The sequence below is a fragment of the Pseudomonas sp. NBRC 111130 genome, assembly GCF_001320485.1.
GTDB classification, from domain to species: domain Bacteria; phylum Pseudomonadota; class Gammaproteobacteria; order Pseudomonadales; family Pseudomonadaceae; genus Aquipseudomonas; species Aquipseudomonas vlassakiae.
In genome coordinates this window covers 1-56,896 of sequence record NZ_BCBG01000010.1, presented here as the reverse complement: position 1 = coordinate 56,896, position 56,896 = coordinate 1, and the positions used below count along the sequence as shown (strand labels likewise).

The 56,896-nt window shown below is 63.5% G+C and carries 48 protein-coding genes (1 of these 48 cut by a window edge); 23 read left to right on the top strand and 25 right to left on the bottom strand.

Annotated elements, in window-relative coordinates:
- Positions 1–2,098, bottom strand: partial view of an aminotransferase gene (locus tag APH33_RS04650; protein WP_054884027.1) — the 5' portion only. Its footprint begins 833 nt before the window's first position; 2,098 of the gene's 2,931 nt are visible here — the first part of the coding sequence; it begins with the start codon at positions 2,096–2,098; its stop codon lies off the left edge, out of view.
- Between the two features lie 192 nt (positions 2,099–2,290).
- On the opposite strand from APH33_RS04650, the gene APH33_RS04645 reads away from it, so the two are divergent.
- Positions 2,291–4,468: a TonB-dependent siderophore receptor gene (locus APH33_RS04645; RefSeq protein ID WP_054884026.1), complete on the top strand. Its 2,178-nt coding sequence runs from the start codon at positions 2,291–2,293 to the stop codon at positions 4,466–4,468.
- A 206-nt stretch (positions 4,469–4,674) separates the two neighbouring features.
- Here the strand turns inward: APH33_RS04645 and APH33_RS04640 are convergent, their stop codons facing one another.
- From APH33_RS04640 to gloB, 7 genes are all read right to left on the bottom strand, one after another.
- Positions 4,675–6,276, bottom strand: a complete 1,602-nt coding sequence (locus APH33_RS04640; protein WP_054884025.1) for an ABC transporter ATP-binding protein — start codon at positions 6,274–6,276, stop codon at positions 4,675–4,677.
- Between the two features lies 1 nt (position 6,277).
- Positions 6,278–7,297 (bottom strand): ABC transporter permease, encoded by a 1,020-nt coding sequence (locus APH33_RS04635; protein WP_054884024.1) that lies wholly within the window; start codon positions 7,295–7,297, stop codon positions 6,278–6,280.
- 1 nt (position 7,298) lies between these two features.
- Positions 7,299–8,372 carry a microcin C ABC transporter permease YejB gene (locus tag APH33_RS04630; protein WP_027919080.1) on the bottom strand — a complete coding sequence of 358 codons (1,074 nt, stop codon included), beginning with the start codon at positions 8,370–8,372 and terminating at the stop codon, positions 7,299–7,301.
- A gap of 1 nt (position 8,373) precedes the next feature.
- On the bottom strand, positions 8,374–10,200 hold the full coding sequence (locus APH33_RS04625; protein WP_054884023.1) for an extracellular solute-binding protein: 1,827 nt from the start codon (positions 10,198–10,200) through the stop codon (positions 8,374–8,376).
- A complete protein-coding gene (locus APH33_RS04620) occupies positions 10,197–11,969 on the bottom strand; it encodes an extracellular solute-binding protein (protein ID WP_054884022.1) in 1,773 nt (590 codons plus the stop codon). The genes APH33_RS04625 and APH33_RS04620 overlap by 4 nt, the downstream gene beginning before the upstream one ends.
- A 279-nt stretch (positions 11,970–12,248) precedes the next feature.
- A complete protein-coding gene (locus tag APH33_RS04615; RefSeq protein WP_054884021.1) occupies positions 12,249–13,673 on the bottom strand; it encodes a lytic transglycosylase domain-containing protein in 1,425 nt (474 codons plus the stop codon).
- Between the two features lie 100 nt (positions 13,674–13,773).
- A complete protein-coding gene (gene gloB, locus APH33_RS04610) occupies positions 13,774–14,553 on the bottom strand; it encodes a hydroxyacylglutathione hydrolase (RefSeq protein ID WP_054884020.1) in 780 nt (259 codons plus the stop codon).
- 85 nt (positions 14,554–14,638) lie between these two features.
- On the opposite strand from gloB, the gene APH33_RS04605 reads away from it, so the two are divergent.
- From APH33_RS04605 to APH33_RS04590, 4 genes are all read left to right on the top strand, one after another.
- Positions 14,639–15,412 (top strand): class I SAM-dependent methyltransferase, encoded by a 774-nt coding sequence (locus APH33_RS04605; RefSeq protein WP_054884019.1) that lies wholly within the window; start codon positions 14,639–14,641, stop codon positions 15,410–15,412.
- Between the two features lie 13 nt (positions 15,413–15,425).
- Positions 15,426–15,872 (top strand): ribonuclease HI, encoded by a 447-nt coding sequence (gene rnhA, locus APH33_RS04600; protein WP_054884018.1) that lies wholly within the window; start codon positions 15,426–15,428, stop codon positions 15,870–15,872.
- 51 nt (positions 15,873–15,923) lie between these two features.
- Positions 15,924–16,682 carry a DNA polymerase III subunit epsilon gene (gene dnaQ, locus APH33_RS04595; protein ID WP_054884017.1) on the top strand — a complete coding sequence of 253 codons (759 nt, stop codon included), beginning with the start codon at positions 15,924–15,926 and terminating at the stop codon, positions 16,680–16,682.
- A 71-nt stretch (positions 16,683–16,753) separates the two neighbouring features.
- Entirely contained in the window at positions 16,754–19,003 is a 2,250-nt protein-coding gene (locus tag APH33_RS04590; RefSeq protein ID WP_054884016.1) for an Orn/Lys/Arg decarboxylase N-terminal domain-containing protein, read from the top strand.
- On the opposite strand, the gene APH33_RS04585 is transcribed toward APH33_RS04590, so the two are convergent.
- Entirely contained in the window at positions 18,987–19,205 is a 219-nt protein-coding gene (locus APH33_RS04585) for a hypothetical protein (RefSeq protein WP_027919089.1), read from the bottom strand. The two genes, APH33_RS04590 and APH33_RS04585, sit on opposite strands and share 17 nt — an antisense overlap.
- Before the next feature lie 158 nt (positions 19,206–19,363).
- On the opposite strand from APH33_RS04585, the gene APH33_RS04580 reads away from it, so the two are divergent.
- On the top strand, positions 19,364–19,924 hold the full coding sequence (locus tag APH33_RS04580) for an NADPH-dependent FMN reductase (RefSeq protein WP_054884015.1): 561 nt from the start codon (positions 19,364–19,366) through the stop codon (positions 19,922–19,924).
- A 107-nt stretch (positions 19,925–20,031) separates the two neighbouring features.
- Here the strand turns inward: APH33_RS04580 and phnX are convergent, their stop codons facing one another.
- Together phnX and APH33_RS04570 are read right to left on the bottom strand one after the other, a co-directional pair.
- On the bottom strand, positions 20,032–20,859 hold the full coding sequence (gene phnX / locus APH33_RS04575) for a phosphonoacetaldehyde hydrolase (protein WP_054884014.1): 828 nt from the start codon (positions 20,857–20,859) through the stop codon (positions 20,032–20,034).
- Positions 20,860–20,893: 34 nt separating this feature from the next.
- Complete coding sequence (locus APH33_RS04570) at positions 20,894–22,000, bottom strand: 2-aminoethylphosphonate--pyruvate transaminase (RefSeq protein ID WP_054884013.1); 1,107 nt, start codon at positions 21,998–22,000, stop codon at positions 20,894–20,896.
- Positions 22,001–22,112: 112 nt separating this feature from the next.
- On the opposite strand from APH33_RS04570, the gene APH33_RS04565 reads away from it, so the two are divergent.
- From APH33_RS04565 to APH33_RS04515, 11 genes are all read left to right on the top strand, one after another.
- A complete protein-coding gene (locus tag APH33_RS04565; protein WP_054884012.1) occupies positions 22,113–22,976 on the top strand; it encodes a LysR substrate-binding domain-containing protein in 864 nt (287 codons plus the stop codon).
- Positions 22,977–23,039: 63 nt separating this feature from the next.
- Positions 23,040–24,089: an AraC family transcriptional regulator gene (locus tag APH33_RS04560; RefSeq protein ID WP_054884011.1), complete on the top strand. Its 1,050-nt coding sequence runs from the start codon at positions 23,040–23,042 to the stop codon at positions 24,087–24,089.
- A gap of 47 nt (positions 24,090–24,136) precedes the next feature.
- Positions 24,137–28,636 (top strand): NEL-type E3 ubiquitin ligase domain-containing protein, encoded by a 4,500-nt coding sequence (locus APH33_RS04555; protein ID WP_054884010.1) that lies wholly within the window; start codon positions 24,137–24,139, stop codon positions 28,634–28,636.
- The gene (locus APH33_RS04550; RefSeq protein WP_054884009.1) at positions 28,633–33,120 is read left to right on the top strand and encodes an NEL-type E3 ubiquitin ligase domain-containing protein; all 4,488 of its coding nucleotides are present in this window, start codon (positions 28,633–28,635) and stop codon (positions 33,118–33,120) included. The genes APH33_RS04555 and APH33_RS04550 overlap by 4 nt, the downstream gene beginning before the upstream one ends.
- A gap of 124 nt (positions 33,121–33,244) precedes the next feature.
- Positions 33,245–34,894 (top strand): AMP-binding protein, encoded by a 1,650-nt coding sequence (locus APH33_RS04545; protein ID WP_054884008.1) that lies wholly within the window; start codon positions 33,245–33,247, stop codon positions 34,892–34,894.
- 11 nt (positions 34,895–34,905) lie between these two features.
- Complete coding sequence (locus APH33_RS04540) at positions 34,906–35,673, top strand: SDR family NAD(P)-dependent oxidoreductase (RefSeq protein ID WP_054884007.1); 768 nt, start codon at positions 34,906–34,908, stop codon at positions 35,671–35,673.
- An 11-nt stretch (positions 35,674–35,684) separates the two neighbouring features.
- Positions 35,685–36,878 carry an acetyl-CoA C-acyltransferase gene (locus APH33_RS04535; protein ID WP_054884006.1) on the top strand — a complete coding sequence of 398 codons (1,194 nt, stop codon included), beginning with the start codon at positions 35,685–35,687 and terminating at the stop codon, positions 36,876–36,878.
- Positions 36,879–36,886: 8 nt separating this feature from the next.
- A complete protein-coding gene (locus APH33_RS04530) occupies positions 36,887–38,014 on the top strand; it encodes an acyl-CoA dehydrogenase (RefSeq protein WP_054884005.1) in 1,128 nt (375 codons plus the stop codon).
- A 13-nt stretch (positions 38,015–38,027) separates the two neighbouring features.
- Positions 38,028–38,801 (top strand): enoyl-CoA hydratase, encoded by a 774-nt coding sequence (locus tag APH33_RS04525; RefSeq protein ID WP_054884004.1) that lies wholly within the window; start codon positions 38,028–38,030, stop codon positions 38,799–38,801.
- Positions 38,802–39,089: 288 nt separating this feature from the next.
- Positions 39,090–39,494, top strand: a complete 405-nt coding sequence (locus APH33_RS04520; RefSeq protein ID WP_003259022.1) for a TraR/DksA C4-type zinc finger protein — start codon at positions 39,090–39,092, stop codon at positions 39,492–39,494.
- Between the two features lie 186 nt (positions 39,495–39,680).
- Positions 39,681–39,875, top strand: a complete 195-nt coding sequence (locus APH33_RS04515; RefSeq protein WP_054884003.1) for a hypothetical protein — start codon at positions 39,681–39,683, stop codon at positions 39,873–39,875.
- 6 nt (positions 39,876–39,881) lie between these two features.
- On the opposite strand, the gene APH33_RS04510 is transcribed toward APH33_RS04515, so the two are convergent.
- Positions 39,882–40,079: a hypothetical protein gene (locus APH33_RS04510; protein ID WP_082433444.1), complete on the bottom strand. Its 198-nt coding sequence runs from the start codon at positions 40,077–40,079 to the stop codon at positions 39,882–39,884.
- 308 nt (positions 40,080–40,387) lie between these two features.
- Between APH33_RS04510 and APH33_RS04505 the strand changes: the two genes are divergently transcribed.
- Positions 40,388–40,858, top strand: a complete 471-nt coding sequence (locus APH33_RS04505) for a hypothetical protein (RefSeq protein WP_054884001.1) — start codon at positions 40,388–40,390, stop codon at positions 40,856–40,858.
- On the top strand, positions 40,855–41,067 hold the full coding sequence (locus APH33_RS04500; RefSeq protein WP_054884000.1) for a hypothetical protein: 213 nt from the start codon (positions 40,855–40,857) through the stop codon (positions 41,065–41,067). Before APH33_RS04505 ends, APH33_RS04500 begins: the two co-directional genes overlap by 4 nt.
- An 11-nt stretch (positions 41,068–41,078) precedes the next feature.
- Here APH33_RS04500 and APH33_RS04495 read toward each other — a convergent pair whose 3' ends face one another.
- From APH33_RS04495 to APH33_RS04465, 7 genes are all read right to left on the bottom strand, one after another.
- Positions 41,079–41,444, bottom strand: coding sequence for a Na+/H+ antiporter subunit G (locus tag APH33_RS04495; protein WP_054883999.1), 366 nt, complete (start codon positions 41,442–41,444; stop codon positions 41,079–41,081).
- Positions 41,441–41,719, bottom strand: coding sequence for a K+/H+ antiporter subunit F (locus tag APH33_RS04490; RefSeq protein ID WP_054883998.1), 279 nt, complete (start codon positions 41,717–41,719; stop codon positions 41,441–41,443). The genes APH33_RS04495 and APH33_RS04490 overlap by 4 nt, the downstream gene beginning before the upstream one ends.
- The gene (locus tag APH33_RS04485) at positions 41,716–42,204 is read right to left on the bottom strand and encodes a Na+/H+ antiporter subunit E (RefSeq protein ID WP_054883997.1); all 489 of its coding nucleotides are present in this window, start codon (positions 42,202–42,204) and stop codon (positions 41,716–41,718) included. The genes APH33_RS04490 and APH33_RS04485 overlap by 4 nt, the downstream gene beginning before the upstream one ends.
- Positions 42,201–43,880: a monovalent cation/H+ antiporter subunit D gene (locus APH33_RS04480; protein ID WP_054883996.1), complete on the bottom strand. Its 1,680-nt coding sequence runs from the start codon at positions 43,878–43,880 to the stop codon at positions 42,201–42,203. Before APH33_RS04480 ends, APH33_RS04485 begins: the two co-directional genes overlap by 4 nt.
- Positions 43,877–44,221 (bottom strand): Na+/H+ antiporter subunit C, encoded by a 345-nt coding sequence (locus APH33_RS04475; protein WP_012315281.1) that lies wholly within the window; start codon positions 44,219–44,221, stop codon positions 43,877–43,879. Before APH33_RS04475 ends, APH33_RS04480 begins: the two co-directional genes overlap by 4 nt.
- Positions 44,221–47,136: a monovalent cation/H+ antiporter subunit A gene (locus tag APH33_RS04470; RefSeq protein ID WP_054883995.1), complete on the bottom strand. Its 2,916-nt coding sequence runs from the start codon at positions 47,134–47,136 to the stop codon at positions 44,221–44,223. The genes APH33_RS04475 and APH33_RS04470 overlap by 1 nt, the downstream gene beginning before the upstream one ends.
- Positions 47,137–47,285: 149 nt before the next feature.
- Positions 47,286–48,236 (bottom strand): DMT family transporter, encoded by a 951-nt coding sequence (locus tag APH33_RS04465; RefSeq protein WP_054883994.1) that lies wholly within the window; start codon positions 48,234–48,236, stop codon positions 47,286–47,288.
- An 84-nt stretch (positions 48,237–48,320) separates the two neighbouring features.
- On the opposite strand from APH33_RS04465, the gene APH33_RS04460 reads away from it, so the two are divergent.
- Positions 48,321–48,884, top strand: a complete 564-nt coding sequence (locus APH33_RS04460) for a helix-turn-helix domain-containing protein (protein WP_054883993.1) — start codon at positions 48,321–48,323, stop codon at positions 48,882–48,884.
- A 12-nt stretch (positions 48,885–48,896) separates the two neighbouring features.
- Here APH33_RS04460 and APH33_RS04455 read toward each other — a convergent pair whose 3' ends face one another.
- Positions 48,897–49,445: a cysteine hydrolase family protein gene (locus tag APH33_RS04455; protein WP_054883992.1), complete on the bottom strand. Its 549-nt coding sequence runs from the start codon at positions 49,443–49,445 to the stop codon at positions 48,897–48,899.
- Between the two features lie 82 nt (positions 49,446–49,527).
- Between APH33_RS04455 and APH33_RS04450 the strand changes: the two genes are divergently transcribed.
- Complete coding sequence (locus APH33_RS04450; protein ID WP_054883991.1) at positions 49,528–50,517, top strand: GlxA family transcriptional regulator; 990 nt, start codon at positions 49,528–49,530, stop codon at positions 50,515–50,517.
- Here the strand turns inward: APH33_RS04450 and soxR are convergent.
- Positions 50,509–50,961: a redox-sensitive transcriptional activator SoxR gene (gene soxR, locus APH33_RS04445; RefSeq protein WP_054883990.1), complete on the bottom strand. Its 453-nt coding sequence runs from the start codon at positions 50,959–50,961 to the stop codon at positions 50,509–50,511. The two genes, APH33_RS04450 and soxR, sit on opposite strands and share 9 nt — an antisense overlap.
- Before the next feature lie 86 nt (positions 50,962–51,047).
- Here soxR and APH33_RS04440 point away from each other — a divergent pair, with 86 nt between their 5' ends.
- Positions 51,048–51,428 (top strand): hypothetical protein, encoded by a 381-nt coding sequence (locus APH33_RS04440; protein ID WP_054883989.1) that lies wholly within the window; start codon positions 51,048–51,050, stop codon positions 51,426–51,428.
- Here the strand turns inward: APH33_RS04440 and APH33_RS04435 are convergent.
- Positions 51,407–52,177, bottom strand: coding sequence for a S9 family peptidase (locus APH33_RS04435; protein ID WP_054883988.1), 771 nt, complete (start codon positions 52,175–52,177; stop codon positions 51,407–51,409). The two genes, APH33_RS04440 and APH33_RS04435, sit on opposite strands and share 22 nt — an antisense overlap.
- Positions 52,161–53,279 (bottom strand): DUF3182 family protein, encoded by a 1,119-nt coding sequence (locus APH33_RS04430; protein ID WP_054883987.1) that lies wholly within the window; start codon positions 53,277–53,279, stop codon positions 52,161–52,163. The genes APH33_RS04435 and APH33_RS04430 overlap by 17 nt, the downstream gene beginning before the upstream one ends.
- 202 nt (positions 53,280–53,481) lie before the next feature.
- Between APH33_RS04430 and APH33_RS04425 the strand changes: the two genes are divergently transcribed.
- Positions 53,482–55,290 carry an aminopeptidase P family protein gene (locus APH33_RS04425; RefSeq protein ID WP_054883986.1) on the top strand — a complete coding sequence of 603 codons (1,809 nt, stop codon included), beginning with the start codon at positions 53,482–53,484 and terminating at the stop codon, positions 55,288–55,290.
- Positions 55,291–55,344: 54 nt separating this feature from the next.
- On the opposite strand, the gene APH33_RS04420 is transcribed toward APH33_RS04425, so the two are convergent.
- Together APH33_RS04420 and rhtA are read right to left on the bottom strand one after the other, a co-directional pair.
- Entirely contained in the window at positions 55,345–55,626 is a 282-nt protein-coding gene (locus tag APH33_RS04420; protein WP_054883985.1) for a hypothetical protein, read from the bottom strand.
- A 190-nt stretch (positions 55,627–55,816) separates the two neighbouring features.
- Entirely contained in the window at positions 55,817–56,704 is an 888-nt protein-coding gene (rhtA, locus tag APH33_RS04415) for a threonine/homoserine exporter RhtA (protein ID WP_054883984.1), read from the bottom strand.
- Positions 56,705–56,896 lie beyond the last annotated feature (192 nt).

The window sequence follows — 56,896 nt, the reverse complement described above, 5'->3', positions numbered from 1 at the left end:
GCGGGTTGTCGGCGATGGAGGTGGAAATGGCATCGGTGGCCACCGACCAGCCGTGGTAGGCCTCCAGCACGCTGAGCAGGTCACGGCCACCGCTGTAGGCCCAGGCCAGGCGGATCGCCAGGTCGTTGGCCTCGGTGCCGCTGTTGACCATGAACACCCGGTCGAAGCCTTCGGGCGCGAGGGCGAGCAGGCGCTCGGAGAACTCGGTGATGGCGGCATAATGGAAGCGTGAGTTGGTGTTGAGCAGTGACCACTGGCGCGCCGATTCGGCGACCATGCGCGGGTGGCCGTGGCCCAGCACGGCGACGTTGTTGAGCATGTCCAGGTATGACCGGCCCTGCAGGTCGATCAGGTAGTTGCGCCAGCCGCGTTCGATCTGCGGCGGCTGTGTGTAGTAGTGCTTCTGCGAGCGGGCGAAGCTGGCGTCGCGACGGGCCAGCAGGGCCTGCGGGTCGGGCAACGGTTCGGCATCGCAGTCAAAGCCCAGCAGCGCGGCAGGCGACGGGCACAGGGCCAGCCAGGCGGCAGCCTGGGACGGTGTGGCGAAGAATGGCGGCTGGGTGCGGGTGTCCAGGCACAGCTGGACACTGAGGTAGCCGCAGCTGCTGCCCAGGGATTGCCCTTTTGCCAACGCCTGGCCATCGGCCGGGGCATCTTCCAGGCCTTGCAACCACAAGGCCCAGTGGGGCGTGCGCAGGCAGCCGCGACCGTCGCCGTCGCCGTGCCAGATGCCCGCGTCGGGCGCCTGGACCGCACTGCCATTGGGCACATGCAGCTCTACGCCCAGCGCGCAGGTTGCCGGTTCTTCGGGGCGATCGATATGGGTCTGTGACAGCCGGTACTGGCCATGCAGGCTGCAGGCTGGCGCCGGTTGTGCGCTCAGCAGGTGCTGGTCGAAGCCCGGCTGTTCCCAGTTGCCGGCTTCGCAATGCGCGCTGAGCACACCCAGGTCGACGCGCTTGACCGCCAGCCCGGCCAACTCCGGTAGCAGTGGCGCACAGCCTGTCAGCGCGGCTGCGTCGACTGGCAGGCCGGCCGCCTGGAGAATGGCCGCCTCCATCAAGGCGAATGGCACGGCCGTAGCGGTATCGAAGATTTCCCATTCATGGGCGACGTTGTCACGGGTGTAGTGATTGTCCGGGTCCACGGCCAGTTGCTGCGCGCTACTCAGCACCAGCACCGCCGCACGGTTCAGCACCAGCGGCCACAGGGCACGCAGTTCTGCTTCGGTCAGCGGGTTGAGGGCCTGGTAGGCGCTGACTGCCGGCAGGATGCGCAGCGGGTCGCCTTCGGCATGGTGCAGCAGTGCAGCGCAGGTCACCGAGAGGTCGGCGATGCGCCAAGTGCGCGACAGGTCGCCGAAGTCGATGACACCTTGCAGTTGCCATTGGCGCTGGTCGTCGCGGGCCCACACGGTGTTGTCGTCGGTGATGTCCAGGTGCACGGCCTGGGTTGGCAGCCGCTCTGCCAAGGGCGCGAGGCGCTCGCTGGCCAGGCGCGTGGCCTGTTCGATGCGGGCGCGTTGCGTGGGGTCGTGCAGTACCGGCAGCAGGTGCGTGATCAGCGCCTGGGCATGCTGCGGGTCCCATTGCAGGGTACGCACCAGGCCTGGATGGTCGAAGTCGATCAAGGCCTTGTCGAGCCGTGCGCACAGCCTGCCCAGTTCAGCTATCAGACGCGCCGGCATGTGCTTGAGGCGCGTCACTGGCTGGCCGTCAATGTAGTCGAGCAAGCGTACCCGCAGGGGTTGCCCGTCGATGGCCACTGCCAGCAAGGTGTCACCATTTTGTGCCGCTTGCACGGCGGGCACCGGCACGCTCTGCTCGCGCAGGTAGGCGAGGGCGGCGTGCTGCGCCTGCAGTTCGACCTCGGCGTAGCTGCCGTGACAGGCCTTGAGCACGAAGCGGCCTTGCGCGGCGTCCACGCGCAAGTTCAGGTCCTGCTGGCTGCCCAGCGCCGTCAAGTCGCCATCCAGGCCGTAATGCGTCCGCAGCAGCGCATGCGCCTGAGCTTCGCTAAGCGCAGGGCTGGGCAGGGCGGAGCGCTGGATCAGCGTGTCGAGGGCAGGGGAGGCGGGTTTTTTTTGTGGGCTGGACATGAGCTCTACCGTTGTTGCCGGGGTTGACGAAAGCGAATCTATTCCCGATATGGCTGATGATGAAAGATGATCGTGATCAGAATTTTTGATAGATGATGGCGCTTTGCCTTGTAGCTAGGGTTGATGTTTGAATTTGGGAAGCATTACCATTTGCTCTTGTCTTCTCAATCCAATGCCATCAGGACTTACACCATGTCGTCCCGTTTTCCGTCACGCCCAACATTGTTGGCGATTTGCTGTTCCTTAACCCTGATGGCGCAAGCTGCCGAGCCGATCCAGCTGGAAGCGACGGACGTCAATGCCGATGCCTTGAAAGCCCAACCCGGCGCGTTGCCCGAGGCGTTCGCTGGCGGCCAGGTCGCCCGCGGTGGCCAGATGGGTGTGTTGGGCAACCAGGACTACATGGATGTGCCGTTCACCATGACCAGCTATACCTCCAAGCTGATCGAAGACCAGCAGGCTGAGGACATCGGCGACGTATTGGCCAACGACCCTTCGGTGCGCGAGTCGTTCGGCTTCGGCAACCAGTCCAAGGTCTTCATCATCCGCGGCCTGCCGCTGGCGGGGGACGACATTTCCTTCAACGGCCTGTACGGCATCCTGCCGCGTCAGATCATGTCAACTGACGGTGTCGAGCGGGTCGAAGTGTTCAAGGGGCCCAATGCCTTTCTCAACGGCGTGAGCCCGACCGGCACCGGCCTTGGCGGCAACGTCAACCTGCAGCCCAAGCGTGCGGGCGATGAGCCGACCCGTCGCTACACCCAGGACATCAGTGCTGATGGCCGTATCGGCGAGCACCTGGATATTGGCCAGCGTTTTGGTGAAGACAACCGCTTCGGCGCCCGGCTGAACCTCAGCCAGCGCGAAGGTGAAACCGCCATCGACGACCAGGACCAGCGCACCAAACTGTTCACCGCAGGCCTGGACTACCGCGGTGACAACTTCCGCGTATCGACCGACATCGGATACCAGAAGCAGCGCATCAACCACTTGCGCAACTCGGTGCGCCTGGGCGGTACCACGACCAAGGCCCCGACCGCGCCAGATGCCGACCACAACTACGGGCAGAGCTGGAGCTACAGCGAATCGGAGGACACCTTCGGCATGGCCCGTGGCGAATGGGACCTGAACGACAGCTGGACCGCCTACCTTGCCGGCGGTGCCCGCCACAGCCGCGAGCACGGCACCTATGGCACCCCGGTGCTGGTCGGCAACAGTGGCGCGGCCACCATGACCCCCTCCGATATCGTTCATGTTGAGGACAACACCAGCTTCAGTACTGGCCTGAATGGTCGCGTGCAGACCGGCCCGATCAGCCACCAGATCGCCGTGGGCGCCAACACGATGTGGACCCAGGCCGCAAACGCCTACACCTTCTACTTGCCGATCAGCACCAACATCTACGACACGGTGCAGCGGCCAAAACCTGGCAACGTCACCAGCTGGGGCGGTGACATGGGCGACCCGGGTGTGACCGGCAAGACGCGTGCGCGCAGCATTGCGATTTCCGACACGGTCGGCCTGTTCGACGACCGCCTGCTGCTGACCTACGGCTTGCGTCGCCAGCAATTGCGCGTGGAAAACTACTTCTATGACGGCACCTCCAGGCTCCCGAGCGCGGATGGCAGCCGTAACGGCGACCCTTACGACAAGTCGATCACCACACCGGTGTACGGCATCGTGTTCAAAGCCACTGACAGTATCTCGTTGTACGCCAACCGCATCGAAGGCCTGGCCCAGGGCGCGACAGCGCCGAGCAATGTATCGAACGCCAACGAGATGTTCCCGCCTGGCCGCACCAAGCAGCTCGAGGCCGGCATCAAGTTCGACCGCCTGACCTATGGCGCGAACCTGGCCGTGTTCCGTATCGAGAAACCGTCAGACGGCTACACCTTGAACGACGTCTTCATCCGCGATGGCGAACAGGTGAACAAGGGCCTGGAACTGAGCCTGTTCGGCGAGCCCGTCGAAGGCCTGCGCCTGATGGCCGGTGGCACGCGTATGACTTCGGAGCAGAAGAACACCGCCAATGGCACCAACGATGGCAACCACGCCATCGGCGTGCCGACCTTCCAGCTCAATGCCAGCGTCGACTGGGATGTGCCGGGCGTGCCGGGGTTGGCGCTCAATGCGCGGATGCTGCGCACCGGTGGCCAGTTCGTCGATGCGGCGAACAACGTCAGCCTGCCGACCTGGAACCGCTTCGATGCCGGCGCACGCTACAAGCTGAAAGTGGCGGAGAAGGACCTGACCCTGCGGGTCAACGTCGAGAACCTGACCGACAAGAACTACTGGGCTTCGGCCAACGGTGGCTACCTGACCCAGGGTGATCCGCGTCTGGTCAAGTTCTCTGGCACCATCGATTTCTGATAATCCGGGCCTACGCGGTTCCGTGTGGGAGCGGGCAAGCCCGCGAAGAAGGCGACGCGGTGGATGGCACCGGCTTTGCCGGTGTTCGCGGGTTAACCCGCTCCCACAGGTACTGCGCAAGCCTTCAGGCTAATGGTTATCCCTGCGGGAGCGGGCATGCCCGCAAAGAGGCCCGTCCGCAGCGATGCCATTCCGGATCTACGCCTTCAGACATCCCCTAAAAACGCTGCCTCCAACAATTGTTTCGTATAAACATGTTGCGGTGCGTGGAAGATCTCCCGCGCTTCCCCTTGTTCCACCACATGCCCATGCTTGATCACCATCAACTGGTGACTCAGTGCTTTCACCACCGCCAGGTCATGGCTGATGAACAGGTACGTCAGGTTGTACTTGGCCTGCAGATTGCGCAGCAAATCCACCACCTGCCGCTGCACCGTGCGGTCGAGCGCCGAGGTCGGTTCATCCAGCAGAATCAGTGCCGGCTTCAGCACCAACGCCCGGGCAATGGCGATGCGCTGGCGCTGGCCACCGGAAAACTCATGCGGGTAGCGATGGCGGGTGCGCGGGTCCAGCCCCACTTCCTCCAGCGCCGCAATGATCGCTGCCTCCTGTTCCGCCGGCGTGCCGATCTTGTGTATCCGCAAGCCCTCGCCAACGATATCCGCCACGCACATGCGCGGGCTCAGGCTGCCGAAGGGGTCCTGAAACACCACCTGCATTTCCCGCCGCAGCGGCCGCACTTGCTTCTGGTTCATCCCTTCGAGCTGTTGCCCATGAAAGCGGATCCCACCCTGGCTGGAGATCAACCGCAGAATCGCCAGGCCCAGTGTCGATTTGCCCGACCCGGACTCGCCGACTATGCCCAGCGTCTGCCCCTGGGGCAGGCTGAAGTTGATGCCGTCCACCGCCTTCACATGGTCCACCGTCTTGCGCAGCAACCCCTTCTTGATCGGGAACCACACCTTCAGGTCATTCACCTCCAGCAGCGGCGCCCCTACCGGGTTATGCGCCGGCAACCCGCTGGGCTCGGCGTTGATCAGCATCTGCGTGTAGTGATGCTGCGGTGCGCTGAACAGCGTGGTGCACTCGGCCTGTTCGACGATCTGCCCGCGCTGCATCACGCACACACGGTGGGCGATGCGGCGCACCAGGTTGAGGTCGTGACTGATCAGCAGCAGGGCCATGCCTAACTTCGCCTGCAGCTTTTTCAGCAGGTCGAGGATCTTCAACTGCACGGTCACATCCAGCGCCGTGGTCGGCTCATCGGCGATCAACAGCTCGGGCTCGTTGGCCAGGGCCATGGCGATCATTACCCGCTGGCGCTGGCCGCCGGACAGCTCATGGGGCAGGGCCTTCAGGCGCTTGCGCGGTTCGGGGATGCCGACCATTTCCAGCAGCTCCAGGGTTCGCGCAGTGGCTTGCTTGCCAGTCAGGCCCTTGTGCAGCAGGAGGATTTCATTGATCTGTTTCTCGATGCAGTGCAACGGGTTCAGCGAGGTCATCGGCTCCTGGAAGATCATCGCGATGCGGTTGCCGCGAATGCGCTGCAGGGCCTTTTCGTTCTGCTGCAGCAGATCTTTGCCCTCATAGCGGATGCTGCCACTGGGGTGGCGCGCCAGTGGGTAGGGCAGCAGCCGCAGAATCGAGTGTGCGGTGACGGATTTGCCCGAGCCGCTTTCGCCGACCAAGGCCAAGGTCTCGCCCTTGCGGATGTCGAAGCTGATGCCGTCAACCACTCGGTTGACGTGTTCGCCGGTGACGAACTCCACGGCCAGGTCACGCACTTCGATCAGGTTCTGTTCACTCATATCACTTCCTCGGGTCGAAGGCATCGCGGGCGGATTCGCCGATGAACACCAGCAGGCTGAGCATGATCGCCAGCACGGCAAAGGCGCTGATGCCAAGCCACGGGGCTTGCAGGTTGGACTTGCCTTGCGCTACCAATTCACCCAGCGACGGCGCGCCAGGGGGCAGGCCGAAGCCGAGGAAGTCCAGCGCGGTCAGGGTGCCGATGGCACCAGTGAGGATGAACGGCATGAAGGTCATGGTCGAGATCATCGCGTTGGGCAGGATGTGCCGATACATGATCGCGCCGTTGCGCATCCCCAGGGCGCGGGCCGCGCGCACGTATTCCAGGTTGCGCCCACGCAGGAACTCGGCACGTACCACGTCCACCAGGCTCATCCACGAGAACAACAGCATGATGCCCAGCAACCACCAGAAGTTGGGCTGCACGAAGCTGGCGAGGATGATCAACAGGTACAGCACTGGCAGGCCGGACCAGATTTCCAGGAAGCGCTGCCCGGCCAGGTCGACCCAGCCGCCGTAGAAGCCCTGCAGGGCACCGGCAATGACGCCGACGATGGAACTCAACACCGTCAGCGTGATGGCGAACAGCACCGACACGCGGAAGCCGTAGATCACCCGCGCCAGCACGTCGCGGCCCTGGTCGTCGGTGCCCAGCCAGTTGTCGGCCGAGGGTGGCGCCGGGGCCGGTACGCGCAGGTCGTAGTTGATGCTCTGGTAACTGAACGGGATCGGCGCCCAGACCACCAGGCTGTCCTTCTTCTGCAGCAGGTCGCGGATGTACGGGCTCTTGTAGTTGGCCTCCAGCGGGAATTCACCGCCAAAGGTGGTTTCCGGGTAGCGCTTGAACGCCGGGAAGTACCACGAGCCTTCATAGCGCACGGCAATCGGTTTGTCGTTGGCGATCAGCTCGGCACCCAGGCTCAGGCCGAACAGGATCAGGAAAAGCCACAGCGACCACCAGCCTCGGCGGTTGGCCTTGAAGCGCTCGAAGCGCCGGCGGTTGAGGGGGGACAGGGCCATGTCAGTGCTCCCGGCTGGCAAAGTCGATGCGTGGATCGACCAGGGTATAGGTCAGGTCGCCGATCAGTTTCACCACCAACCCGAGCAGGGTGAAGATGAACAGGGTGCCGAAGACCACCGGGTAGTCGCGGTTGATCGCCGCTTCGAAACTCATCAGGCCCAGGCCATCGAGGCTGAAGATCACCTCGATCAGCAGAGAGCCAGTGAAGAAGATGCCAATGAATGCCGATGGGAAGCCGGCGATCACCAGCAGCATGGCGTTGCGGAACACATGCCCGTACAGCACGCGTGGCCGGCTCAGGCCCTTGGCCTTGGCGGTGACCACGTACTGCTTGTTGATCTCGTCGAGGAAGCTGTTCTTGGTCAGCAAGGTCATGGTGGCGAAGTTGCCAATCACCAGGGCGGTGATCGGCAACACCAGGTGCCAGAAGTAGTCGAGCACCTTGCCGGTGGTGGACAGCTCGTCGAAATTGTTGGAGGTCAGGCCGCGCAGCGGGAACCAGTCGAAATAGCTGCCGCCGGCGAACAGCACGATCAGCAGGATGGCGAACAGGAACGCAGGGATGGCGTAGCCGACGATGATCGCCGAGCTGGTCCAGACGTCGAAGTGGCTGCCGTGGCGTACCGCCTTGGCGATGCCCAGCGGAATCGACACCAGGTACATGATCAGCGTGCTCCACAGCCCCAGCGAGATCGACACCGGCATCTTCTCGGCGATCAGGTCGATGACCTTGGCGTCGCGGAAGAAGCTGTCACCGAAGTCCAGCGTGGCGTAGTTCTTGATCATGATCCACAAGCGTTCTGGCGCCGATTTGTCGAAGCCATACATGTGCTCGATTTCAGCGATCAGCGCCGGGTCCAGGCCCTGGGCGCCGCGGTAGTTGGAACCGGCCACCGAGACCTCGGCGCCGCCGCCGGCAATGCGGCTGGTGGCGCCCTCGAAGCCTTCGAGCTTGGCGATCATCTGTTCCACCGGGCCGCCGGGGGCAGCCTGGACGATGATGAAGTTGATGATGAGGATGCCGAACAGGGTCGGAATGATCAGCAGCAGGCGACGCAGGATATAGGCCAGCATGTCAGTTGGCCTCGTCTGCAGGGGTTTCGCCCACGGCAGGGGTGACGTTGGGCTTGATCCACCAGGTGTCGATGCCGACGTCGTACTTGGGCGAAACCTTGGGATGGCCGATGTGGTTCCAGTAGGCCACGCGCCAGGTCTTGATGTGCCAGTTGGGGATCACGTAGTAACCCCACAGCAACACGCGGTCCAGCGCCCGGCAATGGTCGATCAGGCTCTGGCGCGAATCGGCGTTGATCAGCTGTTCCACCAGTTGGTCGATGGCCGGGTCGCGCAGCCCGATGAAGTTGCGGCTGCCCGGGTTGTCGGCGGCGCTGCTGCTCCAGTATTCGCGCTGCTCGTTGCCCGGCGAGTTGGACTGCGCGAAGCCGCTGACGATCATGTCGTAGTCACGCGAGCGCAGGCGGGTGATGTACTGCGAGACATCGACGCGGCGAATGTTGAGGTCGATGCCCAGGTCGGCAAGGTTACGCTTGAATGGCAGCAGGATGCGCTCGAACTCGGTCTGCGCGAGCAGGAACTCGATCACCACCGGCTTGCCCTGGGCGTCGACCATCTTGTCGTCGACGATCTTCCAGCCGGCTTCCTGCAACAGCTTGTAGGCCTTGCGCTGTTGCTCGCGGATCATGCCGCTGCCATCGCTGACCGGGTTGTGGAAGGCCTCGCTGAAGACCTGATCAGGAACCTTGCCGCGCAGCGGCTCGAGGATCTTCAGCTCATTGGCGCTGGGCAGGCCGCGGGCAGCCATTTCCGAGTTCTCGAAGAAGCTGCCGGTGCGGGTGTAGGCGCCGTTGAACAACTGCTTGTTGGTCCATTCGTAGTCCAGCAACTGGCTCAGCGCCTCGCGCACGCGCACGTCCTGGAACAGCGGGCGACGGATGTTGAAGACGAAGCCCTGCATCCCGGTGGGGTTACCGTTGGGCAGCTCTTCCTTGATCAGGCGGCCTTCACGAACGGCCGGCACGTTGTAGGCGCTGGCCCAGTTTTTTGCGCTGACTTCCAGGGCATAGTCGAAGGCACCGGCTTTCAAAGCTTCCAGGGCGACGGCGGTGTCGCGGTAGGCGTCGAAAGTCATGGCGTCGAAGTTATAGAAACCGCGGTTGATCGGCAGGTCCTTGGCCCAGTAGTCCTTTACCCGCTCGTAACGGATGCTGCGCCCGGCCTTGACCTCGGCAACCTTGTACGGCCCGCTGCCCAGCGGGATTTCCAGGTTGCCGCGGTTGAATTCGCGGTTTTCGTACCAGTGCTTGGGCAGCACTGGCAGCTGGCCGAGGATCAACGGCAGCTCGCGGTTGTTGTTGTGCTTGAACCTGAACAGCACCCGCAGCGGGTCTTCGGCAACCACTTCGGCGACGTCGCCGTAGTATTGGCGGTAGAGAGGGGCGCCATCCTTGATCAGGGCATTGAAGGTGAACACCACATCCTCGGCGCGCATCGGGTGGCCATCGTGGAAGCGCGCTTCGGGGCGCAGGTAGAAACGCACCCAGCTATTGTCCGGGGCTTTCTCGATCTTGCCGGCGACCAGGCCGTACTCGGTGAACGGCTCGTCCTGGCTCTGACGCATCAGGGTGTCGTAGATGATGCTGATGTTTTCGGCTGACACGCCTTTGTTGATGAACGGGTTGAGGCTGTCGAAGCCACCGAAGCTGGACTGGCGGAAGGTGCCGCCTTTGGGCGCGTCGGGGTTGACGTAGTCGAAGTGCTTGAAGTCGGCCGGGTATTTCGGCGGCTCGTCGTAGAGGGTCAGCGCGTGTTGCGGCGCCGCCAGCGCGGGCAGGCTCAGGCAGGCGAACAGCAGGCTGCAGGCCAGGCGATGCGTCGGCTTCATTGGGCTTTCTCCGAAGACTTTAGCCACCAGGTATTCAGCCCGAGGGTATAGGGCGGCGTGGTGACGAAGGCGAACCGGTTACGGTAGGCCAGGCGGTGATTGTCGAGGTACCAGTTGGGAATCATGTAGTACTGCCATGACAGCACGCGGTCCAAGGCGCGGGCGGCGGCGACCTGGTCATCCCGGGTGCGCGCTGCCAGCAGGGTGTCGAGCAGGTGGTCGACCACCGGGTCCTTGACCCCCGCATAGTTCTTGCTGCCCTTGGTCGAGGCCTGGCTGGAATGGAAGTACAGCCACTGTTCAAGGCCCGGGCTCAAGGTCTGGTTCAGGGTCATCAGGATCATGTCGAAGTCGAACTGGTCCAGGCGTTGTTTGTACTGGGCACGGTCCACGGTGCGCAAGCGCGCCTCGATGCCGATGCTGGCCAGGTTTTCGACATAGGGTTGCAGGATGCGTTCGAGGCTCGGGTTCACCAGCAGCAATTCCATGCGCAATGGCTGGCCCTTGGCGTTGACCAGGCGCTGGCCGTCGAGCTTCCAGCCGGCCTGGTTCAGCAGGCCCAAGGCCTGGCGCAATGTCTGGCGACCGATGCCGCGCCCATCGGTGTGGCTGACCTGAAAGGGCTGGGTGAACAGCTTGTCGGGCAACTGGTCGCGGAACGGCGCCAGCAGCAGCCATTCCTTACCGGTGGGTACGCCGCTGGCCGCGAACTCGCTATTGGGGTAGTAGCTGGTGGCGCGGCGGTAGGCGCTGCCGAACAGCGCACGGTTGGTCCACTCGAAGTCGAGCATCAGGCCCAGAGCCTGGCGCACCCTGGGGTCGCTGAAGGCAGCCCGGCGGCTGTTCATGAACAGGCCTTGGGTCTGGGTGGGGATGCGGTGCGGGATCTGCGCCTTGATCACTTCGCCACGGCGCACAGCCGGGAAGTTGTAACCGTTGGCCCAGTTCTTGGCCTGGTGCTCGATATAGATGTCGAACTCACCGGCCTTGAATGCTTCGAAGGCCACGGTGGCATCGCGGTAGAACTCGAATTCGACGTGGTTGAAGTTGTACTTGCCGCGGTTTACCGCCAAGTCCTTGCCCCAGTAGTTCTTCACCCGCTCGAACACCAGGCGGCGGCCAGGCTCGACCTGGGTGATGCGATAGGGCCCGCTGCCCAGCGGCGGCTCAAAGGTCGTGGCCTCGAAGTCACGCTTTTGCCAGTAGTGCCTGGGCAATACCGGCATCTCACCCAGGCGCAGAATCAACAGCGGGTTGCCGGCACGCTTGAAGACGAAGCGGATGCGCAGCGGGCCGAGGATATCGACCCGCTGCACTTCCTGCAGGTTGGTGCGGTAGATCGGGTGGCCTTGCTTGAGCAGGGTGCGGTACGAGAAGGCCACGTCGGCTGCGGTGATCGGCGCGCCGTCATGCCAGCGTGCTTCCGGGCGCAGGTTGAACACCACCCAGCTGCGGTCCTCGCTGTACTCCACCGAGCGGGCGATCAGGCCATAGCTGGAGGTGGGCTCGTCACCGGACGGGTCGTACTGGCCGGTGCCGACCATCAGCGTTTCGTTCAGCTCGCTGACGCCGTATTGCAGGAAGTTCGGCGTGGTGACCGGGCTGGTGCCCTTGAAGGTATAGGGGTTGAGCGTATCGAAGGTGCCGAATGCCATGGCCCGCAAGGTGCCGCCCTTGGGCGCTTGCGGGTTGACCCAGTCGAAGTGGGTGAATGTGGCTGGGTACTTGAGCGTGCCGAACTGCGCGTATCCGTGGCTTTCGCTCACCATCGCGACGGCGGGGAAGCTCAAGGCCAGGCTGAGTGACAGCAGGAGGGGACGTATCAAGTCGGCATCCGATCCAGAGGCGTTGGGCTTTGGTCGGGGTACAGTAACAGCTTGCCGGGTATGGAAAAAGAGAAGGAGTAGGGGAATTACCGTGGGCTTTTTTTCAGGTCCATTCGCGAGTAGACCCGCTCCTCCAGATATTGCACTGGCTTCGAATCCTGCGCTGCACCTGTGGGAGCGGGTTTACCCGCGAATGGGCTGCACGGCAGCCCCAGCCTCGCCTTAATGGGACAGGTAGACGGTCAGCGTCTGGCCTGGCTTGAGTGCATGCCCGCTGCGTGGGTTCCAGCGCTTGAGGTGCTGCATCTCGACATTGAAACGTTTGGCTACAAGATACAGCGAATCACCCTTGCGCACCTTGTACTGGGTGGAGCGCTGCCCCGAGGCTGCCACGCGGTTGCCCGCAGCGCTCGGGGCGCTGCCGCCGCGCAGGGCCAGGACCTGGCCGGCTTTCACACGGTTGCCCGGCAATTTGTTCCAGCGCTGGATGTCCTTGACCGCAACGCGATTGGCCTTGGCGATGCTGCTCAGGCTGTCGCCACGCTTGACCCGGTAGCTGCGCGCGGCAGGTGCGTTGGCTTCGGCCACGGCGGCGGCGAACACGGCCTTGTTCGGTTGCAGGCTGACCAGCTGCTCGGGCTTGAGGTTGGACAGGCTGTCGCTGAGCAGTTGCGCTTTGGCGGTCGGAACCAGCAGCTGCTTGGGGCCATCGACGGTCATGCGTTTCTTGAAGGCCGGGTTGAGCTGGATCAGTTCGTCTTCGTCGATGTTGGCGAAGGCGGCGACCCGCGACAGGTCGAGGCGGTCGTTGATCGCCACGGCTTCGAAGTAGGGCTCGTTGGCGATCGGCGTAAGGTTCACGCCATAGGCTTCAGGTGTGGAGACCACTTGCGACAGTGCCAGCAGCTTGGGCACGTAGTCACGGGTTTCCTGCGGTAATGGCAGGTTCCAGTAATCGGTGGGCAGGCCAAGCTTCTCGTTGCGCTCGATGGCGCGGCTGACAGTGCCTTCGCCGGCGTTGTAGGCCGCCAGTGCCAGCAGCCAGTCACCGTTGAACATGTCGTGCAGACGGGTCAGGTAGTCCAGCGCGGCGTTGGTCGACGCGGTGATGTCGCGACGGCCGTCATAGAAGTTGGTCTGGCGCAGGTTGAAATGACGACCGGTGGCGGGCATGAACTGCCACATGCCCGCTGCACTGGCGCGCGAGTAGGCCATGGGGTTGTAGGCGCTCTCGATCGCCGGCAGCAGTGCGAGCTCCAGCGGCATGTCGCGTTCTTCGAGGCGTTCGACGATGTAGTGCAGGTACAGGCTGCCACGCTCGCCGGCGCTCTCGAGGAACGTCGGGTTGCTGGCGAACCACAGGCGTTGCTGCTCGATGCGCGGGTTGACGTCGATGTTGTCCTGCAGGGCGAAACCCTGACGCATGCGCTCCCACACATCCTGCGGCGGTTCGGCAGGCTTGACCGCCAGCGGCGAGGGCTTGTGCTTGATCCGGGCCTGGTAGTTGTGCGCGCGAACGCTGTCGGCTTCATCGAGCTGACGGGTACTCTGGCAACCCACCAGTGTGGCGGCCAGCGCCAGCGCACTGATTTGGGCCAGGCGCGTCAGGGCGACTGAATGAGCGGTTCTGCGGCTACGTGAAGACATCGGCTGACACAGGTTTCCGAGCGAAAAATTTCGGCGATTCTAGAAACCGCTCCCGCCTGGGTCAACCGTTGCGAACCCTCTGCGATATATCTTGAGGTTATCAGAAGCGGTCCTTCCAAGACCTCAAGGCAGCAAAAACAGTGACCTGCGAGTCGTTTGAATGTCCCTTCCATTCGTCTGCTTTTTGTTTAACTAATGTTTCAGCAGTACGCAGGAATGGGTTGGTCAGGCGCTCGAGGCCGATCGTTGAAGGCAGGCTGATGCGATTTTCGGCGCGCAACCGGGTAACGTCTTCGAAACGCTGCAGAACGTGGGGATTGGCAGGTTCCACCGCCTTGGCGAAGCGCAGGTTGCTTAGGGTGTATTCATGGGCACAGTAGACTTCGGTCTGCTCCGGCAGCGCTGCCAGGCGGGCGAGGGCAGGCTGCATCTGCTCCGGAGTGCCTTCGAACATGCGCCCGCAACCGGCGGCGAACAAGGTGTCGCCACAGAACAGAAGGGGTGTCGCTGGCTGGTCACTGAAGTAGGCGATATGCCCCAGGGTGTGGCCGGGCACGGCCAGAACCCGGAAGGCCACGCCCAGGACGCTGACCTGGTCGCCCTCGTCCAGCGCCAGGTCGCGGCCGGGGATCTGCTCGTGGGCCGGGCCGCAGACGCGGGCACCGGTCTGTTGCTTGAGGCGTTCGACACCCCCGACATGGTCGTGGTGGTGGTGGGTCACCATGATGGTGTCCAGCGTCCAGCCGGGGTTGGCAGCCAGCCAGGCTTCCACCGGGCCGGCATCACCCGGGTCGACCACCGCGCAGCGGCGTTTGGCAGTATCCTGTAACAACCAGATGTAGTTGTCGGAGAAAGCGGGGAGAGCGTCGATCTGTATCATGGTGCGGATCCGTATCGCCATGGGTGGCACATGAGGTCATCTTAGCCACGATGGCGCGGTGCGGGAACCTTCGAGGGAGAGCGCAATGACCGACCAAGCCTTTGCTCAGGCCGACCCGGAATGGGTCGAACTGATCAGCCTGGCCCGTGAGTGGTTCAACGGCCCACTCGGCCAGCTGATGCTGAAGGAAGAGGAAAAACTGCTGGAAGAAGAGCTCGGGCGCTTCTTCGGTGGCTACCTCGTGCACTATGGCCCTTGTGCCGAGGCGCCGCCCAGCGCGCCGCAGGTGCAGCGCAACGTGCGCCTTGGCGCGCCGTTGCCGGGGGTAGAGATCGTCTGCGAGGAGCAGGCCTGGCCATTGGGCGAGCACGCCGCCGACGTGGTGGTGCTGCAACATGGGCTGGATTTCAGCCTTTCGCCCCACGGCCTGCTGCGCGAGGCGGCCAGTGCGGTGCGTCCCGGTGGGCACCTGCTCATTGTCGGCATCAACCCCTGGAGCGGTTGGGGCCTGCGCCATTTCTTCAGCCAGGGTGCCCTGCGCAAGGCCCGCTGCATCTCGCCGTCACGGGTCGGCGACTGGCTCAACCTGCTGGGCTTCGCGCTGGAGAAACGCCGCTTCGGGTGCTATCGTCCGCCGCTCACTTCGCCGGCCTGGCAGCAACGCCTGGCAGGCTGGGAACGGATGGCGGGAGGCTGGCAGAGTGTCGGCGGCGGGGTCTACCTGCTGGTGGCGCGCAAGATGGTGGTTGGCCTGAGGCCGTTGCGCCAGGTGCGCCGCGAACCGATGGGCAAGCTGCTGCCGCTGCCACTGGCCAAGGTCAACCGCACCGCCGCCAGGCCGGATACCGAAAAGCACTGAACATGAGTGGTACATGAGCGATAGCGTCGAGATGTATACCGATGGCGCCTGCAAGGGCAACCCTGGCCCAGGTGGCTGGGGCGTCCTGCTGGTCTTCAAGGGCGTCGAAAAGGAACTGTGGGGCGGCGAACGCGAAACCACCAACAACCGCATGGAACTGATGGCCGCGATCCAGGGGCTGATGGCGCTCAAGCGTGAGTGCGAAGTGGTGCTGACCACCGACTCGCAGTATGTGATGAAGGGCATCAACGAGTGGATGGCCAACTGGAAGAAGCGCGGCTGGAAGACGGCGGCCAAGGAACCGGTGAAGAACGCCGACCTGTGGCAACTGCTCGACGAGCAGGTCAACCGCCACAAGGTCACCTGGAAGTGGGTGCGCGGGCATATCGGCCACCCCGGCAACGAACGCGCCGACCAGCTGGCCAACCGTGGCGTCGAGGAAGTGCGCGCCAAGCGTTGAGCTGCGGTACAATCGCCGCCTTTGTAACTGATGCAAGTTGGAGCGCCCCGCGTGGAGCAGCAGCAAGATAACCGCCTGGTCATTCTCGATACCGAAACCACCGGTATGCCGGTCACTGAAGGCCACCGCATCATCGAGATCGGCTGTGTCGAGGTCATTGGCCGGCGCCTGACCGGGCGTCACTTCCACGTCTACCTGCAGCCCGACCGCGAAAGTGACGAGGGCGCGATCAACGTCCACGGCATCACCGATGCGTTCCTGGTGGGCAAACCGCGCTTCGCCGATGTGGCCGAAGAGTTCTTCGAATTCATCCAGGGCGCCACGCTGGTCATCCACAACGCCGCGTTCGACGTCGGTTTCATCAACAACGAGTTCGCGCTGCTGGGGCAGAGCGACCGCGCCGACATCGCCAACCATTGCACCGTCCTCGACACCCTGCTGTTGGCCCGTGCCCGCCACCCGGGGCAGCGCAACAGCCTCGATGCGTTGTGCAAACGCTACGACATCGACAACTCCGGTCGTGAACTGCACGGCGCATTGCTCGACGCCGAATTGCTGGCCGATGTCTATCTGGCGATGACCGGCGGCCAGACCAGCCTGTCGCTGGCCGGGCATGGCGCTGACAGTGACGGTGATGGCCAGGGCGCTGGCGGCAGCGAGATTCGCCGCATCGTCGGGCGGGCACCGGGGCGGGTGATCATGGCCAATGCCGCAGAACTGGAAGCCCACGCCGAACGGCTGGCGGCGGTGGCCAAGTCGGCGGGCGGGCCTTCGCTGTGGCAGACGCTGACCGAGGCACCTGCGAGCTAACAGGCCGGCACAGACAGCACAAGGCCTACTACCCTCAATAGGACACCAAGTCCTGCGGAGGTAGTTGCCGGATGTACAAGGACCTCAAGTTTCCGATCCTCATCGTCCACCGTGCGGTCAAAGCCGACAGCGTTGCCGGCGAGCGCATCCGCGGCATCGCCGAGGAACTGAGCCAGGACGGTTTCGCCATCATCAAGGCTGCCGATCACACCGAAGCGCGGCTGGTCGCCACCACCCACCATGGTCTGGCCTGCATGCTGATCGCCGCCGAGGGCGTCGGCGACAATACCCACTTGCTGCAGAACATGGCCGAGCTGATACGCCTGGCCCGGTTGCGTGCGCCTGACTTGCCGATCTTCGCCCTGGGTGAACAGGTCACCCTGGAAAACGCGCCGGCCGAGGCCATGAGCGAACTCAATCAGCTGCGCGGCATTCTCTACCTGTTCGAAGACACTGTGCCGTTTCTCGCCCGTCAGGTGGCGCGTGCCGCACACAACTATCTTGATGGCCTGCTGCCGCCGTTCTTCAAGGCCCTGGTGCAGCACACCGCACAATCCAACTATTCCTGGCACACCCCCGGCCACGGCGGCGGTGTGGCCTACCGCAAGAGCCCGGTAGGCCAGGCATTCCACCAGTTCTTCGGCGAAAATACCCTGCGCTCGGACTTGTCCGTGTCGGTGCCGGAGCTGGGCTCGCTGCTCGACCACACTGGCCCCTTGGCCGAGGCCGAGGCGCGTGCCGCGCGCAACTTTGGTGCCGACCACACGTTCTTCGTCATCAATGGCACTTCCACCGCCAACAAGATTGTCTGGCACGCGATGGTCGGCCGCGATGACCTCGTGCTGGTGGACCGCAACTGCCACAAGTCGGTGGTCCACGCCATCATCATGACCGGCGCCATCCCCCTCTACCTGTGCCCCGAACGCAACGAGCTGGGCATCATTGGCCCGATACCGCTCAGCGAGTTCAGCCCCGAGTCGATCAAGGCCAAGGTGCTGGCCAATCCCCTGGCCAAGGGGCGTGAGCCGCGGATCAAGCTGGCGGTGGTGACCAACTCCACCTACGACGGGCTGTGTTACAACGCCGGGTTGATCAAGCTGGCACTGGGCGCCAGCGTCGAGGTGCTGCATTTCGACGAGGCCTGGTTCGCCTATGCGGCGTTTCACACATTCTTCGAGGGCCGCTACGCCATGGGTACTGTGTGCGGCGAGGGCAGCCCGCTGGTGTTCAGTACCCATTCCACTCACAAGCTGCTGGCCGCCTTCAGCCAGGCCTCGATGATTCACGTGCAAGATGGTGCCCAGCGTCAGCTGGATCGCGACCGCTTCAACGAAGCGTTCATGATGCATATCTCCACCTCGCCGCAATACAGCATGCTCGCCTCGCTGGATGTGGCTTCGGCCATGATGGAGGGTCCGGCCGGCCACTCGCTGCTGCAGGAGATGTTCGACGAAGCCTTGAGTTTCCGCCGTGCGCTGGCCAATCTGCGTGAGCACATCGCCGCCGAAGACTGGTGGTTCAGCATCTGGCAGCCGCCAGCGGCAGAGGGCATCCAGCGCCTGTCGGCGCAGGACTGGCTGCTGCAACCGGGCGCCGAGTGGCATGGTTTTGGCGACGTGGCGGACAACTATGTGCTGCTCGACCCGCTGAAGGTGACCTTGGTGATGCCCGGGCTGAGCGCGGACGGCGTATTGGGCGAGCACGGTATTCCGGCGGCGGTGGTCAGCAAGTTTCTTTGGGAGCGCGGGCTGGTGGTGGAGAAGACCGGTCTGTACAGCTTCCTGGTGCTGTTCTCGATGGGAATCACCAAGGGCAAGTGGAGCACGTTGCTCACCGAGCTGCTGGAGTTCAAACGCCATTACGACGGCAACACAGCGCTGAGTAGCTGCCTGCCGAGCATCGTTGCGGTCGATGCCGCTCGTTACCAGGGGCTGGGCCTGCGCGACCTGTGCGACCAGCTGCATGACTGCTACCGCGCCAATGCCACGGCCAAGCAGCTCAAGCGGTTGTTCACGCGGTTGCCGGAGGTGGCCGTAAGCCCGGCGCGGGCTTATGACCAGATGGTGCGCGCAGAGGTAGAGGCAGTGCCGATAGAGGCCTTGCTGGGTCGTGTGGCAGCAGTGATGCTGGTGCCGTACCCACCGGGGATCGCGCTGATCATGCCAGGCGAGCGGTTTACCGAAGCAACCCGCTCGATCCTCGACTACCTGGCGTTTGCCCGGGCGTTCAACAGCGGTTTCCCGGGGTTCGTCGCTGATGTGCATGGCCTGCAGAATGAGAGCGGCCGATACACGGTCGACTGCATCAAGGAATGCGAATGATCTCGACGCCGGTCTGTGCCAGTTCGAAGCGGTTTTCACCCAAGTGGTTGACGCGATCGCCGATCGCCAGGCGGTAGGTGGTGATCGGGGCACCCAGTGCGCTGCCGTCTGCCTGGAGGGTGGACTCCTGGAACTCGTGCACGGGGTAGATACGGCCTTCGGCGTCACGGGCGTGGAACTGGCCGACCATTACTGCTGCCATTTGGGTGAAAACCTCTGAATTACGTAGGAAATGTCTGCAGGGATAGACCCTAAAAGGTACCTGGAAGTTTTCGAAGCCAGGAAAAAAATCCGGGCCGCCGAGGAACGGTCATCTATAACTACAGACGTCCCTTTCTCCAGCAACGGATGGATAACGCCATGAGCCAGGTGTATTCGGTAGCGGTTGTCGTCGGCAGCTTGCGCAAGGACTCCTACAACCGCAAGGTTGCCCGCGCACTTTCGGAGCTGGCACCGTCCAGCCTTGCCCTGAAGATTGTCGAGATCGGCGACCTGCCGCTGTACAACGAGGACGTTGAGGCCGAGGGCGTGCCCGAGGCGTGGAAGCGGTTTCGCGATGAGATTCGCCGCAGCGATGCGGTGCTGTTCGTCACTCCGGAATACAACCGTTCGGTGCCGGGCTGTTTGAAGAATGCCATCGACGTTGGTTCGCGGCCGTATGGGCAAAGCGCGTGGAGCGGCAAGCCGACGGCGGTGGCCAGTGTGTCGCCCGGGGCCATTGGCGGGTTTGGTGCCAATCATGCGGTGCGCCAGTCGCTGGTGTTCCTCGACATGCCGTGCATGCAGATGCCCGAGGCGTATATCGGCGGGGCGGCGAGCCTGTTCGATGAGGCGGGCAAGCTCAGTGACAAGACCAGGCCATTCCTGCAGGGCTTCATCGACAAGTTCGCTTCCTGGGTGAAGTTGAACCGGGTGGTCTGATCCATCATTGTTGCCTGAACTGACGCATTCGCGGGCACGCCCGCTCCCACAGAGGAATGCATAACCCTGGGAGCGGGCCTGCCCGCGAATGGCTAAACACCGATTTGTCAGAAGGCCTGCGGCATCTCGCCCTTGGCCAGGCGGCGGTTGATGTCGGCTACCACCTCCGGCAGTTCGTTGATGGTGTCGATCAGGTAGTGGGGCCGCGAGCCGGCAAACAGTTGGTGAATGCGCTTGCGCTCGCTCTCCAGTCTTGCTGTGCTCAACGCCTGATAACCCTCCCAGGTCAGCCCCAGAGCGTTGCCCGAGCACACCAGGGCAACGGTCCACATGCCGGCACGGCGGCCTTCGAGAATGCCCGGCACGGTGTCGTCGACCTTCACACACGCCGCCACATCATCAATCCCCAGGGCAATCACGTTGGCCAGGGCCTGGGCTGGCCATGGGCGGCCATTCGGGGTTTCGTCGGTGGCCACCACGTGGTCGGCGACGTAGCCGTTCTGCGCCGCCAGTTCCACCACTTTGTCCATCACCACCTTCGGGTAGCCCGAGCACGAACCGATCTTCAGGCCGCCCTGGCGCAGGCTGTTGAGGGTGTCCAGGGCGCCGGGGATCAATGCCGAGTGCACGGCGATTTTCTCGATCTGCAGCGGCATGAAGCGGTTGTAGATGGCGGTAACGTCATCGTCGGTCGGGGTGCGGCCGAACACCTTGCGGTAGCGCTCGGCGATCTCTGGCAAATCGCACAGGGTGCGGATGTGGTCCCACTTGCCCATCCCCATCGGGCCACGGGCTTCCTCGATGGAGACCTGCACATCGAACTCGGCGAAGGCTTCGACGAAGATCTGGGTCGGGGCGAAGGAGCCGAAGTCGACCACGGTGCCAGCCCAGTCGAGGATGGCGGCTTGCAGCTGGGTAGGATTGCTGTAGTTCATGTGAGCGGGTTCCTGAAATTGGGTGGGCAAAGGGTTAGATGTCCAGCACTTCCATTTCCCGCAGCACTTCGGCCACGGCATTGACGGCAGCTTGCATGCCGTCGGCACCGACCACGCCGATGCAGCCGACGCGGAACGTTTCGACCTGGGTCAGTTTGCCCGGGTAAAGGATGAAGCCCTTGGCCTTGACCCGCTCGTAGAAGTCCTTGAACTGGTAGCGGGCATCGTTCGGCGCATGGAAAGTGACGATGATCGGCGCCTGGATTTCGGCCGGCAGGAAGCTGCGCAGGCCGATGGCGGCCATGCCGGCGAGCAGGGTCTTGCAATTGTCGGCGTAGCGCTGGTGGCGGGCGGGCAGGCCGCCTTCCTCACCGTACTGTTGCAGCGCTTCGTGCAGGGCGGCGACCACGTGGGTCGGCGGGGTGAAGCGCCACTGGCCGGTCTTGGCCATGTAGGCGTGCTGGTCGTGCAGGTCCATGGCCAGCGAGTGGGCGTTGCCTTCGGCGGCGGCCAGAGCGCGTTTCTCGGCAAACACGAAGCCCATGCCGGGCACGCCTTCGAGACATTTGCCGGACGCAGCGATCAGCGCTTCGAAAGGAATCTCACGGGCATCGATGGGCAGTGCGCCGAACGAACTCATGGCATCGATGATCAGGCGCTTGCCGTGGCCTTTGACCACCTGGGCGATTTCCGCCAGGGGGTTGAGGATACCGGTGCTGGTTTCACAGTGGATCAGCGCCACGTGGGTGACAGCCGGGTCGGCGGCGAGCAGGCGGTCGACATCGGCGGCGGTGGTCGGTTGGTCCTCGGCGGTCTCGAAGGTACTGCAGGCGCGGCCCAGCACTTTGCAGATCTTCGCCAGGCGTTGACCATAAGCGCCGTTGATCAATACCAGGACCTTGCCGTCACGCGGCACGAGGGTGCCGATGGCCGCCTCCACGGCGAAGGTGCCGCTGCCTTGCAGGGGCACGCAGTGGTGGCTGGCGCTGCCGTCGATGATCGCCAGCAGTTGCTCGCAGACACTGGCGGTCAGCTGGTTGAAGTCGCGGTCCCACGAGCCCCAGTCCACCAGCATGGCTTGGCGGGTGCGGATTGAAGTGGTCAGTGGGCCAGGGGTCAGCAAGATCGGGGCGTTGCTCATTCCGTTATTCCTCGCAAGCGGTGGGCTGAAACTACGAGGCCTAGGTTGCAATTCGCACTGCCATCAATCAAATTGTTTGTCGTTATCCGAGCTATAAGTCAGGCCGATAGATATGAACCTCTTCCAGCTGCGTGCCTTCGATGCCGTCGCCCGTGAAGGCAGCTTCACCCGCGCCGCCGCGCGCCTGTTCATCAGCCAGCCGGCGGTGACCGGGCACGTCAAGGCGCTGGAGGAGCATTACCAGATCACCTTGCTGCGGCGCACTGCGCGGCGCGTGGAGTTGACCGAGGAAGGCACCCGCCTGGCGGCGATCACCCGCGCCATGTTCGGGTTGGCTGAAGAGGCACAAGCCATGCTCGAGGCCAACCGCCAATTGCTCACCGGGCGCCTGGAAGTGGCCGCCGATGGTCCGCATCGGGTCATGCCGATGCTGGCACTGCTGCGCGAGCGCTATCCGGGCATCACCGTCAACCTGCGTCTGGGCAATGCCCAGGAAACCCTGGCGGCCTTGCTCAGCGAGCACGCCGACGTCGCCGTGCTGACCGAGATAGAACCACGCAAGGGCCTGCACCTGCAGAACCTCTGTGAGTCACGCCTGTGTGCCTTGCTGCCTGCGGGCCACGCCTGGGCGCAGGCCCGGCAGGAACTGCCACTGGCCGAGTTGCACCAGCAGATCATGGTGCTGCGCGAGCCCAGTTCCACCACCCGGCGCACGTTCGACAAGGCCTGCGGCTCGGCGGGTGTGCAGCCCCGGGTGCTGCTGGAGCTGGACAGCCGTGAGGCGGTGACCGAGGCGGTGGCGTCTGAACTGGGCATCGGCGTGGTGTCATCGACCGAGGTGGCCAACGACCCGCGGGTGGTGGCACGTCCGCTGGCTGGCCAGGGTCTGCTCAACCAGCACATGCTCGGCTGCCTGGAGCGGCGCCGCGAGTTGCGCCTGATCCAGGCTTTTCTCGGGCTGGCGGGCAGCCTGTGAGCAGGGCTGGTGTTTTCCACCTGTGGGCCTAAGATGGCCAGCACAGTGCAACCGGGACAATCGATGAGCGAGAAAGACACGATCTCCATGCAACTGGTGCGCGAAGCCCTGTTGCAGACTTGCCCGGCAGGGCAGCCCGATAGCGGCCTGCTGGCCCGGGCAGGCATCGACTGCGGCCAGCTGGAGTTGCCCGAGGCACGGGTCTCTGCCGAAGCCTACGCACGGCTCTGGCGCCTGCTGGCGCGGCGCTGCAATGACGAGTTCTTCGCCATGGACCCGCGTGGCCTGCGCAGCGGTAGCCTGGCTTTCATGTGCCGTGCGAGCATGGCCCACGCCACCCTCGGCGCTGGCCTGGAGACGGCCCTGGAGTTTCTCTCGCTGATGCTCGAAGACCTGCAACCCAGCCTGGTACGTCAGCAGAGCTTGGCCGAAATTGTCATCAATGAGCCGCGTGACGAACCGCGCCGCGCCTTCACCTACTTTACCTTCTGGATGATCGTGCACGGCGTGGCCTGCTGGCTGGCCGGCCGGCGCATCCCGATCCTGGCCATCGACCTGCGCTGCAGCGAACCACCGTTCTGCGACGACTACCGGGTGATGTTCTCGGGAAACCTGCAATTCGGCCGCCCGCGTTCGCGCATGATCATCGCCGCCGACTGCCTGGACATCCCGCTGCGGCGCACGCCCGAGGAGTTGCAACGCTTTCTCGCAGAAGCGCCGGGCAACATTTTGGTCAAGTACCGCGATCCCGCCAGCCTGGCTCGGCGCATCCGCCATGACCTGCTGCGCCTGGACCCGGCCTTGTGGCCGGATGCCGAGGGCCTGGCCCGGCAGTTGTGCCTGTCTCCGTCGACCCTACGTCGGCGCCTGGCGGAAGAGGGCCAGAGCTACCAAGGGCTCAAGGACAGCGTGCGACGCGAACTGGCCATCGCCTGGCTGGCCGAAGAGCGCCTGGGCATGCTGGAAATTGCCGCGCGCCTGGGCTTCGCCGACGGCAGTTCGTTCTACAAGGCTTTTCGTAAATGGTTCGGTTGCAATCCAGGGCATTACCGCAGCCTGGTGTTGGGAGTAGAGCTGACCGGTGAGGTGGGTTTTCCTGCTGCGGGTGATTGACGGCGAGCCCTAGAGTCGGGGGGACATTCACGACTTCGGAATCTCCCATGGTTGTTCAACCTGTCTCCCACGATGCCAAGCTGGCCAGCGCGCTTGACGATTTCATTGCTGAACAATTGCCTGACTGGCTGAAAACCGCTTCGCCCCAGGCCATCAACCGCTTGCGCGAGCGCTTCGCGCCACTGCATGCCGTGCAGCAGTCGCTGCGCGTTGTCCTTGACCAGCTTGAGCCTCTTGAAGCGTTTGCTACGCGCTGGCTCGAGCGCAGGGTCACCGGGCTGTTGCCCCAGGCCCGGCCCCTGCACATGCTGACCTGGCGGGAAACCCGGATGCGCTTTGCGCCGCCGCCGTTCAGTGACCCGTCACTGGCGCTGCCCGAAAGCGAACCGTTTCAGGTACGCCAACCGGCGCTGCAACGCCTGTTGCAGAATTTCGAGGCGGGCGCGTCATTTTACGAGGGCACGGCCCTGGTCGATAGCGACTCTGACACCCCTGTCAAAGCGCAGGTATCAGACATTGTGACGCAATGCCGCAACCTGGACGTTGGCCGCCTGTATCAGGAGCACCTGGAGCAGGTGTTCACGCCTCTGGTGATCGAGCAACAGGCACGTGAACAGCAGTTGTCGTTGCAGGTGGCACTGGAGATTGCCGTGCTGCGCCGCCAGTTGCCCGAAGCCGACGTGCGCTTCCTGCGCGCATGGGCGCAGGGCTTGCCGGTGCAGCATGATCGAGGGCGGCACCGGGCCATGGGCCTGACGCTGATGGGCTGTCGTATCGGCGGCGCGCTGGCGATCGAGATCCGCGATGACTGGTCGCCGGGCGGCGGGCCGATCACATTGCCAGGGGTGGCCGCGGTGTTGCTCTACCTACCTGGCGAGCCGCAGCCACTGCAACGCTTCGATGACTGGCAAGAGCTTGCCGCGCACCTGGGCACCTGCGTGCGTCAGCTGGCGTTTCGCAAGCGTCTGTTGCAGCGGGTTGCCTTGGCCGAGCGGGCGGCCTTCATCGCTACCCTGAGCAAGCGCCTGGGGGATAGCCAGGTCGATGTCGACGCAGGCGGTGAGCGCCTTGATGGCGATGTCTGTCTCGGCCTGGCCCGGCATCATTGCCAACGCATCAAGGATGACGCCCGCTGGTTGGCCGTGCCCACCGCCGATGTCGACCATGCGCGCAGCCAGTCGCGCATCGAGGCGTTGGAGCAGGTCGGGGTGGTCTTGCTCAATGTGCTCGGCCTGTTTGTACCGACGGTGGGGGCGTTGCTGTTCACGCAATTGATTGGCCAGACCCTGGCCGAGGTCTTCGAAGGCGCGGCAGATTGGGCCCGGGGACGCGACCATGAGGCCCTTGAGCACATGCTGGGGGTTGCCGAAACGGTTGCCGTCACTGCTGCCTTGGTCCTGGGCATGCACGCCGTGGCGCGGGGCTTCCCGCGCAGCGCGCTGGTCGACGGCATGGAACCGGTCATCGGCGGGGCAGGCAAGCCACGGCTGCAGTCGGTCGAGCTGGGGGCCTACCGGGTAAGCACGCCACCGGCCAACGGGGTGTGGCAGGACAATGGTCTGTTGATCGCTGATGGGCGTTGGTGGTGGCAGGATGAGCATGTCACCTATGAGGTCCATCAGGTTGGCCATCATTGGCAGCTCAAGCATCCGCAGCGCCAGGGCGGTGTGCACCCCGGGTTGCGTCACAACGGCGAGCGGGGCTGGCGACTGTGGCGCCAGCGACCGCTGGAGTGGCAAGGGGCGCAGCGCATGCTGGGTTACCTGTGGCCCGAGGCTGCGCAGCTGGACAGCGAACGTGTGCAGCAGATCTTGCGGGTGGCGGATGTCGACGAGGCGCAGTTGCGTGGGCTGCTGGTGGAAAACCGCCGTTTGCCGGTGCAGCTGCGCGATACCCTCGAACGCTTCGCCAGGGCCGAGCGCATCGAGCGGTTTCTTGGCCGAGTCGCCCTGGGCCAGATACTCGATGAAGATCGTGTCTGGTTCGTTTGGTGTGTAGACAAACTGGCCGTGGGCGAACTGCCGCTCGATGCGCAGTTTACCGCCATCGACCAGGCGCAGGCCCGGATGCGTGAAGGACTGCTGGCTGACCTTGATCACGATGTGGGCGCTGACCAGGCGCTGCTTGGCGTGATCATGCGCGACTTCCCAGGGCTGCCCAAGGCTTATGCCTTGCGCGTGCTCGACGAGGCCAGTGATGCGCAGCGCGCAATCATGAGTGAGCATGCCAGGCTGCCGCTGGCCGTGGCCGAACAGGCCCGGGCGCTGTTGCAGGTGGCGCGGCTGACACGGGTACGCGAAGCCTTCTACCTGCCCGGCAGCCATCGTGAAGACGCACTGGAACTGGTCTTCGACCTGCTGCGCCGGTATGCCGCCTGGCCGCAATCGGCCAACCTCGAGCTGCGTCGGGGTAGCGATGCCGGGCCCCTGTTGGCACGCCTGTATCCCGGAGATGAAGCATTGGTACTGGTGCACCGGGAAGGCCAGTTCGAGATCCATCGCAACGATGGATACCCGACGTCAGTGCAACCCGAAGCGCCTGCTGGCCTGGCCGAAGTGCTGCTGGCCTGTTTGCCCCAGGCGCACCGACAACGCCTGGGCTGGGATGGCGCCGATGCCAGTGGGCGGCTTGTCGCTGACTTGCAAGGCTGGTTGCCGGCCACGCGCGAAGCCCTGATGCGGCAGTTGGGCATGAGTGAGATCAAACCCTGGCTGAACCCGGCCAGGCGGCGTGCAGACGGGCGCATTGGCTATGCCCTCAGCGGGCGCAGCAGCGGCAGGATGCCTGCTCACTCATTGCTGCGTTGGCGCTTGCGTGGCCTCTACCCAAGTTTCGATGACGCTCAGCTGGAGCAGCATCTGCAACGGTTGCTGAGCCTGCCCGGCTCGCCATACAGCCATCTACTGGCCGAGGAGCAAGCCTATCGCCGCCTGCATGACTGCCTGCAGACCTGGATCGAGCAAAGCCCTGTGCCAGGCCAGGCTCGGCAGGCCCGCCAGCGTATTGCGAGCCAATTGCGCCGTTGCTGGCGGCGGGAGGGCGAGCAACTACCGGATGACGACGGAGTGCCCTCGAGTGCTCGCCTGAGCTTGATTGGCCTGGTGCCGGGAGGCTTGCCGACCTTGCCCCCCGGCGTCAGCTTCGGGCATGTGAGCGAACTGCTGCTGGTCGGCATGAGCCTGGAGGCGTTGCCTGCAGGCTTCCTGACGGCATTCCGCGAAGTTCGCTCGCTGACCCTGTCGAACAACCGCTTGACCGGCCTGCCTGCAGAGCTGCAAAGCCTGTCGCGCTTGCAGTCCCTTGACCTGCGGAACAACCGTATACGCATGAATGCCGGTGGACTCGAAGTTTTGCGCGGCTTGTCGCAACTCGATGTGCTGGACCTGAGCGATAACCCGTTGCGAGTAATCGATCTGCAGATCAGTAGCTTGGCACGCCTGCGTCGGTTGTACCTCAGACGGGCCGAGCTTCGCGCGATACCGGGCGGCATTCAGTGGTGCAGCCTGCTCGAACTGGCAGACCTGCGCGACAACCAGATCGCCACCCTGCCAAGGTTCATGCTGCAGGAAACGCAGGCGTTCCGCCGTCGTCTGCGGCTCGAGGGTAATCCGCTGTCGGCAGATGACTTCACCCGGCTGGCGCAGTCTGAGCCCAGGCATCCGGCGGCAGCGTCGGCGGCGCGCGGTTGGCGTGCCTGGAGCGATGGTTTGTCGATGGACGCTGAGGAGCAATTGGCCACGCAATGGCGCGCATTGGCCGGTGAGCCAGGCAGCACGGACTTCTTCATGCTGCTCGATGCGTTGGTCGATAGCAGCGACTATAGCCGAGCCTGGGAAGATCTGCGTCGACGCGTGGTGCAGATGCTGCAAGCCATGGCTGCGGACAGCCGCTTGCGCCACGAGCTGTTCGAACTGGCCAGCCACCCGCGAACCTGCGTTGACAGCATTGCGCACTGCTTCAGTACCCTGGAGGTGCGCTCGATGGTTGTCCGGGCCCTGCAAGCGGCGCCACCTGGCAGCGAAACCCACGCGCGCCTGCAACTGGGGCGGCAGTTGTTTCGCCTCGACCGGGTCGAGGCTCTGGCCCGTGACCACGTCCTGCGCGAGTCGCAGGCCGGACGGGTGGTTGACGAGATAGAAGTCAGCCTGGCCTATCGCATTGGCCTGGCGGGGCCGCTGGGTCTGCCAGGGCAACCACGCAGTATGCGTTTCCCGACCATCGCCAGGGTCACCCAGGCCGACCTGAATGCCGCTGAACTGGCCGTGTACCGGGCCGAAGCGGGTGGGCTGGCAGCTTATGTGAGCGAGCGCGACTTTTGGCGCGAGTGCTTGCGCCAACGCGAGGCGCAGCGCTTCGACGCGCTGGAGCAACCATTCTGGCAACGCCTGGAGGCACTGGACCTTCGCCGAGCTGAATTGGGCGATGGCGCCTACTTGCGGCAAATGCAGCAACTGGCCAGCGAGCGTGAGGCAGCGACCCAGGCATTGATCCTGCAACTTACCGAACAGGCGCTTGCCGCCAGCCCTCTGACGGAGTCGGGCCGATGACTTACAACCGCAATGGCGCACTTCTCGGCAGCGCTGCTGAGACCAAAATGGCACAGGCCACCCACGACTTTATCGCCGCGCGCGTTCCCGATTGGTTGAAGCGGGCGTCGGTTGCCCAGATCAACCACTTGCGCGACCGGTTCAAGGCCCACCAGCAGAGCCAGGAGCGGGTGCGCAGTGCGACCAGGCGCCTGGTGCCTCTGCAGCGCTTCGCCGAGTTGCATTTTCAGCAGTTGGTCGATCAGTTGCCCGGTGCGCCGGTGCTGGACAATCTGCAGTGGTTGGAGATACGCCGCGACTTCCGTGTACCGCCGGGCGGTGGTTTGCCTAGCGACCAAGTGATTGAACAGCGTGAACCGGCCGTGTTGCGGTTCATGCAGAACTTTGATGAGGGCGCAACCTTCTACGTAGGCACCGGCCTGGTGGTGTCGGGCAGCAGCGTACCGCTGACCGCAGACCTCGAAGCGTTGGTGGAAGCCTGCCGCCGCCGGGATGCAGGTGGCATTTACCAGCGTCTGCTGGAAGAGGTATTTACCGATACGACCTGCGAAATCCTGAAGCAGGACAAACGTGCCGGCCTCGTTCTGGCCACGGAGATTGCTGCGCTGCGGGGCGACATTTCGGTACATCAGCAGATTGCCCTGCTGGCGGTAGCGATGCCTGGAACTGAAGCGAGTCTCGGATTGCAGGGTTATCCGGGGATGCTGAATGTCCTGGGCCACGCGTTGTCCGACGCGTTGTTGATTCAGTTGCGCGATGCTTCAGGCAACGATCAGGGGGTTATTCTGTATCTGCCTAGCGAACCCGCCAGGGCGTTGCGCTACTTTGCCTCGACTGCACAGATGAATGCGGACCTGGTGAGCGCCTTGCAAAAGGCGGACTACCGTAACTACTTCAGCCAATTGGTGGGCGTGAACGAGCGCGCAGCATTTCTCGACACGCTCGGCAAACGGCTTAGTGATCCGCAACCGGATCTGCAACTGGAAGGGGTAACCCATTCCGGTGACCTGTACGCGCAGTGGGTTGCCCTGCAGGTACAGCGGGTCAAGGAAGACGCACGCGTATTGTTGGTGCCAACCGCGCGGGTCGATCAGCAGGCTTCGGAGCAGCGACGCCAGCGCTGGCGCAGTGTCGGGCTTGGCCTGGCAAACCTGGCCGGGCTGTTCATTCCTGGGGTCGGGGCGATACTGCTGGGGGCACTTGTGGTGCAAACGCTGGCGGAAGTATTCGAGGGTGCTGCGGACTGGTTTCATGGTCATCAGCACGAAGCGCTGGAGCACATGCTGGGGGTTGCCGAAAATCTCGCAGTCACGATTGCCGTTGGCGCGGGTGTCAGCGTTGTGGCCCGGGGGGTTGTAGCCAGTGATTTTGTCGAAGCCCTCGAACCGGTGGCAGTGGGTGAGCGGGGGGCGCGGCTGTGGTTCAATGACCTTGCAGCCTACGCGGCAGTGCCCGAGAACCCGCAATTGGCAGCGGACGGGCTTTATCACGGGGAAGGACAGCGCTGGTTGCGTGCAGGGCAGCGCTACTTCCCGGTTCAACGGCCAAAAGCCGATGGTCCTTGGCGGTTGCGCCATTCGCAGCGCCCGGAAGGTTACGCGCCAAGGCTTGAGTTCAATGGCGAGCGTGGTTGGCGGCTGTATGATGCCCGGCCGCTGGAAATTGACGACCTGCAGACCCTGATTGCTGATTTGTGGCCGCACGACCCTCCCTTGGATGCGGCACGCACCACGCAGGTGTTGTTGGCGGCGGATGTCGATGGCGAGGCATTGCGCGGTTTGGACGTAGAAAACCGTGCCGTCCCGGTCAGTCTGCGTGATGCTCTCGAACGTTTTCAGGCCGATGCGCGTATCGAAAGGTTCTTCGCCAGGTTGGACGCCGGCGCGATACCGTCCGACGACATACCAGTGCTGCAATGGTGCCTGGCACAATCGGGGGTGCCGCCAATGGGCGAGCCCATGCGCGAGTATCTGCTTGATCACGCCCCTCGTCTGCGGGAGCGCCTGTTCGACCACCTGAACCATACCGAGCCTGGTGACGACCCGTTGCTGAGGGTGATCAGACACGATTTTCCGGAGCTTCCCGAGCGTTACGCACGGGTGCTGTCGGCCGATACCGGCGCTATCGAGCGTAGCCTGGCCTTGAGCGAGGGCAAATTGCCCTTGCGCTGCCTGCAGCAGGGGGCCTCTCTATTGCGTCTGGCACGGCTGAACCGAGCGGTTTGTGGATTGTACCTGCAGAGTGCTTACTGCAATGAAACCGGTGAGCTGGTCCTGGCGTTGTTGTCTCGTCTGCATGCCTGGCCAGCGATCAATCTGCAACTCTGGAGTGAGCCGTATGGCGGGCGTTGTTTGGCGTCTCTCGACCTCCCGCATGACGCAGCGCCTGTGTGGAAATTGGTGCGCAATGATGGCTATTTCCAGCTCCGTGAAGAGACGGCCGATGGCGTCAGCACCATGATTGCCGAGTCGGCCGATCTGTTCGAGGCGCTGCTGACGTTGGTCAACCCCGCAGAATACCGAGAGCTGGGCATCGACGACGGTGAGCCGGCTGCCTTACTGCGCCAGCGGGTGGTCGAGCAGTTGCCGGCAACGCATGGCGAGATCGGGCGCTTGCTCGGCTGGCCGCAGCAGGCACGCTGGTTCAACCCTGGGCGACGCATGGCCGATGGCCGTGTGGGCTACCCCCTAAGTGGTCGGCTGCCGCGGCGGCGTAGCCAGCAGAGCGTCTTGCGTGATCGCTTGCGAAACCTGTACCCCGGGCTAGACGACGCCGCCATCAACACGCAACTGGCACGCCTGCTGGCAGCACCCGGTTCGGCCTATGACGCATTGCTGGAACTCGAGGACGATTTCGCCCAGCTGGAACAGCATCTCAACCGCTGGACCAGCTTCGAGTTCGACCCCGCGCGCCTGGCCGTGCGCCAGCAGGTAGCCGAACGCTTGCGTCGGGCCTGGCGCCTGCAGGGTGAACCGCTGGGTGGTGAGGGGGAGGGGCAGCGTCTGAGCCTGATCAACCTGAACGTGAGCAGCCTGCCGGAGCTGCCGGCGCATATCGACTTTCCCCAGATCCGGGAGCTGATACTGCGTGACCTGCCTATCTCAGGCGTGCCTACTGACTTCCTGCGCTGTTTCAGTAACCTCCAAGAGCTGAGCCTGAGCAACAACCGCCTGCTGAAGGTGCCTCTAGGTATTGCTCATCTGGTCAAACTTCGCAGTATACGTCTGGCGCACAACCGCATCCGTCTGGACGAGGGCGCGCTCAATGCCATGAACGGCCTGCCCCGGCTCAGGCACCTGGACCTCAGCTACAACCCGTTGGGCGCTTACTATTTGCGCTACAACCAGTTGCCGCACCTGGTCGAGTTGAACCTGCGCCATTGCCAACTGGGTGAATGGCCGTCGGGCCTGGAGTTGTGCGAGGGTCTGGAGCGTATCGACCTGCGTGACAACCAGCTGGGGCCGGTTCCTGATGAAATTCTTGCGATGCCGCATGTCTATCGGCGTGGGTTTCTGGTCGAACGCAACCGTATGGGCATCGTGGAGATCCAGCGGCTTTATGCGCTGGACACCATTGAGGAGCATTTTCATCTGCCGGAACCACGCCGCCTGGCCGACCCTACAGCGACCCGTCAGCACTGGCTCGCAACAGTCGACGAGGTGGCGCGTGAAGGCCGGCAAGCGCTGTGGGACAGGCTGGCGGCAATGCCTGAAAGCCAGGGGTTGTTCAACTTGCTTGGGCGCTTGGAGGACACTGGCGATTTCGACGAGCCCAGTGCCAACCTGGCCGACCGAGTATGGTCGCTGCTCGACGCGCTCAGTGGCAACGTCGGGCTGCGGCAACGCGTCTACAGCCTGGCGCAATTGCCCCTGAGCTGTGCCAACAGTGTCGCGGATCGTTTCAGTGAATTGCAGTTACGGGTAGTGGTGGATGCCGCTGAACGCAATGCCACGCCGGAACGGGGCAATGACTTGTTGCGGCTGGGCCAGGGGCTTTTCCGCCTGGACCGTGTCGAACTGTTCGCACGGCAAGACATCATGCGGCGCCTGGCTGCCCGCGATCGGGTCGACCAGATCGCCGTGGGGCTGTACTACCGCGTGCACCTTCGGCAGCGCCTGGGCTTGCCCTGCCAGGCCTGGACGATGCGCTACGCCGATGCGGCGAATGTAACCGATGCTCAGCTGGAAGCAGCCGTTGGCGCCGTACGCGCCGCAGAGACCCCCGAGGCGATGGCCCGCAGCCTTTGCCAGCGGGTGTTCTGGGAGCGATTTATCGAGGCACGTCACCCGCAGGCATTTGCGGCGCTCGAAATGCTCATCAGCGAACGCCGGGCGGTGCTCGCGGCCCAACAGGGGCAACTGCCGGCCATCGAGTATCAGCATCTCCTTGACAACCTCGACATCGAACGGGCTGCGGAGCGCCAGATGCTGGCGCTGGAGCTGACGCGGCAGTTGCTGCTCGGGCGCGAACGGGGTCAAGGGTAAACCGGCCTGCGGCCAAACCGGTCATCGCGATTGACAGCTTTGGCCATTGCCGGAGCCCTTGAGCAGCGCGAACATCTTCGGACCGATGGTTCAACTCCAAAAACAACAATCCAGGAGTCCGACGATGCGCGATTACGCTGAGGCCGCTCGTGCCTTCGACCATGCCCAGGCCTCTGCTGCTGCGCTGCATGGCGATCTCGCTGCCCTCAATGCCTGTGTCGAATGCTGTGACCGCCATACCGGTGGCGGTAAACTGGCGCTGGTCTACGAAGACCGTGATGGCAACGGAGCCCGTTACAGCTTTGACCAGCTCAAGAGCCAGGCTGCCCGCTTCGCCAATGTGCTCAAGGCGCAGGGCGTGGGCTCTGGAGATCGGGTCGCCGGCCTGATGCCGCGCACCGCCGAACTGCTGGTGACGATCCTCGCCACTTGGCGCCTGGGTGCGGTATACCAGCCGTTGTTCACCGCCTTTGGCCCCAAGGCCATCGAGCATCGTCTGGAACAGTCTCATGCTCGTGTGGTGGTCACCGACGCCCAAAACCGCCCCAAGCTCGATGAAGTGCACGGTTGCCCGACGATCATCACTGTCGAGGCCCGCAGTGGCGAACTGGATTTTCGGCAGTGTCTGGAGGCAGCAGACGAAGTGTGCGAACCGGTGATGCGCTGTGGGGACGACCCGTTCCTGCTGATGTTCACCTCTGGCACCACCGGCCCGGCCAAACCGTTGGAAGTGCCGCTGCGTGCCATCGTCGCCTTCCAGGGCTACATGCGCGATGCCGTTGACTTGCGCCCTGGCGATCACTTCTGGAACCTGGCCGATCCGGGCTGGGCTTACGGTCTGTACTACGCGGTCACCGGGCCCTTGGCCCTGGGCCACGCCACCACCTTCTATGATGGCCCGTTCAGCGTCGACAGTTGCGCGCGGGTAATCGACAAGCTGGGTATCACCAATCTGGCCGGTTCACCCACGGCGTACCGTTTGCTGATCGCCGCTGGCAAAGACTTCTCGACACCGGTCAAAGGCCGTCTGCGCGTTGTCAGCAGCGCTGGCGAGCCGCTCAACCCGGAAGTGATCCGCTGGTTCGCCGACGAACTGGGGGTCACCATCCACGACCATTACGGCCAGACCGAACTGGGTATGGTGCTGTGCAACCATCATGGCCTGCAGCACCCTGTGCACCCGGGGTCGGCCGGCTTCGCCATCCCCGGTCACCGTATTGTCGTACTGGGCGAGCAGGGCAACGAATTGCCGGCTGGCCAGCCGGGCATCCTGGCGGTGGACCGCGAGCAATCGCCGCTGTGCTGGTTTGGCGGCTACCACGGCGTGCCGACCAAGGCCTTCGTCGGCAAGTACTACCTCAGTGGTGACACCGTCGAACTCAATCCGGACGGCAGTATCAGCTTTGTCGGCCGTAGTGATGATGTGATCACCACGTCCGGTTACCGCGTGGGGCCTTTCGACGTCGAAAGCGCCCTGATCGAACACCCGGCGGTGATCGAAGCTGCGGTGATCGGCAAGCCGGACCCCGAGCGCACCGAGCTGATCAAGGCCTTCGTCGTGTTGGCCAGCGGTTACCAGGGCTGCGCCGAGCTGGAAGAAACCCTGCGTCAGCACGTGCGTCAGCGCCTCTACGCACATGCCTACCCCCGAGAAATCGAATTCGTCAGCGAGCTGCCCAAGACCCCGAGCGGCAAGCTGCAACGCTTCATCCTGCGCAATCAGGAAGTGGCCAGACAACATGCGCAACAGGCCACCCCTGTCAGCGCCTGCTAAGGAACGAGATCATGCAGATAGCCAACAAACACTTCATCGTCAGCGGCGGTGCCTCCGGGCTGGGCGCTGCCACCGCGCAGATGCTGATCGAGGCCGGTGCCAAGGTCATGCTGGTTGACCTCAATGCCCAGGCTGTCGAGGCCAAGGCCCGTGAACTGGGTGACAACGCCCGCTTCGCGGTGGCTGACATCAGCGACGAACAGGCCGCGCAGACGGCGGTCGAGGCTGCTGTCAGTGCCTTTGGCAGCCTCCACGGCCTGGTCAACTGTGCCGGCATCGTCGGTGCCGAGAAGGTGTTGGGCAAGCAGGGGCCGCACGGGCTGGCCAGCTTCACCAAGGTCATCAATGTCAACCTGATCGGCAGCTTCAACCTGCTGCGGCTGGCGGCAGCGGCCATGGCCGAAGGCCAGGCGGACGACAGCGGTGAGCGCGGGGTGATCATCAACACCGCGTCCATCGCCGCCTATGATGGCCAGATTGGCCAGGCTGCCTATGCCGCCTCCAAGGGTGCCATCGCCAGCCTGACCTTGCCGGCGGCCCGCGAACTGGCGCGCTTCGGTATCCGTGTGATGACCATCGCCCCCGGCATCTTCGAAACGCCGATGATGGCTGGCATGACCGAAGAAGTACGTGCCTCGCTGGCGGCTGGCGTGCCGTTTCCGCCGCGCCTGGGCCGTCCACAGGAATATGCCGCTCTGGCCTGCCACATTATCGAGAACAGCATGCTCAACGGCGAGGTGATCCGCCTCGACGGCGCACTGCGCATGGCTGCCAAGTAAGGAGACCGATCATGACCCTCGCCAATGACCCGATCGTTATCGTCAGCGCCGTGCGCACGCCCATGGGCGGCCTGCAGGGCGACCTCAAGAGCCTGACCGCGCCACAGCTGGGCAGCGCCGCTATCCGTGCTGCCGTCGAGCGTGCCGGGATCGATGCCGCCAGTGTCGAGCAGGTGCTGTTCGGCTGCGTGTTGCCCGCAGGCCTCGGCCAGGCCCCGGCCCGCCAGGCGGCACTTGGTGCCGGGCTGGACAAGCACACCACCTGCACCACCCTGAACAAGATGTGCGGCTCGGGCATGCAGGCGGCGATCATGGCCCATGACCTGCTGCTGGCAGGTTCTGCCGACGTGGTAGTGGCCGGCGGCATGGAAAGCATGACCAACGCGCCTTACCTGCTGGACAAGGCCCGTGGCGGCTACCGCATGGGCCACGGCAAGATCATCGACCATATGTTCATGGATGGCCTGGAGGACGCCTACGACAAGGGGCGTCTAATGGGCACCTTCGCCGAGGATTGCGCCCAGGCCAACGCCTTCAGCCGCGAAGCGCAGGACCAGTTCGCCATCGCCTCGCTGACCCGCGCCCAGGATGCGATCGAGAACGGCCGTTTCGCCGCCGAGATCGTGCCGGTGGAGGTCACCGAGGGCAAAGAAAAACGCGTCATCAAGGACGACGAGCAGCCGCCCAAGGCGCGCCTGGACAAGATTGCGCAGCTCAAGCCGGCCTTCCGCGAGGGTGGCACGGTGACTGCCGCCAACTCCAGTTCCATCTCCGACGGTGCCGCAGCCCTGGTGCTGATGCGCCGCTGCGAAGCTGAAAAGCGGGGCCTCAAGCCGCTGGCGGTGATCCACGGCCATGCTGCCTTCGCCGATACTCCCGCGCTGTTCCCGACAGCGCCGATCGGTGCCATCGACAAGCTGATGAAGCGCACGGGCTGGAACCTTGCTGATGTCGACCTGTTCGAGATCAACGAAGCATTCGCCGTGGTTACCCTGGCGGCCATGAAGCACCTCGACCTGGCGCACGACAAGGTCAACATCCACGGCGGCGCCTGCGCCCTGGGCCATCCGATCGGTGCTTCGGGCGCGCGCATCCTGGTGACCCTGCTGTCGGCCTTGCGCCAGAACAACCTGCGTCGCGGCGTGGCGGCCATCTGCATCGGCGGTGGCGAGGCCACGGCCATGGCCGTCGAATGCCTGTACTGAGGTGAATCATGCTGGTAACTGACGAGCAACAACAGATCGCCGATGCGGTACGCGCCTTTGCCCAGGAGCGCCTCAAGCCGTTCGCCGAGCAATGGGACAAGGAACACCGTTTCCCGAAAGAGGCCATCGAGGAAATGGCCGGGCTCGGTCTGTTCGGCATGCTGGTGCCGGAGCAGTGGGGCGGCAGTGACACCGGTTACGTGGCGTATGCCATGGCGCTGGAAGAGATCGCTGCGGGTGATGGCGCTTGCTCGACCATCATGAGCGTGCACAACTCGGTGGGTTGCGTGCCGATCCTGCGCTTTGGCAACGAACAGCAGAAGGAGCAGTTCCTCAGGCCCCTGGCCATGGGTTCGATGCTCGGCGCTTTCGCCCTGACCGAACCGCAAGCCGGTTCCGACGCCAGCAGCCTGAAGGCCCGGGCAAGGCTTGAGGGGGAGCACTATGTGCTCAACGGCAGCAAGCAGTTCATTACCTCGGGGCAGAATGCCGGTGTCGTGATCGTCTTCGCCGTGACCGATCCGGATGCCGGCAAGCGCGGCATCAGTGCCTTCATCGTGCCTACCGATTCGCCGGGCTACCAGGTGGCGAGGGTCGAAGACAAGCTCGGCCAGCACGCCTCCGACACCTGCCAGATCGTCTTCGACAACGTGCGCGTGCCGGTGGCCAACCGCCTGGGCGCCGAAGGCGAGGGCTACAGGATCGCGCTGGCCAACCTCGAAGGTGGCCGTATCGGTATCGCTTCGCAGGCAGTGGGCATGGCCCGTGCGGCCTTCGAAGTGGCACGCGACTACGCCAATGAGCGACAGAGCTTCGGCAAACCGCTGATCGAACACCAGGCGGTGGCCTTCCGCCTGGCCGACATGGCGACCAGGATTGCCGTGGCCCGGCAGATGGTGCTGCATGCCGCCGCACTGCGCGATGCCGGGCGCCCGGCGCTGGTGGAAGCGTCGATGGCCAAGCTTTTCGCCTCGGAAATGGCCGAAAAGGTCTGTTCGGATGCCTTGCAGACCCTGGGCGGATATGGCTATCTGAGTGACTTCCCGCTGGAGCGGATTTACCGCGACGTTCGGGTCTGCCAGATCTACGAAGGCACCAGCGACATTCAGCGCATGGTCATTGCGCGTAATCTTTGAAGGAGCAGACTGCATGGCATTCGAAACCATCCTGTTGGACATCCACGGCAAAGTCGGCCTGATCACCCTCAACCGCCCGCAGGCGCTGAACGCACTCAACGCGCAGATCGTCAGCGAGATCAACCAGGCCCTGGACCAGCTCGAGCGCGACCCGAACATCGGCTGCGTGGTGCTGACAGGTTCCGCCAAGGCCTTTGCCGCTGGCGCCGACATCAAGGAAATGGCCGAGCTGCAGTATCCGCAGATTTACGTCGAGGACCTGTTCAGCGATTCGGACCGCATCGCCAACCGTCGCAAGCCGATCATCGCTGCCGTGTCGGGGTTTGCCTTGGGCGGTGGCTGTGAGCTGGCGATGATGTGTGACTTCATCCTGGCAGCCGACAACGCCAAGTTCGGCCAGCCGGAAATCAACCTCGGCGTGCTGCCAGGCATGGGTGGCACCCAGCGCCTGACCCGGGCCGTGGGCAAGGCCAAGGCCATGGAACTGTGCCTGACCGGCCGCCTGATGGGGGCTGAGGAAGCCGAGCGTGCCGGCTTGGTGGCGCGTATCGTGCCGCAGGCCGAGTTGGTGGACGAGGCATTGAAGGTGGCAGCGACCATCGCCAGCAAATCGGTGCCGGTCAGCATGATGGTCAAGGAAAGCGTCAACCGAGCTTTCGAGGTCACCCTCAGTGAAGGCGTGCGCTTCGAACGTCGAGTGTTCCATGCTGCGTTTGCCACCGAAGACCAGAAAGAAGGGATGGCGGCTTTCATCGCCAAACGCGAGGCACAGTTCAAAGACCGTTGACTGAGGCGGGGCATCGTCCTGCTGCAAGGTTGAGCTTCATGTCGCCACGGCGTCCCTCGGGATACCGTGGCGCGTTCGTATTTATGTCGGGCAAGGGTGCCAGCGGGCGGATTCCAAGCCATTTCGGGCGTTTCTCCCCTGATTGCTGTTGCTCATGACGGCTTGGCGCCTTAGACTGCCGCCCCCTGTAAAAGAGTGCCGGTTGGCGCTTGAAGAATTCCGCTGCCGATGTGAAGGCGTCGGCGGCACCCGAATCGCCCAAATGCACATTTTTTCATAGAGAATTCGATGACCAAGGAACAGTTGCTGGCCATGTCGGCCGATGACTACATGAACGCTGACCAGCTGGCTTTCTTTGCTGGCCTGCTGCAGGCGATGAAAGTCGAAACCCATGAGCGCATCGAGCTGAGCCGTGCCACCATCGAAGGCCTGGACACCCCGTCGGACCCTGCCGACGTGGCATCGGTCGAGGAAGAGCGCAGCTGGCTGGTGAACGCCATCGACCGCGATCAGCGCTTGCTGCCGCAGCTGGAAATGGCGCTGGACCGCATCGCCGACGAAAGCTTCGGCTGGTGTGATGATAGCGGTGAGCCGATTGGCCTGAAGCGCCTGCTCATCAGCCCGACCACCAAGTATTGCATCGAAGCCCAGGAGCGCCACGAGCAGCTCGACCGCCACCAGCGTCAGGTCTGACCGGCCGCCTTGCGCCAGCCCCATGGAGTAATCCCTGGGGCTTTTTGCGTTTTTTGCGTCGAAGGCGCTTGCGGGTTTTGTTGCTCGGAACGTAACACTGCTGTACCGGGATGTGCTGTTTCAGGGCAGTCGGCGGGCGTATCATGACCTCATCGTTAGGGTGCTATCAAAGTGCCGGAGGAAATGATGAACAGCCGAGTCGATGTCGCCGTGATGATCGGTTCAGGTGTGCCAGCAGGTTTGCAGGCACGAGGCAAGCGGGTGTGTTGGGTGGTCCTGGTCAATGGCGAGCGCCGTGGTACCGCGTTCGCCACCCGTCGCGAGGCCATGGAATGCCAAGCCGCCTGGTTGCAGATCATGCAGGATGGCCACGCCGCCTGAGGTCATTCAGGCTTCCAGGCTGCGGGCCAGTGCGCAGGCATCGCGGTGCAGGCGGCGAAAACCCTTGACCCTGCCAGTGGCACTTTCGGTCACGTGGAAGAATTCGATACCTGCGGGTATGACGACGTAGCGTGGCCTGTTGCTGACGTATGCGTGGTAAGAAATGCTCTTTACCTCTCGACGGATTTCGGTGTTTTCGTGCATATTCATTCCCCGGTAATGCGTTGATTGGATAGCTGAGCCCGTTGTGCCAAGGGGCTTGCAGTTATCTATTGCATCTTTTCTGGCGGGTTTGTTGTCAGACATTACGCTTCCCTGACAGGGAATATGCCGAAAGCCCGTTTTGAGGCCACGTCTGGCAAGCCGGAGTAAAGTTTCCTGCGAGCTACATCGCCAGCAGGCACAGACGTTTCGCGCATCACTTTATTATTCTTTTCGCCTATCGAATTGAAATGGCCGCGCCTCACCGACTCCGAGTGAGGGCGGATGTCACCGGTTTGAGGATTACTTCATTGGCAGTCAGTACACTGGATACCCACGCCTTGTTTGCCCTGGGCGATTTGCGCGGCAAATTGGCCAAGCTGTTTCAGGGCCGTTTCATCTATGTCACCGAACAGAACCCCGAAGGCCTTTACATGGCCGAGATCGATACCGAGAGCGCCTTGGTAGTCGATGACAAGCAACGCCTGGAACTGAAGGTCGGCGATCACTTTCGTGCCGCAGTGTTGCCTAGCCGCGAAGGCGGCAAGCTGGAAATGCGCTTTCGCGACATCAAGCTGAATGTCTACGGTGTAGGCGACTACGCATTTGTTTCGGTGCCGGAAGGTGAGGGCATCGTATTCCGCGAGGGCCACGGTGTGATGCTGGTGTTCGCCGCGCAACAACAGGTTCAGGAAGGGCTGGGCAAGCTGCTCAAGGCGGTGACCGGCAAGGTCGCGAAGTGGCGCAAAGGCGAGCTGACCACCTTCAAGGCCAGTGAATGAACGAAGGTGACGAAGCGCCAGGAACGCGTGCCGAGTTTCATCGGCAATACCAGGCGCAAGCCATGGCCGAGGCCCGGCGCCTGCTGGCGCAACGAGAGGCGATGGGCTTGGGCTGGCTGACCTGGGTGGCGGCCCAGTTGTATCAGCTGAGCCCTGCGCCTTATGCCGCCATGGTACGGCGCGAGTTGCAGCGCCTGACCCAAGGCTGAGCACAGCCGCTTCAGTTGCCGCGATCCCGGCCGCTGCTGACTTCTTCCGGTACGGCTTCGTTCGCCATGCGTTTGCGGAACAGCGCCGCCCTGGCCAGCAACAGGGTAGTGACCGGCACGGTGATCGACAGCAGGATCGGAATCAGCCAGGCGTGGAGCACCGGGCTATCCTTGAGCCAGGAAAAGTAGATGATCGATGCCAGGGCCACGCACCAGGCGCCGATGGTCGATGCCAGGGCCGGTGGGTGCATGCGCTGGAAGTAGTCTTTCAGGCGCAGCAGGCCAATGGCGCCGATCAGCGCGAAGAGGCTGCCGATCAGCAGCAGGGCGGCAGTCACCAGCTCAAGCCAGAACGGCAGTTCAAGGGTTTCAGTCATTCGATCACCTCACCACGCAACAGGAACTTGGCCAAGGCGAACGACCCGACAAAGCCGAACAGGGCAATCAGCAGTGCACCTTCGAAATAGGTGTCACTGGCATAGCGGATCCCCAGCACCAGCATCGTCAGCATGCCCAGGATGTACAGGTAGTCCAGTGCCAGCACCCGGTCCTGTGCGGAGGGGCCGCGGAACAGCCGGACCAACGCCAGGCCCATGGCCAGGGCGAAGATGAACAGGCTGGCGAGGACTGCGTTGGCGAGCAGGCCTGTCATTCGAAAATCTCCATCAGCGGGCGTTCGTAGGTGAGCTTGAAGTGCTCGATGAAGCCGGCTTCGTCGTCGAGGTCGAACACATGCAGCAGCAGTACGCTGCGGTCCAGGGCCAGCTCCGACCATACGGTGCCGGGTACGACCGTGGTGATCATCGACAGTGCTGCGAGGCCGTGGGCGTCGCGCAGGTCCAGTGGGATGTGCACGAATGCCGAGCGAGGTGGGCGTTGCCCGGCGCGCAGCACGCCGATGGCCACCAGCAGGTTAGAGTGGATGACATCGATGCCGACCCGGCCAATCAGCTTTGCCACCACCCAGGGTTTGCGCACATGCGCGTACTGCGGGCGCAACGGTGCCATCAGCAGCGGGGCCAGCACGCCAAGCGTTGCGCCCAGCAACAGGTTGCCGGGACTGACCGACAGGTTCAACAGCAGCCACAGCACGAACAAGGCCATGGACAGCAGAGGTGCGGGGAACAGTCGGCTCATGGCTGCACCTGTACGTCGAGTGTGGTCGGGCCGGGAATGGGCCGGGCCGCCATCACCGCTTCGATGTAGGCTTGCGGTGCCTGCAGGCTGGCCGCCGTGTCCTGGGTATAGCGCAGCAGCGGTTCGGCCCTGAAACTGAGGATGATGCACAGGCCGAGCAGGATCACGATCGGCAGGCACTCGTAGCGGCGCAGTACGGGCGATGGGCGCTCTTCGGGCTTCCAGAAACGCTGGATGCCGACCCGACCAAAGGCGATCAGCGAGGCCATGCCCGAGAGAATGAGCAAGGCCACCAGCCCCCAGCCTGCCACCGATAGCGGTTGTTCGGCGGGCATGCCCAGGCCTTGTGGATTGAACAGCGCGCTGATCAGGTTGAGCTTGGCAACGAACCCGGATAGCGGCGGCATGCCGATGATCAGCAGGGCGCAGGCGATGAAGCTCAGGCCAAGGAAGGCCATGGTCCAGGGGATGATCTGGCCGATGACCACTTTCTGCTCGTCGTCGAGGTTGATGCCCTTGGGTGGGTGCAGCGACTCGAGCGGTGAAGGCATGGCATCTTCTTCTTCATCCAGTGGCGCTTCGTTGGCCGAGCGCGAGCGCTCGACCAGTTCGGCCAGCAGGAACAGCGCGCACAGCGCCAGGGTCGAGTTGACCAGATAGAACAGCGCGGCGCCGGTAAGCGCCGGCTGGGCGAAACCGACCGCGCCGAGCAAGGTGCCGGCGGAAACCAGGATGCTCAGTGCGGCCATGCGCTCCAGGCGCTGTGCGGCCAGTATCGACACCGCTGCCACGGCGAGGGTCGCCAGGCCGCCGTAGATCAGCCATTGCCCGCCAAAGTGCGCCGAGGCCCCTGCCTGCCCGGAGAACAGCAGGGTCCACAGGCGCAGTACGGCGTACAGGCCGACCTTGGTCATGATCGCAAACAGCGCTGCGACTGGCGCACTGGCCGAGGCGTAGGCGGGCACCAGCCAGAAATTCAGCGGCCAGATGCCGGCCTTGGCCAGGAAGGCCATGGCCAGGATCGCTGCACCTGCATGCAACAGGCCACGGTCGGCTTCCGGCACCAGAGGGATCTTCAGGGCGAGGTCGGCCATGTTGAGGGTGCCGGTGACGCCATACAGCATCGCCGCCCCGACGAGGAACAGCGATGAGGCGAACAGGTTTATGGCTATGTAATGCAGCCCGGCACGCACCCGGGCACGGCCCGAGCCATGCAGTAGCAGGCCGTAGGAGGCGGCCAGCAAGACTTCGAAGAACACGAACAGATTGAACAGGTCGGCGGTGAGGAAGGCGCCATACAGGCCCATCAGCTGAATCTGGAACAACGCGTGGAAGCTGGCGCCGGCACCATCCCAGCGGGCGCGGGCGAACAGCAGGGCGCTGATGCCGATGACACCCGTCAGGGTCAGCAGCAGTGCGCAAAGATGATCCACCACCAGCACGATGCCAAAGGGCGCGGGCCAGTTGCCTGGGAGGTAGACGCCGATCGATTCGGCCTGCCCCTGGGTGCGTACCCATAGCAGCAGGCTCACGGCGATGGCCAGGCCGGTGAAAGTGGACAGCAGGTTCAGGCGCGCCTTGATCCGCCGATGCTTTTCGCCAAGCAGCAGCATCACTGCGGCAGTCAGCAGCGGTAGCAGGATAGGGGCGACGATCAGTTGACTCATGCCACTCATTCGTCACGCTCCCGGCCATCCACATGGTCGGTGCCGGTCAGGCCACGCGATGCCAGCAGCACTACCAGGAACAGCGCGGTCATGGCAAAGCTGATGACAATGGCCGTGAGCACCAGCGCCTGTGGCAGCGGATCGGTGTAGTGCAGCAGGTCCTGAGTCACGCCTTCCTTGATGATCGGCTCCTTGCCGATGAACAGGCTGCCCATGCTGAAGATGAACAGGTTGACCCCATACGACAGCAGGCACAGGCCCATGATCACCTGGTAGGTCCGAGGGCGCAGGATCAACCACACCCCCGAGGCGGCCAGTACACCGATGGCGACTGCGATGACTTCTTCCATCAGGCGGCTCCTGCTTGGCTGGGCTTCGATGGGCTGCCCGGGCGGTAGGCGCGCACCGACTGGTGCGCGAGGGCGGTGAGGATCAGCAGCGTCGAGCCGACCACCACGGTGAACACGCCGATGTCGAAGAACAGCGCGCTGGCCACGTGCACATCGCCGAGCAGGGGCAGGTGCAGGTGGGCGGTATGGGTGGTGAGGAACGGATAGCCGAGCAGCATGGCGCCAGCCCCGGTCAGGGTTGCACAGAGTAGCCCGGTGCCCATCCAGCGCAGCGGCCGCAGGCTCATTTGCGCCTCGACCCACTGGGTGCCGGCCACCATGTACTGAAGGATGAACGCCACCGACATCACCAGGCCAGCGACGAAACCGCCGCCCGGCTGGTTATGGCCACGCATGAACAGGTACATCGATACCAGCAGGGCGATCGGCAGCAGCAGGCGCACAAGCACCGCCGGCACCATCATGAACCCCAGAGCGGTGTCGGTGGCATGCCGCGGGTTGATCAGGTCGGTGACCACGTCCGGCGCCAGCTGACGCTGCTGCGCGGGTAACTGCATGCTCTCTTTCGGCGGGCGGAAGCGCCGCAGCAGGGCGAACACAGTCAGCGCCACGGCCACCAGTACGGTGATCTCGCCGAGGGTGTCGAAGCCGCGGAAATCCACCAGCATCACGTTGACCACATTGGTGCCACCGCCTTGTGGCAGGGCGCGGCTGAGGTAGAACGAAGAGATGTCGTTGGGTGTCGGCCGGGTCAGCATGGAGTAGGACAACACGGCCATGCCGCCGCCGACCAGTATCGCCAGCAGCAGGTCGCGCAGGCGGCGGGCACGGGCACGGTCGAGGCTGCCAGGTAGCGGCGACACACCTTCGATGCGCCGTGGCAACCAGCGCAGGCCAAGCAGGATCAGTACCGTGGTGACCACTTCGACCACGAGTTGGGTCAGGGCCAGATCAGGGGCGGAGAACCAGACGAAGGTGATGCAGGTCATCAGGCCGCAGACACCGACCATGATCAGCGCGGCCAAGCGATGGTACTTGGCCTGATAGGCAGCCCCGATGGCACAGGCGATAGCGATCAGCCACAATGCGACGAACACCCCGGAGCCCGGGATCTTCGGCCGGTCACCCCAGCTCAGGCCGCTGTACAGCATCGGCGAGAGGCCGGCGATGAAGGCGGCCAGTACCAGCATGAACAGTTGCGACTGCAGGCGGCGGCTGGTCAGCAACCGCTCGATGCGCCGTGCCAGCAGCATCAGCCGGACCTGACCGTGCTCGAACAGGCGCTTGCCGTTGAGGCGCTCGATCAGCGGTGGATACGGGAAGCGCCCGAGACGCAGCTGGTTGCGCAACAGCAGGTAGAGCACGATACCGCCGCACATGGCCATCAGGCTCATGATCAGCGGGGCATTCCAGCCGTGCCAGATGGCCAGGCTGTATTCTGGCAGCGTGCCACCCACCACCGGCAGTGCAGCGGCGGCCAGCAGCGGGCCGACCGACTGGGCCGGGAATATGCCCACTACCAGGCAGGTGAGGACCAGCAGTTCGACCGGTGCGCGCATCCAGCGAGGTGGTTCGTGCGGCGTGTGTGGCAGGTCTTCTGCCGTAGGCCCGAAAAATACATCGACAGTGAAGCGCAGGGCATAGGCGACGCTGAAGGTCCCGGCGAGGGTGGCGATCACCGGCAGCATTGCTTCGACCCACGCGGTTGAGCTGATGAACACGGTTTCGGCGAAGAACATTTCCTTGGACAGGAAGCCGTTCATCAGCGGCACGCCGGCCATCGAGGCGCTGGCCACCATGGCCAGGGTCGCGGTATAGGGCACCAGGCGGACCAGGCCGCTCAGGCGGCGGATGTCACGGGTGCCGCTTTCATGGTCGATGATGCCGGCGGCCATGAACAACGAGGCCTTGAAGGTAGCGTGATTGAGAATGTGGAACACGGCGGCGACCGCTGCCAGCGGACTGTTGAGGCCCAGCAGCAGCGTGATCAGGCCCAGGTGGCTGATGGTCGAATAGGCCAGCAGGCCCTTGAGGTCGTTCTGGAACATTGCGGCGAAGGCGCCCAGCAGCAGGGTAATGGCACCCGCGCCGCCCACTATCCAGAACCATTCTTCGGTGCCCGACAGCACTGGCCAGAGGCGTGCCAGCAGGAACACGCCGGCCTTGACCATGGTCGCCGAGTGCAGGTAGGCGGAAACCGGAGTGGGTGCTGCCATGGCATGGGGCAGCCAGAACTGGAAGGGGAATTGCGCACTCTTGCTCAATGCGCCGATCAGGACAAGGGGCAGCAACACCGGGTACAGGGCGTGCTGGCGTATGGTTTCGCCGGCAGCCAGGACCTTGTCCAGGTCGTAGCTGCCGACCACATGGCCGAGCAGCAGGGCCCCGACCAGCAGGCATAGGCCACCGGCCCCGGTGACCATCAAGGCCATGTAGGCGCCGCGGCGGGCGTCGGCGCGGTGATGCCAGTAACCGATCAGCAGGAACGAGAACAGGCTGGTCAGTTCCCAGAAGAACACCAGCTGGATCAGGTTGCCGGAGATTACCAGGCCGAGCATGGCACCCATGAATGCCAGGAAAAAGGCGAAGAAGCGTGGCACCGGGTCTTGCGGCGACATGTAGTACCGGGCATACAGCGACACCAGCGCGCCGATACCCAGTACCAGCAATGAGAACAGCCAGGCGAAACCGTCCATGCGCAGGACCAGGTTCAGCCCCAGGCTGGGCAGCCACAGCAGTTCTTCGCGAATAACCCCGCCATCGACAACCTGAGGGTACAGCAGTGCTACCTGGACGGTGCCGACCAGGGCCACGAGCCCAGCCAGGATGGACTCTGCGTTACGTGCGTTGTGCGGCAGCGCAGCTGCCAGGCAACTGCCCAGGAACGGCAGAAGCAGTAGCACTATCAATGACATAGCGTTCTATTCTGGAAAGGTTTGCAAGGATCATACGTGCCGGGCCGTTGATCACCAACACGCAAGCTGTCGCAGAATCCTACAAAAGCGCTGTGACAAGCTGTTTTTTTATAACAGTTTTTTACAAAGCATAGACGCTGCCGGGCGCTTCACAGGCCGGCTTCAGTTTCGCGCGCGGCTGGTGCCTCGAGGGCATCGCTGCCTTCCCGGCTGCGCCGGATCTTCAGTTCGCTCACCACCACGGCAATGACGATCAGCAACCCGCCGATCAGTGCGATGCCTGGCAAGCGCTCGCCAGCGATGCGCCCAACGATGCCGGCCCACACCGGCTCGCCCGCGTAGATCAGCGTGGCGCGGGTGGGTGAAACCGACTTCTGTGCCCAGTTCATCGCCACCTGGATCACCGCGCTCATGGCGCCAAGGCCCAACGCGCTGAGCAACAGCAACCAGGAAAAGTCGGGCAGACGCTCCTGGGTAGGCACGATCATCAGGAACGCCAGCAGCGAAGCGGTCGCCAACTGCACCACGGTGACCCGGCGCACATCGACCTGGCCGGCGAAGCGGCTGATCAGGATGATCTCGGCGGCGATGGCCACGGCGCTCACCAGGGTCACCACTTCACCTTCGCTGAAGTGCAGCGCGCCGCCTTCGGGGCCGGCCAGCAGCATCAGGCCGACGAACGCCAGGCAGATGCCGATGCTCGGCATCAGCCCTGGACGGCGGCCCAGCACCAGCCACTGGAGCAATGGCACGAACGGCACATAAAGCGCGGTGATGAAGGCCGACTGGCTGCTGCTGATGGTTTGCAAGCCCATGGTCTGCAGGCCGTAGCCCAGCATGATGGAGACGCCGATCAGCACGCCGGCTTTCAATTCGGTGAAGGTCAGGCCGGGCAATGCACGCGCCGATGCCAGGCCGACAAACAGCGCCGCTGCGGCGAAGCGCAGGCCGACGAAGAACATCGGGCCGCTCACGGTCATGACGTTGTGCACCAGCAGGAAGGTACCGCCCCACAGCATGGTGATGAACACCAGCACCATTTCGGCCTTGCTCAGGCGAAAAGAGACTGCGGTTTGTGGGCTGCTGGTCGGTCGGCTCATGGTCTTGCGCACTCGGAGGGAGCGGCGCACAATCGCCGCAAAGTGGGCAGTATACTGCGCAAATCCCTACCAGTGAGCAATATAGTGCACAAAGATTCGACGCACCGTGCCTCGGTGCTGCAGCATGTCAGCCTTAATGTCCGCAGCCTGCGCAATGCGACCGGGCTGAGCCAGAGCGCCCTGGCCGAACGTTCCGGGGTCAGCCGGCGAATGCTCGTGGCGATCGAGGCGGGCGAGAAGAATGTCAGCCTGACGACCCTCGACCTGATTGCCGAAGCCCTGGGTGTCGCCTTCAGCACCCTGATCCAGGCCCCCGGTCAGCGCGACCCCAGCCGCATCGACGAACTGGCCTGGACGGGCAAGCACCCGCAGAGCAAGGCCGTGCTGCTGGCCAGCAGCAGTGCCCGGCGCGAAGTGGAAATCTGGGAATGGACCCTCGCGTCTGGCGAGTACTACACCAGCGAAGCTGATGCCGAGGGCTGGAGTGAGCAGATCTATGTGGCCGAAGGCCAGTTGACGCTTATTATCGAGGGCGCCGAGCACTGCCTGCAGGTCGGGCAGTTCCATGTATTTCCCAGCAACTGCCGCTATGCCTATCGCAATGATGGGACAGTGCCCGTGCGCTTTGTGCGTAACGTGGTGATCTGATGCCTTTGAAGGTCAATCGTTGAGCAATTCGTCGGTCTTCACCACCTTGGCATAGGCGAACGCCAACGCCGCCATGGCCGAGTCGTGCACATGGGTGGCCGGTACCTGCTTGCCCTCGAACTCCAGCGGCAAGGTGGCGCAGGCATCGTGGGCCACGGTGACGTCGAAGCCGAAGTCGGCGGCGGCGCGGGAGGCGGCATCGATGCACATGTGGCTCATGCTGCCGACGATGGTCACAGCCTTGACCTGATGCCGGTCCAGCGTCTGCTTGAGATCGGTCCCGAGGAACGCGTTGACCTTGTGCTTGAGCACGACCGGCTCGCCCGCTGCAGGGGCCACCTTGTCGTGGATGGCTGCGCCCTCGGAGCCTGGCGCGAAGAAGGGCGCATCGGCGCTTTCGAACTCATGCTTCACATGCACCACCAGATCGCCCTTGGCGCGCGCTGCAGCGAGCAGGCGTGCGGCGTTGTCAGCTGCCTGGTCGGCCCCCTCGAGGGTCCATTTGCCGCCGGGGAAATAGTCGTTCTGGATGTCGATGATGATCAGGGCCTGCTTGCTCATGCTGCCTCCTGTGGCAGTAGTAGTTGGATGACGATAGTTATAGGCTGTGGGCATCGACTTGAGGATTGGCGCGATCGACACAATGGCGGCAAAAACTGACAGCCCCGGCAACCTGGAGATCGGCCTGCTGCACTACCCGGGCGCGCAGCGCGCGGCGTTGCACGGCCTGAGCGACGTGTTCAGCGTGGCCAATCGCATGGTCGCCGAGCTGGGCGCCGTCGGGCTGCCGCAGATCCGGGTCAGCCACTGGCAGCTCGATGAGGCAGGGCTGTTGCAGCGCATTGAGGACGGCCTTGGCGCGGCGAGCCAGCCGCTGCGTGTGTTGATCATCCCGCCGAGCCTGGAGGCGACCCCGCCCCCGGATCTGCTCGAACGTCACCGGCAGCCGTTGTGCCAATGGCATGGCCAAGGCACGGTGATGGCGTCAGTGTGTATCGGCGTGTTCTTCATTGCCGCCAGTGGCCTGCTCGATGGGCGGGCAGCCAGTTCTCACTGGAATTACGCGCAAACCCTTGCCGAGCGTTACCCCAAGGTCCATGTGGAGGCCAATCTGCCGCTGCTGGATGACGGCGACATCATCACTTCTGCTGGCCTGATGGCATGGACCGAACTGGGGTTGCGCCTGCTGGAGCGCTATCTCGGCGCGTCGGTGGCCTGGGAGACGGCGCGCTACCTGTCCGTCGAGCCGGTCAGCAGGCCATTGCCGGGGGCGCTGTTCAGCCCGCGCCTGGACCATGGCGACGAGGCGGTGCTGAAAGTTCAGCACTGGTTGCAGGCAGCGGGTGCGCAAGACGCCGACCTCGCCGGCATGGCCACTTGTGCCGGGCTAGAGGTGCGCACATTCCTCCGGCGCTTTCGTGCGGCCACCGGCCTCAAGCCTACCGAGTACTGCCAGCAAGTAAGGGTGGGGCGTGCCTGCCGAATGCTGGAGTTCACCCGGCGCACGGTCGAGCAGATTGCCTGGGGGGTCGGTTATCAGGACCCGGGGGCGTTTCGCAAGGTGTTCCAACGCATTACCGGGCTGACTCCCAGCGAGTATCGGCAGCGCTTGGCCTTGCCTGGCTCAGGGTAGATGCGGCCCCGGCCCCTCATCCGCCAGATGATCCTGGCGATTGCGCAGCGGGCATTCCTTCAGCGACATGCAACCGCAGCCGATGCAGCCGTCGAGCTGGTCGCGCAGCCTGACCATTTCGTCGATCCTGTGGTTCAGATCCTCACGCCAGCGTGCCGATAGGCGCCGCCAGTCTTCGGCGGTCGGAGTTTGGTCGTTGGGCAGAGTGGCCAGCGCCGAGGCAATCTCGGCCAGCGCGATGCCCAGGCGCTGGGCCATCTTGATCACCGCGACCCGGCGCAGCATTGCCCTTGGGTAGCGCCTTTGGTTGCCCGCATTACGGGTGCTCTGGATCAGGCCCTTGGTTTCGTAGAAATGCAATGCAGTCACTGCCACGCCGCTACGCGCGGCCAACTGGCCGACGCTGAGCAGCTTTTCCGGGGCAGTGGGGGATGGCTTGGGCATGGGAAAAAACGCTTGACCTTGAGTTAACTGGAGGTTTTACCCTTCTGGCGATTCCGAATCAAGCGCTCGCAGCAAGGAGACACGCGATGACGGCCACCACGCATTCCCTGTGGTTCACCCAGATGATCGAATATGAAGTGCCCGCTTCCCGCCAGGTGGCACTGGCTGAGGCATTGGTTGCGCGCAGCGAGGAGTTGGCTGCGCGATGCCAAGGTTTGCAAAGCGTCAGCATCCAGACCAGTGACGATGGCAGCCGGGTCTTGCAAAACCTGCAATGGCAATCACGCCAGGCTTGGGTGGTAGCGGCGGAGTTGTTTGCCGAGGAGCCCTTTTTCGAACTGCTTAGGCGCCATCAGGCGCGTGGTGTCAACTTTTCCGCGTATCAGGCGATGCGCAGCCTGATACGCGGGGCCGATGGCGGGCTGCATTGCCAGGTTGCCGACCTTCAGGCGTACCAGGGTGCGTAGTGCGGGTAGCGGTCCAGGCGTGCGCCGATCACCATCTCGCTGACCCATGCGGCCAGGATCGAGCTATAAGCCTTCTGGCTTTGCTCACTCGATAGGGCGTGATCGGCACCGTCGACGATGCGATGGGTCAGCGAATGAGCGCTGACGAATGCCGAGCGGTAGCTCATCAGTGTGGCGTGGGGCACGTAGTCATCCTGCTCCGATTCGACCAGCAGCACATCACCGGAAAACTCGGCACAGGCCGCCAGCGCACGGTTGTCGGAGGGGCCGAGCAGGCGCAAGCGGTAATCGTTCAGGCGCTGGCGGTCGAGCGCCTGTTTGGGCATGTTCCATTCGTCATCCCAGTACATCGCTGGCACGCGCAACGCCAGCCATTTCACTGGCCGCTGCAAGGTCAGCAAGGTGGCCAGATAGCCACCGTAGCTGCTGCCAATGATGGCGATCGCGCTGCTGTCCACCGCCGGATGACTGACCAGCCGATCGTAGGCAGCCAGCAGGTCCTGGAGATTCTGCTCGCGCGTGACGGTCAGGCGCTGGCTTTCGGTTTTCGCGTGGCCGCGCAGGTCGAAGGTCATGCACACGCAGCCCAGGCCCGTAATGTGCCGTGCGCGTGCCAGGTCGCGCTGCTGGCTGCCGCCCCAGCCGTGGACGAAGAGAATGCCGGGCATCTTGCTGCCGGGGCTGACCAGCGTGCCGACGATGCTGTCATCCTCGACCTGCAGTTCCACGGTTTCACTCTGAATGCTCATGCCGGCGAATCCGTGCGTATTTGCTGAGTTGTCCGAGTTCACTGTCGTTTCCTTGATAGAAGAGGGTGGCGTCAGCGGGCAAGTCTGGCGTGCCGAACACTTCATGGGTTGAGGCGCATACCTGCTGTAGTGCCGGGTCGTCGGCAAATGCCTGCAGTGCCAGGAGCTCTGCGCTGCTGGCTCCCCCTAGACGCCACGATTGTTCGAGCACGCCGCTGCGCACATGGCCGTCGGCCGTAATGCCGCGAGCGATATCGTAGTTGCGCCGCGATGCGATGAAGCCCGGGAAGTGCTGCTCGGCGGCTTGCTCGTAGGCCATGGCCTGGGTAATTGCCAGGCGCAGGTGGTCTTCCAGAGGCCGTTGCAGCAGGGCCAGGTAGTCACCGCGCACCACGACCAGTTCGGAGCCGCCGTAGACTTCGGTACCTTGGTGGTCCCGGGTCAGCTGCTGGGTGCCGTGATAACTGCAGGTCAAGCCGCCGACGCGGACCTGACCGACACTGAAGGTCTCGACACTGCTCAGGTCTTCTTCCAGCACCAGGCCCCACAGGGCAAGGTCCCGTTCATCGATGTTGCTCAACAGCGGTTCCAGCTGATCCGCCTCGAAGATGACGTGCTGGCCCCGGCCCGCACTCGCCAGCACCGGCTTGACCCGGACTGGACCATCAAGCAGCAGCAATTGGGTGGCGCGCCGGGCATCGGCCTTGCTGAAAACGGTGTAGCCGCGAAGTAATGCATCGCTTGCCTGGCGGGCGAAGGCATCGGTCCAGCCCGGTGGGAATTGGGCATCGGCCGGTATCGGGTGGGAAATGGCCTTGGTAGCCATGTAAGGGTGGCTGACCAGTCCGCCGAACAGGTCGTGCTCGCTGCGAATGCCCATGGCGGCATAACGCTCAGGGCCGACCAGGGTTTCGGTAGGCAGGTAATAGTAGTGCGGGTCGTCCTTTGCGGGCACGCCCGGCAGTACGGCATGACAACCCAGCAGCCGGGCCAGGCGGTCCGCCAGTTTCATGTGCACGGCATGTTCATGTTCCGGGGTGTGCTCGCGAGTGTCGAGCAATACCACGGCGGTCTTCGGCTGGCGGGCACTGGGCATGGGCATCTGCCTGTGTGCAGTGAATGTACAGGTTGTGAAGCCACTGCCATCGGTAAGTTCAGCTGGATGTGACTGACGGTCCCGGCCCGGCTGCAGGTGGCGGGATGGGCATAGCGTGCCGTGAGTCGGCCGCCGCGATTGCGGGACTGTGGCAGCTGTTCCATTATTCTCCCCCTGGAACAACCACGATGTGACCGCAGGAGTGCGCATGAACGTTCAGACCACGATTGAGCAAAGTGTGCCGGAGCGCTTGGCGCGCGTGCGCGCAGTCATGGCCCGGGAGGGGGTCGATGCCCTGTTGGTGCCGTCGGCCGACCCACACCTCTCCGAGTATCTGCCGGGCTATTGGCAAGGGCGTCGGTGGCTGTCGGGCTTTGACGGTTCGGTAGGTACATTGGTGGTGACCGCAGACTTCGCGGGGGTGTGGGTCGACAGCCGTTACTGGGAGCAAGCCGAGAAGGAGCTGGCCGGTAGCGGCATCGTCTTGATGAAGCTTCTGCCGGGCAAGCCGGGTGCGCTGGAATGGCTGGGTGACAATGTTCGGCTCAAAGGTACTGTAGCCGTAGATGGTGCAGTCATGGCGCTGGCTTCGGCCCGCCAGCTCGAGGAGCGACTCAAGGCCCGCGAGGCGCACTTGGCAACCGATCGGGACTTGCTCGCCGAGGTGTGGGAGGGCCGCCCGGCGCTGCCTGCCAACCCGATCTATCAGCACCTGCCGCCCTATGCCACGGTCAGCCGGGCCGAGAAGCTTCGCCAACTGCGGGCAACGCTGCAGGAAAGGGGCGCTGATTGGCACTTCATCGCGACGCTGGACGACATCGCCTGGCTGTTCAACCTGCGCGGCAGTGATGTGTCCTACAACCCGGTCTTCGTGTCCTTTGCACTGGTTGGCAAGGGCCAGGCGATCCTGTTCGTCGGCACCGGAAAGCTTGATGAGCACTTGCGCCATGTACTTGAGGTCGACGGCATCGAGGTGCGCGATTACAGCAAGGTTGCGCAGGCGTTGGCTGAACTGGCCCCGCATAGCCGACTGCTGGTCGACCCGGCTCGCGTGACTTGCGGCTTGCTGAAGCATCTGGATGCCCAGGTTCAGCTGATCGAAGGGCTGAACCCGACCACCCTGAGCAAATCACGCAAAGGTGAAGAAGAGCTGGTGCACATCCGCCAGGTCATGGAGCAGGATGGCGCGGCCTTGTGCGAATTCTTCGCCTGGTTTGAGGCGCATCAGGGTCAGGAGGCCATCACCGAACTGACGGTCGATGAGCAGTTGAGCGCTGCGCGCGCTCGCCGACCAGGTTTCGTCTCGCTGAGCTTTTCGACCATTGCCGCGTTCAACGGCAATGGCGCGATGCCGCATTACCGCGCTACCGAGGAATCCCACGCGACCATCGAAGGTGATGGCCTGCTGCTGATCGATTCCGGTGGGCAGTATCTGGGGGGCACCACCGACATCACGCGGATGGTTCCGGTAGGCACGCCAAGCGTCATGCAAAAGCAGGACTGCACGCGCGTGCTCAAGGGCATGATTGCCTTGTCGCGAGCCAGCTTCCCGCGCGGCATCCTGTCACCGTTGCTCGATGCCATTGCACGGGCGCCGATCTGGGCAGACCAGGTGGACTATGGGCACGGTACCGGGCATGGTGTTGGCTACTTCATGAACGTGCACGAAGGTCCCCAGGTGATTGCCTACCAGGCGGCAACCTCGCCTCAGACGGCAATGCAGGTGGGCATGATCAGCTCGATCGAGCCGGGGACCTACCGGCCGGGCGCCTGGGGTGTGCGCATCGAGAACCTGGTGGCGAACCGCGAGGCGGGCAATAGCGCGTTCGGCGAGTTCCTCTGCTTCGAGACGCTGACGCTGTGCCCTATCGATACGCGCTGCTTGCTTCCCGAAATGCTGACCACGCAAGAGCGGGATTGGCTGAACCAGTATCACGCCACGGTACACGAGCGCTTGGCTCCTTTGCTGCAAGGTGCTGCGCTGGATTGGCTGAAGGCGCGCACGGCGCCGCTTTGACGGATGCTGGCAATCGGTACATATAAAGAAGGGCAGCTCGCAGGCTGCCCTTTTCTATTTACAGATGACGATCATGCTGCGGCTGGTGTAGCCGGCGGGGTTGATGCCGAACAGGTAGTCCCCGGGCTCCTCGTCGGTGTCTCCGGAGCGGGCGATCACCTTGTAACCGCGAGCGCTGCAGGAAGTGGCCGCTTTGCTGTAGCACTTGTCCCATGACGAAGACAGGCCAGAGCAATTGATATGCAGGCCTTTCTTCCCCTTTTTGACCTCAGTTTTGGCCGTTGCGGCGCATCCGGCCATGGCCAAGACGGCCAGGATGAGCAAAATACGTTTCATTCCTGTCCTTAAATGCACGGGCCGATCAGCTGTCTGGCCCAGTCGTTATCGCTTCGGTCTTCCTGAACCTTCCTCGGCTTCCGTGTCCGCTCAAGTAGATAGCGTAAAGATTATGATTTTGTGACAGCTTAATCAGCGAGGCGAGCGGGGACAATCATTAATCTTGTCTCAAATGAAAATGCTTCTCAAATCAGTCTGCTGCAACTGCAGGACTTGTCTCACGGCGCATGGACAATGTCGCGCCTACGGAGGCTGCGATGATCGCAAGAATGGCCAGCCACTGGGTGGTGCTGAGTACCTCGCCGAGGAACAGCAGGCCTGACAGCGCGCCAATCGCCGGTTCGATACTCATCAGCGTGCCGAAGGTGCGGGCCGGCATGCGGGTCAGGGCGACCATTTCCAGGCTGTAGGGCAGGGCGGTCGAAAGCACGGCGACACCCAGTGCCAGAGGGATAACGGCAGGGGTGAGCAGCGCACTACCGGCATGTACGATGCCGACAGGCGCGACAAACAGCGCTGCGACCACCACGCCGAGGGCCGCACTCTGGATACCATGCTCGGCGCCGGCACGTTGGCCAAACAGAATATACAGTGCCCAGCACACACCCGCGCCCAGTGCATAGGCCGCACCCTGCAGGTCCAACGGCTGACCACCGTGCCCGACCGGCAGCAGCAACAACAGACCCGCGACGGCCAGGGCAATCCACACGAAGTCCAGCGCACGCCGCGAGGCAAACAGCGCTACTGCCAGGGGGCCGGTGAACTCCAGGGCGACAGCGATGCCCAGCGGTGTGGTCTGCAGGGACATATAGAAGAGGAAGTTCATGCCGCCCAGTGACATGCCGTAGATGACCACGTTGCGCAGGGTGTTGGCGGTCAGGCGGACCCGCCATGGCCGCAGGATCAGCAGCATGATGATGCTGGCGAAGATCAGGCGCAGGGTGGTGGTGCCTTGAGCGCCAATGATAGGGAACATGCTTTTGGCCAATGAGGCGCCGGACTGGATCGAGGCCATGGCAATCAGCAGCAGGCCGATCGGGAAGAGAGTGGCGGCCAGGCTGCGGGGCTGGGTGTTCATTTCTGCGCGGCTATCCTTGGGAGGTGTACGGGGGTGTGCAATATAGTGCGCAATTGCTTGGGTTGGGTGCAAGGGGATAGGGGATCGGCTTTTCTTGAAATTTAGCTTGACGGGGTTTCGAATCCCCTTATAATGCGCCCCACTTCCAGCGACATCGGAACGACAAACTCCTTGAAATTCAACGAGTTAGGT

What these genes read in the sequence shown, in the direction of transcription:
- APH33_RS04560 (WP_054884011.1), top strand. Translation starts at nt 23,040, where the DNA reads ATGAGCGAGAAAGACACGATCTCCATGCAACTGGTGCGCGAAGCCCTG.
- APH33_RS04535 (WP_054884006.1), top strand. Translation starts at nt 35,685, where the DNA reads ATGACCCTCGCCAATGACCCGATCGTTATCGTCAGCGCCGTGCGCACG.
- APH33_RS04450 (WP_054883991.1), top strand. Translation starts at nt 49,528, where the DNA reads ATGGCGGCAAAAACTGACAGCCCCGGCAACCTGGAGATCGGCCTGCTG.
- APH33_RS04570 (WP_054884013.1), bottom strand. Translation starts at nt 22,000, where the DNA reads ATGAGCAACGCCCCGATCTTGCTGACCCCTGGCCCACTGACCACTTCA.
- rnhA (WP_054884018.1), top strand. Translation starts at nt 15,426, where the DNA reads ATGAGCGATAGCGTCGAGATGTATACCGATGGCGCCTGCAAGGGCAAC.
- APH33_RS04435 (WP_054883988.1), bottom strand. Translation starts at nt 52,177, where the DNA reads ATGAGCATTCAGAGTGAAACCGTGGAACTGCAGGTCGAGGATGACAGC.
- APH33_RS04475 (WP_012315281.1), bottom strand. Translation starts at nt 44,221, where the DNA reads ATGGAAGAAGTCATCGCAGTCGCCATCGGTGTACTGGCCGCCTCGGGG.
- APH33_RS04510 (WP_082433444.1), bottom strand. Translation starts at nt 40,079, where the DNA reads ATGCACGAAAACACCGAAATCCGTCGAGAGGTAAAGAGCATTTCTTAC.
- APH33_RS04520 (WP_003259022.1), top strand. Translation starts at nt 39,090, where the DNA reads ATGACCAAGGAACAGTTGCTGGCCATGTCGGCCGATGACTACATGAAC.
- APH33_RS04485 (WP_054883997.1), bottom strand. Translation starts at nt 42,204, where the DNA reads ATGAGCCGACTGTTCCCCGCACCTCTGCTGTCCATGGCCTTGTTCGTG.
- soxR (WP_054883990.1), bottom strand. Translation starts at nt 50,961, where the DNA reads ATGCCCAAGCCATCCCCCACTGCCCCGGAAAAGCTGCTCAGCGTCGGC.
- APH33_RS04465 (WP_054883994.1), bottom strand. Translation starts at nt 48,236, where the DNA reads ATGAGCCGACCGACCAGCAGCCCACAAACCGCAGTCTCTTTTCGCCTG.
- APH33_RS04635 (WP_054884024.1), bottom strand. Translation starts at nt 7,297, where the DNA reads ATGGCCCTGTCCCCCCTCAACCGCCGGCGCTTCGAGCGCTTCAAGGCC.
- APH33_RS04580 (WP_054884015.1), top strand. Translation starts at nt 19,364, where the DNA reads ATGAGCCAGGTGTATTCGGTAGCGGTTGTCGTCGGCAGCTTGCGCAAG.
- APH33_RS04545 (WP_054884008.1), top strand. Translation starts at nt 33,245, where the DNA reads ATGCGCGATTACGCTGAGGCCGCTCGTGCCTTCGACCATGCCCAGGCC.
- APH33_RS04525 (WP_054884004.1), top strand. Translation starts at nt 38,028, where the DNA reads ATGGCATTCGAAACCATCCTGTTGGACATCCACGGCAAAGTCGGCCTG.
- APH33_RS04455 (WP_054883992.1), bottom strand. Translation starts at nt 49,445, where the DNA reads ATGAGCAAGCAGGCCCTGATCATCATCGACATCCAGAACGACTATTTC.
- APH33_RS04420 (WP_054883985.1), bottom strand. Translation starts at nt 55,626, where the DNA reads ATGAAACGTATTTTGCTCATCCTGGCCGTCTTGGCCATGGCCGGATGC.
- APH33_RS04495 (WP_054883999.1), bottom strand. Translation starts at nt 41,444, where the DNA reads ATGACTGAAACCCTTGAACTGCCGTTCTGGCTTGAGCTGGTGACTGCC.
- APH33_RS04425 (WP_054883986.1), top strand. Translation starts at nt 53,482, where the DNA reads ATGAACGTTCAGACCACGATTGAGCAAAGTGTGCCGGAGCGCTTGGCG.
- APH33_RS04480 (WP_054883996.1), bottom strand. Translation starts at nt 43,880, where the DNA reads ATGAGTGGCATGAGTCAACTGATCGTCGCCCCTATCCTGCTACCGCTG.
- APH33_RS04515 (WP_054884003.1), top strand. Translation starts at nt 39,681, where the DNA reads ATGAACAGCCGAGTCGATGTCGCCGTGATGATCGGTTCAGGTGTGCCA.
- APH33_RS04605 (WP_054884019.1), top strand. Translation starts at nt 14,639, where the DNA reads ATGACCGACCAAGCCTTTGCTCAGGCCGACCCGGAATGGGTCGAACTG.
- APH33_RS04640 (WP_054884025.1), bottom strand. Translation starts at nt 6,276, where the DNA reads ATGAGTGAACAGAACCTGATCGAAGTGCGTGACCTGGCCGTGGAGTTC.
- APH33_RS04490 (WP_054883998.1), bottom strand. Translation starts at nt 41,719, where the DNA reads ATGACAGGCCTGCTCGCCAACGCAGTCCTCGCCAGCCTGTTCATCTTC.
- APH33_RS04585 (WP_027919089.1), bottom strand. Translation starts at nt 19,205, where the DNA reads ATGGCAGCAGTAATGGTCGGCCAGTTCCACGCCCGTGACGCCGAAGGC.
- APH33_RS04630 (WP_027919080.1), bottom strand. Translation starts at nt 8,372, where the DNA reads ATGCTGGCCTATATCCTGCGTCGCCTGCTGCTGATCATTCCGACCCTG.
- APH33_RS04470 (WP_054883995.1), bottom strand. Translation starts at nt 47,136, where the DNA reads ATGTCATTGATAGTGCTACTGCTTCTGCCGTTCCTGGGCAGTTGCCTG.
- APH33_RS04625 (WP_054884023.1), bottom strand. Translation starts at nt 10,200, where the DNA reads ATGAAGCCGACGCATCGCCTGGCCTGCAGCCTGCTGTTCGCCTGCCTG.
- APH33_RS04615 (WP_054884021.1), bottom strand. Translation starts at nt 13,673, where the DNA reads ATGTCTTCACGTAGCCGCAGAACCGCTCATTCAGTCGCCCTGACGCGC.
- APH33_RS04620 (WP_054884022.1), bottom strand. Translation starts at nt 11,969, where the DNA reads ATGGTGAGCGAAAGCCACGGATACGCGCAGTTCGGCACGCTCAAGTAC.
- APH33_RS04500 (WP_054884000.1), top strand. Translation starts at nt 40,855, where the DNA reads ATGAACGAAGGTGACGAAGCGCCAGGAACGCGTGCCGAGTTTCATCGG.
- APH33_RS04430 (WP_054883987.1), bottom strand. Translation starts at nt 53,279, where the DNA reads ATGCCCATGCCCAGTGCCCGCCAGCCGAAGACCGCCGTGGTATTGCTC.
- APH33_RS04565 (WP_054884012.1), top strand. Translation starts at nt 22,113, where the DNA reads ATGAACCTCTTCCAGCTGCGTGCCTTCGATGCCGTCGCCCGTGAAGGC.
- APH33_RS04590 (WP_054884016.1), top strand. Translation starts at nt 16,754, where the DNA reads ATGTACAAGGACCTCAAGTTTCCGATCCTCATCGTCCACCGTGCGGTC.
- phnX (WP_054884014.1), bottom strand. Translation starts at nt 20,859, where the DNA reads ATGAACTACAGCAATCCTACCCAGCTGCAAGCCGCCATCCTCGACTGG.
- rhtA (WP_054883984.1), bottom strand. Translation starts at nt 56,704, where the DNA reads ATGAACACCCAGCCCCGCAGCCTGGCCGCCACTCTCTTCCCGATCGGC.
- APH33_RS04550 (WP_054884009.1), top strand. Translation starts at nt 28,633, where the DNA reads ATGACTTACAACCGCAATGGCGCACTTCTCGGCAGCGCTGCTGAGACC.
- APH33_RS04555 (WP_054884010.1), top strand. Translation starts at nt 24,137, where the DNA reads ATGGTTGTTCAACCTGTCTCCCACGATGCCAAGCTGGCCAGCGCGCTT.
- APH33_RS04645 (WP_054884026.1), top strand. Translation starts at nt 2,291, where the DNA reads ATGTCGTCCCGTTTTCCGTCACGCCCAACATTGTTGGCGATTTGCTGT.
- APH33_RS04530 (WP_054884005.1), top strand. Translation starts at nt 36,887, where the DNA reads ATGCTGGTAACTGACGAGCAACAACAGATCGCCGATGCGGTACGCGCC.
- APH33_RS04440 (WP_054883989.1), top strand. Translation starts at nt 51,048, where the DNA reads ATGACGGCCACCACGCATTCCCTGTGGTTCACCCAGATGATCGAATAT.
- APH33_RS04540 (WP_054884007.1), top strand. Translation starts at nt 34,906, where the DNA reads ATGCAGATAGCCAACAAACACTTCATCGTCAGCGGCGGTGCCTCCGGG.
- gloB (WP_054884020.1), bottom strand. Translation starts at nt 14,553, where the DNA reads ATGATACAGATCGACGCTCTCCCCGCTTTCTCCGACAACTACATCTGG.